The following is a 57,671-nucleotide window of genomic DNA, read 5'->3' as shown; positions in this document are numbered from 1 at the left end:
CCGGAGTACCGGCGCCGGGACGATCCGTCAGAAAAGGTCTGGCGGAAAAGGTTCTAGCCCGCGACGAACGTGTGCGCGGCCTTGTCGTGCCAGCACTGCCGCCACGGCTTGTCGAACAGACACCACAGGACGCCCACCACACCGATGACGAGCAGTCCGGGGATGCTGTAGACCAGCCAACGGCGCAGGGCCGCACCCCACTCCGGCGCCTCGTGTCCCTCGATGTCCCGTACTTCGAGTCCCAGCAGCTTCTTGCCCAGGGTGCGGCCCCATCTGACGGTGGGCAGCACCTCGTAGAGGACACCGCCGACCAGGAGGACGGCGAGGACGATGCCGAGGTAGACCGACGTGGTGCCGTCGAGCAGCCACACCGTGACGGTCTCGCCGGACAGTTTGGCCGCGTCGATCTTCGCTTCGATGTGGTCCACCGCCGCGATGCCGAGCGGCACGGCGGCCACCGCGGTGACCCCGCCGAGCAGGGCCGTGTCCAGCAGCCGCGCGGCCAGCCGCTTGCCGAGCCCCGCGGGCCGGGCCGACGCCTGGCGCCTGGCGGCGGCCTGGAACACGTCCTCGACCGGTGGCTTCCACGGCGCGGGCGGCCGCTCGTCCCCGTCCGTGAGCCGGTGCACCTGCTGCGCCCAGGAGGACTGCCCCCCACCGGGGCCACTCGACAGCGGCCCGGCTGCCGGGGCCGGAGCGGCGGCAGGGGCAGGGGCGGGGGCAGGAGTCGGAGCGACGGCTTGCGGAGGGACGGCCGAACTCCCGTTCTCCGCCTGGGCGGAGGCGGCGCGGGCGGCGCGCGCGGCGGCCGCCTTGCCGGCCCCGAAACCGGGCCCCCCGGGCGAACCCTTGCGCGGGCCGACGGCGCGGAAGGTCATGGTGCCCTCGTCCGCCGGAACACCGCCGGAGGACGGGGCGGACCCCGAAGGGGCGGCGGGCGCTGCGGGCGGCTTCGCCGTCGGCGGGCGGAACACGAACTCGTTGTCCGTGGGCGTCCCACTGGCGTTCGGGCCGGCCGCCGGACCGGGGGCGTGCGGCACTCTCGGGTCCGCGCCCCAGGAGACCCGGCGGTCCTGGTCGCTGCCGAAGCCCGACTGGCGGGAGCGGTCGGCGCCCCAGGCGGAGGCGGGCTCGGGCCGGCTGCCGTGCTGGGAGTCGGCCGGGGCGGGAACCGGGGAAGAAGCGGAAGGGGACGAAGAAGGGGAAGCGGACGGGGACGGGGCCGGTTCGTCGGTCGGGTCCTCGTCGAAGAAGTGCGGGCCGGTCTCCTCTACGGAGGGCACCGCCGGGGCGGTGCCGGCAGCCGCCGTACCGGAGGACGCCGCCGGCGCCAGGGGGGCGCCGCCGCCCTCCGGCGCCGGACGGCTCGTGCCCGGCACCCAGGCGGCACCGTTCCAGTACCGGACATACCCGGGAATGGACGGGTCCGGGTAATAGCCTTCGCGCGGCGTGTCGTCGCCGGGGGCCGGGGTTGGGGCGCTCATGTCCGTCGTCCCGTATCTGCTCGAAGGTGGGTCGGGGGGACCACATCTATCAGACGGGCGCAAGCACCACCGCCCGTCCGGCCGGACCCACCCCTTTCGGGCGCCGATCTGGTACCGCGACGAAAAATCTTTCGTACCGGTGCGGTGGGGAAAGGCGGTGCGGGCAGCGGCCGTTCAGAAGAGCTTGCCCGGGTTCAGGAGGTTCAGCGGGTCGAAGGTCCGTTTGACGGCCCGCTGCATCTCCAGGCCCACCGGGCCGATCTCGCGTGCCAGCCACTCCTTCTTCAGGACGCCGACGCCGTGCTCGCCGGTTATGGTGCCGCCGAGTTCCAGGCCGAGGGCCATGATCTCGTCGAAGGACTCGCGGGCGCGGCGCGACTCCTCGGGGTCCTGGGCGTCGAAGCAGACCGTCGGGTGGGTGTTGCCGTCCCCCGCGTGGGCGACGACGCCGATGGTGAGCCGGTACTTCTCGGAGATCCGCTCGACGCCGTCGATGAGTTCGCCGAGCCGGGAGCGGGGCACGCACACGTCGTCGATCATCGTGGTGCCCTTGACCGCCTCCAACGCGGGCAGGGACAGCCGCCGGGCCTTGAGCAGCAGTTCGGACTCGGCGGTGTCCTCGGCCGGTACGACCTGGGTGGCGCCGGCGGCCTCGCAGAGCGCGCCGAGGGCGGCGAGGTCGGCGGTGGGGTCGGTGGTGTCGAACGCGGCGAGCAGCAGTGCCTCGGTGCTCTCGGGGAGGCCCATGTGGGCCATGTCGTTGACGGCCTTGACCGTGGTGCGGTCCATGAGTTCGAGGAGCGAGGGGACGTGTCCGCCGGCCATGATGCGGCACACGGCGTCACAGGCGGCGGCGCCGGAGGCGAACTCGGCGGCCAGGACGAGCTGCTCGGGCGGTTTGGGCCGCAGGGCGAGGATCGCGCGCACGACGATGCCGAGGGAACCCTCGGAACCGACGAACAGGCGGGTCAGGTCGTATCCGGCGACGCCCTTGGCGGTGCGGCGGCCGGTGGACATCAGACGTCCGTCGGCGAGGACCACGTCGAGGCCGAGTACGTACTCGGCGGTGACCCCGTACTTCACGCAGCACAGCCCGCCGGAGGCGGTGCCGATGTTGCCGCCGATGGTGCACGTCTCCCAGCTGGAGGGGTCGGGCGGGTAGTAGAGGCCGTGCTCGCCGACGGCCCGGGAGAGGGTGGCGTTGACGGCGCCGGGTTCGACGACGGCGATCCGGTCGACGGGATTGATCTCCAGGATGGCGTCCATCCTGGTCAGGGAGAGCACGATGCATCCGTCGGTCGCGTTGGCGGCGCCGGACAGGCCGGTGCGGGCGCCCTGCGGGACGACCGGGACGCGCAGTGCGGTGGCGGTGCGCATGACGTGCTGGACCTGTTCGACCGTGCGGGGCAGGACGACCACCGCCGGGCTGCCGGCCGGGCAGAAGCTCGCCATGTCGTTGGCGTAGGAGGCCGTGATGTCGGGGTCGGTGAGCACCGCTCCGGGGGGCAGGCCGCCGAGCAGGCGGTCGACGAGGGTGTCGGCCGGCACCGTTTCTTCATCGCGTCGCGCTTCGATACGGCTCATGATCACAGCGTGACACCCGGGGCCATCGGTGTGAACCCCGCGTACGGCACCCGGTGGTAAGCCGTCGTGAGCCGGAGCGTGGTTCGTCGTATCGGCAGATGATGTGACGCACAGTGTGCGCCATGGACGACAAGCCACGAGAGACCCGCGAGCGGGACGAGACCCCTGGGCACGGCGGGACCCGTCGGTGGGTGAGCCACCGGGTGCTGCTCGGCTCGGTGGCCGGGTGCGCCGTGATCGGCGGGGTGCTGGTGCTGCTGCCGTGGGGGCGCGGGGCGGACGGGCTTGTGGAGCCGGCGCCGGGGGCGCCGGCCCGGGCGGCGGTGGCCCGGGCGGCGGTGGCTGGTGGCGTGTCCCTGTCGCTGCCCGATCTGGAGAGCCTGATCGCGGAGCGGCAGCGGCATCTGAAGGAGCACCCGAAGGACGCGGAGGCCTGGGCGGTGCTCGGGACGGCCCGGGTGGAGCAGGGGCAGCGGCTGGCGGACCCCGCGCACTACCCGCGGGCCGAGAAGGCGCTGCGCACCTCGCTGAAGGTGCGGGCGAAGGGCAACGCCGGGGCGCTGCGCGGAATGGCGGCGCTGGCGAACGCGCGCCGCGACTACCCCGCCGCACGCGAGTGGGGCGAACGGGCGCTGAAGCTGGAGCCGAAGCGGTGGACGACGTATCCGCCGCTGATCGAGGCGTGTGCCGGACTCGGCGACGGCGAGGCGGCGGGCAAGATGCTGGACAGGCTGAAGGCGCTGCGGTCGGGACCGGTCGTGATGGCGCGGGCGGCCGCCCTGTACCGGGACAAGGGCCTGTGGGAGGACGCTGCGGCCCAGCTGTCCGACGCCGCCGCGGCAGCCGGGGAACCGGCCGAGCGGGCCGGCTATCTGGAGCGGGCCGGGCAGCTGGCCTGGGAGCGCGGCGACCGGGAGGACGCGCTGCGGCACTTCCAGGAGGCGCTGCGGGTCGACCCGGACCAGCGGGCGGCGCAGGCGGGGCAGGGCAGGGCGCTGGCCGCGCTCGGGCGGACCACGGAGGCGATCGGCGCCTACCGGGCGGCGCTGGCCCGGCAGCCGCGGCCGGAGTACGCGCTGGAGCTGGGCGAGTTGTACGCGTCGCTGGGGCTGCGGCAGACGGCCCGGGTGCAGTACGACCTGCTGCGCGAGCGGGTGCGGGAGGCCGCTGCGCACGGGGTCGACGAGGACCTGCTCCTCGGGCGGTTCGAGGCGGACCACGGGGACCCCGGGGCCGCGGTGCGGCTGCTGCGGGCGGAGTGGAGGCGGCAGCCGTCGACGGAGGTGGCCGACGCGCTGGGCTGGGCGCTGCACCGGGTGGGGGAGCACGAGGAGGCGCTGGAGTTCGCGGTGCGGGCGACGGAGAAGACGAAGGGCGGCGGGGTGCGCAGCGCCCTGTACGTCTTCCACCGGGGCATGATCGAGCGGGAACTGGAGAGGTACGGGCCCGCGCGGCGGCATCTGCGGGAGGCGATGACGATCAACCCGTACTTCTCCCCGCTCCGGGTGCCACAGGCCGAGGCGGCACTGGAACAGCTGGGCGAACCGCCCGTCGGAGACGGACCGCCCGCCTGGGCCGAGGAGGCGGAAAAGGCCAAGGAGGCCAGAGAAGCCAGGGAAGCCGAAAAGGCCAAGGAGGCCAAGGAGGCCAAGAAGGCCAAGGAAGCTGAGAAGGTCGAAGAGGCCAAGAAGGCCGAAAAAGCACAGAAGGCCTGGAAAGCCGAGAAGGCCGAGAAGGCCGAGGAAGTCCAGAAGGCCGAAGAAGCCAAGCAAGCCAAGCAAGCCGACAAGGCCGAGGAAGCCAAGAAGGCAGAGAAGGCCGAAAAAGCCGAGAAGGCCAAGGAAGCCAAGCAAGCCGACAAGGCCAAGGAAGCTGAGAAGGTCGAAGAAGCCCAGAAGGTCGAAGAAGCCGAAGAGGCCGAGGCGGGCTGAGGCGGGCTGAGGCGGGGTCGGCCGGTGGGGCGCCGGGTGCGGGCGTCCCGCGTCCGGCGCCCCGTCGGCCGACCCGACGGTCACAGGTTGCCGCGGCGTTCCTGCTCCCGCTCGATCGCCTCGAACAGGGCCTTGAAGTTGCCCTTGCCGAAGCCCATGGAGCCGTGCCGTTCGATGATCTCGAAGAACACGGTCGGCCGGTCCTGGACCGGCTTGGTGAAGATCTGCAGCAGATAGCCGTCCTCGTCCCGGTCGGCGAGGATCTTCAGCTCGCGCAGGGTCTCGACGGGCACCCGGGTGTCGCCGACCCACTCGCCGAGGGTGTCGTAGTACGAGTCCGGGGTGTCCAGGAACCGCACACCGGCCGCGCGCATCTGCCGGACCGTCTGCACGATGTCGTTGGTGTTGAGCGCGATGTGCTGGACGCCGGCGCCGCCGTAGAACTCCAGGTACTCGTCGATCTGGGACTTCTTCTTGGCGACGGCGGGCTCGTTGATCGGGAACTTGACCTTGAGCGTGCCGTCGGCGACCACCTTCGACATCAGCGCGCTGTACTCGGTGGCGATGTCGTCGCCCACGAACTCCTTCATGTTCGTGAAGCCCATGACCTTGTTGTAGAACGCGACCCACTCGTTCATCCGGCCGAGCTCGACGTTGCCGACGCAGTGGTCGATGGCCTGGAAGGACCTCTGGGCGGGGGGTTCGACGATCGGGTCGACGGTGACGTAGCCGGGCAGGTAGGGCCCGTCGTAGCCGGTGCGCTCGACCAGGGTGTGCCGGGTCTTGCCGTAGGTGGCGATCGCGGCGAGCACGACGGTGCCGTGCTCGTCCTTCAGTTCGTGCGGCTCGGTGACCGGGCGGGCGCCGTGCTCGACGGCGTAGGCGTACGCGGCACGCGCGTCGGGGACCTCGATGGCCAGGTCGACGACGCCGTCGCCGTGCGCGGCCACGTGCTCGGCGAGGAAGGTGCCCCACTCGGTGGACGGTTTGATCACCGAGGTGAGGACGAACCGGGCGGAGCCGCTCTCCAGGACGTAACTCGCGGTCTCGCGGCTGCCGTTCTCCGGTCCGGAGTAGGCGACCAGTCGCATGCCGAAGGCGGTGGAGTAGTAGTGCGCCGCCTGCTTGGCGTTGCCCACGGCGAAGACGACCGCGTCCATTCCCTTGACCGGGAAGGGGTCGGCCTGCCGGGCGGTCGTGTCGGGAGTGAGATGTGTGGTCTGCGTCATAGGGGCAGGGTGGTGCAGCCCTGCAAGGTGCGCAATAGTTCGCGTATCCGCTGGGCAGGTTGCCCAGTCGAAAGCGCGATTCATCGGACTTTCTGTACAGGATGACCACCACGCACCGGGAGGCAGCCGTGGCGATCGATCAGCTGGACGGCCGGATCATCGTGCTGCTGGCGCGGGAGCCGCGGACGGGGGTGCTGGAGATGTCCCGGCGGCTCGGGGTGGCGCGGGGGACGGTGCAGGCGCGGCTGGACCGGCTTCAGTCGAACGGAGTCATCCGCGGATTCGGCCCCCAGGTGGACCCGGCGGCCCTCGGCTATCCGGTCACGGCGTTCGCGACGCTGGAGATCCGGCAGGGTCAAGGGCCCGATGTCCGGGAGCACTTGGCGAGTGTGCCGGAGGTCCTCGAGCTGCACACCACCACCGGCAGCGGGGACATGCTGTGCCGGCTCGTGGCCCGCTCCAACGCCGATCTCCAACGGGTGATCGACCGGGTCGTCGGTTTTGATGGGATCGTCCGGGCCGCCACGGCGATCGTGATGGAGAACCCCGTTCCGCTGCGGATCATCCCCCTGGTGGAGCAGGCGGCGCTCCGCGAGCCGCCGAGGGGCGGCCGGGGCGCACCGGACTGACCGGACGGGCCTGGCCGAGCTGGGGTGAGCGGACGTGAACTTCTGGGAGTACCTGGGCAACCGCCACCAGCAACTGCTCGTCGACGCGTACCAGCACGCGAGTGTCGTCTTCCAGTGCATGGTGGTGGCGACCGTGCTCGGGGTGCTGATCGGGGTCGTGACGTACCGCAGTGACTGGGCGGGCAACCTGGCCACGACCACCACCTCGACCCTGCTGACCATCCCGTCGCTCGCCATGATCGGCCTGCTGATCCCGCTGGTGGGGCTCGGGGTGCCGCCGACGGTGATCACGCTGACGCTGTACGGGCTGCTGCCGATCGTGCGGAACGCGATCGTCGGCCTGCGCGGGGTCGACCCGTCGCTGGTGGACGCGGCCACGGGCATCGGCATGTCGCGGACGGCCCGGCTGGCGCGGGTCGAACTGCCGCTGGCCTGGCCGCCGATCCTCACCGGGATCCGGGTCTCCACGCAGATGCTGATGGGCATCGCCGCCATCGCCGCCTACGCCTCCGGTCCCGGTCTCGGGAACCTGATCTTCCGCGGGATCGCCTCACTGGGCAGCAAGAACGCGCTCAACCAGGTCCTCGCGGGCACCCTCGGAATCATCATCCTCGCGCTGCTGTTCGACGCCGCGTACGTCCTGCTCGGACGGCTGACCATTTCCAGGGGGATCCGTGGCTGAGCCACCGACGTCCGGGGCGGCTGGGGCGTCCGGGGCGACCGGAACCGCCGCCGCGCCGCCGGCCACCGGGGAGCCCATCGAACTGGAGAACCTCACCAAGCGGTACCCGGGCAGTGCGCAGCCGGCGGTCGACAACGTCAGCATGGAGATCAAGGCGGGCGAGATCGTCATCTTCGTCGGCCCGTCCGGCTGCGGGAAGTCGACCACGCTGAAGATGATCAATCGGCTGATCGAGCCGAGCGGCGGCCGCATCCGCATCGGCGGCAAGGACGTCACCGACATGGACCCGGTGCGGCTGCGCCGCACGGTCGGGTACGCGATCCAGGCCGGCGGGCTGTTCCCGCACATGACGGTGGCGCAGAACATCGCGCTGGTGCCGAAGATGCTGCGCTGGCCGGCGGCCCGGGTACGGGCCCGGGTGGAGGAGATGCTGGACCTGGTCGGTCTGGACCCCGGCGAGTTCCACGACCGCTATCCGCGCCGGCTCTCCGGCGGGCAGCAGCAACGGGTGGGGGTGGCGCGGGCGCTGGCGGCGGACCCGCCGGTGCTGCTGATGGACGAGCCGTTCGGGGCGGTGGACCCGATCACCCGGGACCATCTCCAGGACGAACTGATCCGGCTGCAGCACGAACTGCACAAGACGATCGTCTTCGTCACCCACGACTTCGACGAGGCGATCAAACTGGGCGACCGGATCGCGGTGCTGCGCGAACGCTCGCACATCGCCCAGTTCGACACCCCGGAGGCGATCCTCACCAACCCGTCGGACGACTTCGTCTCGGGTTTCGTCGGCGCCGGGGCGGCGCTGAAGCGGCTGAACCTCACCCGGGTGCGGGACGTGGGGATCACCGACTATCCGACGGTGACCGTCGACGACCCGCTCCAGCAGATCTTCAACATGCTCCGTTCCAGCGGCTCGAACGAGATCCTGCTGCTCGACCGGCGGGGCCGCCCCTACAAGTGGCTCCGGCGCGGCGACCTGATGCGGGCCAAGGGCTCGCTGGCCCGCGCGGGCACCCTGGTGCAGGACACGGTGACCCGGGACGCGACCCTGCGGGACGCGCTGGAGGCCGTCCTCACCGACAGCTCGGGGCGGGTGGTGGTCACCGGCGGGCGCGGCACGTACGAGGGTGTCGTCGACGTGGAGACGCTGATGAACTCGGTGCACGAACTACTGGAGGCCGACCGGCTGGAGGCGATGGAGGCCCAGCACGAGCTGGAGGGCCTGCGGAGCGGCCGGACGCACGCCGAGCAGGAGGGCGTGAGCGGGGAGGGGGACGCGTGAGCGCCTCTCCGCGGCGGCCCGACGACGAGGACGAGGGCAGGGGGCTCGCCTTCCGGGACGAGGGCCGGGACCAGAAGCACCACGACGGCCGGGGCGACGACGACGGCAGGGGCGGGGCCGCGCGGGGTGCGGAGCCGGGGCCCCCGGGGTCCGGAGTCTCGACCGGGAGTGCGCCCCGGGTGACCTGGCAGCATCTGACGTTCCTGCCCACGGTGCTGGTCGCCCTGCTGCTCGCGACCTGGCTGTGGTTCGTCCAGGCCGATCTGGACACGCTGTCCCGGAACGCACTGTCCCACGGGCAGGTGTCCAAGGCGCTCTGGCAGCACATCGAGCTGACCGTGATCTCGACGTTCTTCGTACTGATCATCGCGATCCCGCTGGGCATCCTGCTGACCCGGCCCACGTTCCACAGGGCCACCCCGGCCGCGATGGCGTTCGCCAACATGGGCCAGGCGACGCCCGCGATCGGTCTGCTCGCCCTGCTGGTGATCTGGCTGGGCATCGGCCGCAGGGCCGCCCTCATCGGCATCATCGCCTACGCCGTGCTGCCGGTGCTCTCCAACACCATCGCGGGTCTGCGGGCCAACGACCCGGCGCTGATGGAGGCGGCGCGCGGCATCGGCATGTCCCCGCTGGGCGTGCTGACCCGGGTGGAGCTGCCCCTGGCCGTCCCCCTCATCCTCGCCGGGGTGCGTACGGCACTCGTCCTGAACGTCGGCACGGCCACCCTCGCGACCTTCGGCGGGGGCGGCGGTCTGGGCGTGCTGATCACCACCGGCATCACCAGCCAGCGGATGCCGGTACTGGTGCTGGGCTCGGTCCTCACCGTCGCCCTGGCCCTGCTGGTGGACTGGCTGGCCTCGCTGGCCGAACTGCTGCTGCGGCCACGGGGGCTGGAGACGGGCACATGAGGCGCCGCCTGTGCCCGCTGTTCGCCGGAATGCTGCTGGTGGGGCTCTCCTCCTGCGGGCTGACCAGCGGCTCCCCCATGGTCGACAACGTGGAACCGGGCTCGATCGGGAAGGGCAGGCCCCTCGGGGGCGCGAAACTCACCGTCACCTCCAAGGAGTTCACCGAGCAGCTGATCCTGGGCGCGATCATGGGCATCGCCTTCCAGGCGGCGGGTGCCGACGTCATCGACCGCACCGGCATCCAGGGCTCGATCGGCTCCCGGGCGGCGGTCGTGAAGGGGGTCGCGGACGCCGCGTACGAGTACACCGGCACGGCGTGGATCACCTACCAGGGCAACAGCAAGCCCATCCCCGACCCGCGCGAGCAGTGGGAGGCGGTGCGCGAGGCCGACGTGAAGAACGGGGTGACCTGGCTGGAGCCGTCCTCGCTGAACAACACCTACGCCCTGGCCATGAACCAGGCGAACTTCAAGAAGTACGGCACGAGGTCGCTGTCGGAGGTGGCCGCGCTGGCGAAGTCCGATCCGGCGGCGGTGACGCTGTGCGTGGAGGGCGAGTTCGCCAACCGGGCGGACGGGCTGCCGGGCATGGAGAAGGCCTACGGCATGAACGTGGGCGCGGGGAACATCACGCAGATGGACACCGGGATCATCTACACCCAGACGGCCAAGGGCGCCTGCACCTACGGCGAGGTCTTCACCACCGACGGCCGCATCAAGTCCATGAACCTGGTGGTGATGGAGGACGACAAGAAGTTCTTCCCCAACTACAACGCGGCACCGATGATCAACACCGACACGTTCAGGAAGTGGCCGGCGATCGCGGAGGTCCTCGACCCGGTCACGGCGAGGCTGGACACCGGCGTGGCACGGACCCTGAACGGCAGGGTGGACGTGGACGGGGAGGACCCCCACCAGGTGGCGCTGGACTGGATGGTGGACGAGGGCTTCGTCAGGAAGAAGTAGCGGCGGTGCGGGGCGGCGCCGCCCGGTCAGCAGCTGGGGACCTTGCCGGTGCCCTTCTGCAGGGAGACCAGGGCGTCCACGGTGCCCTCGAGGGTGGTGACCGGGATCAGGCGCAGCCCCTCGGGGAGTTCGGTCCGGGCCTGGCCGCATTCCGCCTCGGGCACCAGGAAGACGGTCGCGCCGTCCCGCCGGGCGGCCTGCGTCTTCAGCGGCACGCCGCCCACGGCACCGACCGTGCCGTCCGCGTCGATGGTCCCCGTACCGGCGATGATCCGGCCGCCGGTGAGGTCGCCGCCGCTGCCGTCGCCGTTCAGCTTGTCGACGATGCCGAGGGAGAACAGCAGGCCGGCGCTGGGACCGCCGACGTCGGCGAGCTCCAGCTCGGCCTTGACGCCCTTGCCCTCCAGGCCCAGGTAGCCCAGCGCGGCCCGGGTCGCCTCGTCCTGCGACTTCTTCATCTGCTTCTCGTTGTACCGCTCGATCTCCTTGACGTCGCCCCCGGAGGGGTAGACCGAGTCGCGGGGCATGACCGCCTGGTCGGTGCCGAACCAGCCGTCGATCACGTCGGGGAGGTCGACCCGGGTGTCCGGGGAGGTCGCCTCGATCGTCGTCATCCGCAGCTGCCCGGTGGTCCCGCGGGTCTTCGCGCCGGAGATGGTGATGACCTGCGTGCCCTTGTTCTTGCCGAGCACGTCGGCCGTCAGCCCCGGCTGCGCCACCGAGAACGGCAGCGGCGCGAAGGCCGCCGTGGCCAGCAGGGCGACGACGGGAACGGCGCAGACGGCCAGGGCCTGGGGACGTGTGAGGCGAGAGAGCACGGGATCAATCTAACGCGGCGCCCTCGCCGCGATGCCCCCGCCGGCCGTCGGCGCAGTGCCCCGCGGCGCTCGGCACGGCGTCCCCGACCGTCAGCGCAGCGCCTCCGCGACCTCGCGGGCCGCGTCCACGACCCGGGGGCCGACCCGTTCGGGGACCACTTCGGCCAGCATCACCACGCCTACGCTGCCCTCGACCCCGGTGACCCCCAGCAGGGGCGCCGCCGCTCCGCACGCCCCGGCCTCCAGTTCGCCGTGGGTGAGGGTGTATCCGGGGTCGCCGGGCCGTTGCAGGCGGGCCGAGATGATCGCCTTGCCGGCGGCGCCCCGTTCCAGCGGGTGCCGGAACCCGGCGCGGTAGGCGACGTGGTAGTCCGTCCACGAAGGTTCCACCACCGCCACGGCCAGCGCCTCCGCCCCGTCGACCAGGGTCAGGTGCGCGGTCGCGCCTATGTCCTCCGCCAGTGACCTGAGGGCCGGCATCGCCGCCTCCCGTACCAGCGGATGCACCTGACGGCCCAGCCGCAGCACGCCGAGCCCGACCCGGGCCCGGCCGCCGAGGTCACGGCGCACCAGCGCGTGCTGTTCCAGTGTGGCGAGCAACCGGTACACAACGGTCCGGTTCACGCCCAGTCTGTGGGAAAGCTCGGTGACGGTCAGGCCGTGGTCCGTATCGGCCAGCAGCTTGAGGACCCGCAGTCCCCGGTCGAGCGTCTGAGAGGTCTCCGCGGTCACGACGCCCACTCCTTCGTGGTGAGGTCGACGGCCCCCTCGCGGCATGTGCGTCACCGAGTCCCGTCGGCGACGCGCTTCAGAGGCCGCCGATCGGCCGGCGGCCCGGCCATGTCCCGGGCACGGTCGCTTCACGGCTGCGCTCCGCGGCGGCGCTGCCACGGGGCGTGTGCGTAGCCGGACAGTAGCGAGCCGGTCCGGTCAGCGGAAGGCTTTGTCCAGAATCCGGGCACCATCACCTCTGAACTGGCGCCGTTTGTCCCGGTTCGCCCACCGGACGTGTGCCGGCGCAGGGGGTCACCGCATGCGGGTGGCCCACTCCTGCACCTTGGCGATCCGCTGGCGCAGTTGGCCCGGCGTGGCCTCCGCGGCGGGCGGTCCGCCGCAGACGCGGCGGAGCTCCGTGTGGATGACGCCGTGTGGTTTGCCGCTCTGGTGGACGTAGGCGCCGACCATGTTGTTGAGCTGCCGGCGCAGTTCCATCATCTCCTTGTGGGAGACCACGGGGCGCCGCTCGGCGGGCAGTTCGAGCAGGTCGGCCTCGCTGTCCGGCTTCTTGCGGCTGTGCGCGATCTGCCGTGCCTGCCGCTTCTGCAGCAGCAGCTCCACCTGGTCGGGTTCGAGGAGCCCCGGGATGCCGAGGTAGTCCTGCTCCTCCTCGCTGCCGGGGTGGGCCTGCATGCCGAAGTCGGCGCCGTTGTAGGTGACCCGGTCGAAGACGGCGTCGGACTCCAGTGCCTCGAAGGGCAGCATGTCCTCGCCGGTGTCCTCGTCCTGCTCCCGGTTCGCCTCGTCCATCTCCTTCTCGGACTCGGCGTACGGGTCCTCCTCGCCGTCCTTCTTGGGCTTGTCGAGGACGTGGTCGCGTTCGCGTTCCATCTCGTTCGCGAACTCCAGCAGGTTCGGAATGGTCGGCAGGAACACGGACGCGGTCTCGCCGCGCCGCCGGGACCGTACGAAACGGCCGACGGCCTGGGCGAAGAACAGCGGGGTGGAGATGGTGGTGGCGTACACGCCGACCGCGAGGCGCGGTACGTCGACGCCCTCGGAGACCATGCGGACGGCGACCATCCAGCGGTCGTCGTTGCCGCTGAAGTCGTCGATCCGTTTCGAGGCGCCGGTGTCGTCGGACAGGACGACGGTGGGCTTGCTGCCGGTGATCTCGCGGATCAGCTTGGCGTAGGCGCGGGCGGAGTCCTGGTCGGTGGCGATGACGAGGGCCCCGGCGTCCGGGACGGACTTCCTGACCTCGGTCAGCCGCTGGTCGGCGGCGCGCAGCACGGACGGCATCCACTCGCCGCGCGGGTCGAGGGCGGTGCGCCAGGCCTGGCTGATCGCGTCCTTGGTCATGGGCTCGCCGAGGCGGGCCTCGACCTCGTCGCCGGCCTTGGTGCGCCAGCGCATGTTGCCGCTGTAGGAGAGGAAGATGACGGGGCGGACGACGTTGTCGCGGAGCGCGGAACCGTAGCCGTAGGTGTAGTCGGCGGCCGACCGGCGGATGCCGTCGTCGCCCTCCTCGTACGCCACGAACGGGATGGGGTTGGTGTCGGACCGGAACGGCGTACCGGTGAGCGCCAGCCTGCGGGTGGCCGGCTCGAACGCCTCCAGGCACGCCTCGCCCCAGGACTTGCTGTCACCGGCGTGGTGGATCTCGTCGAGGATGACGAGGGTCTTGCGCTGCTCGACGCGGTTGCGGTGCAGCATGGGGCGGACCCCGACACCGGCGTAGGTGACGGCGACGCCGTGGTAGTCCTTGCCGAGCGGGCCCGCGCTGTACTCGGGGTCCAGTTTGATGCCGATCCGCGCGGCGGCCTCGGCCCACTGCTTCTTCAGGTGCTCGGTGGGCGCGACGACGGTCACCTGCTGCACGACGTGGTGGTGCAGCAGCCAGGAGGCCAGCGTCAGCGCGAAGGTCGTCTTTCCGGCGCCCGGGGTGGCGACCGCCAGGAAGTCGCGCGGCTGTTCCTGGAGGTACTTCTCCATCGCCCCCTGCTGCCAGGCACGCAGTTTCCCGGCGGTGCCCCAGGGGGCGCGGCCGGGAAAGGCGGGGGACAGGTGGTGTGAGGCGGAAGCGGCGGTGGTAGTCACGGTCTCCGTGGGGGACGGGGGCTGGTTCGGGCGGCTCGGCCGCCGATGACGACCGAGCCACCATATCCGCGCCCCGGCACCCCGATGACGCGGGCCGTGCCGGGCCACTCCCGGGTGGGACCGACGTCACAACCGCCGCAGCCGCGTCGTCACCCACACGCCCGCCAGGGCCACCGCCGCCATCGGCAGGAACACCGCGGCGAAGGCGGCCGGGTGGGAGCCGGTGCCGGCGGCCTCCACGACGGCGTGGCCGGCCGCGCCGCCGCCGAGGGCGGCGAAGGCCGCGCCGCCGACGGCCAGCAGGAGGACGTTGGAGAGGCCGTCGGAGATCTGGAGCGCGGCGGAGTTGGTGCCGGCCTCCTCGGGGGCGGAGAGCTGGAGCAGCAGCACGCTGGTGGAGGAGATCACCAGGCCCATCCCGAGGCAGCCGAAGGCCCAGGCGACGGCCGTCGCCCAGGCGGGCACCGCGGGGACCAGCACGCTCGGGGCCCCCGCGATGGCCGCCGCCACCAGCACCATCCCGAGGGTCATCAGCCGCTCCCGGTACGGCTCCAGCCGCGGCCGCGACTGGAGCCAGGAGCCCAGTGCCCAGGTCACGCCGCCCGCCGCGAGCGAGAACCCGGCGAGCGTGGGGCTGAGTCCCCGCTGGGTGACCAGCATCAGCGGGACGAAGGACTCCGCGGCGATGAAGGACCCGGCGGCGACGCCGCGCAGCAGTACCACCGAGGGCAGTCCGCGGGCCGCCCGCCACGTGCCGTGCGGGAGCAGCCCCAGCACCGCGGGGACGAGCAGCGCCACGCCCGCCGCGCCCGGCAGCAGGGAGAACCAGCGCAGGTCCTGGGCGGCGTACTGGAGCAGTCCGGCGCCGAAGGAGATCGCCAGGGCCAGCCGGATGCGGCGGCGGTCGAAGGAGGCAGGCCCGTCCGCGCCGTCGCTCACCGGACCGGAGGCCAGGCGGCGTATCTGCGGCAGCGCCAGGGCCAGCGGGAACACCACCAGCGCCGGGATGCCGAGGAACACCCACCGCCAGCCGAGGTGTTCGGTCACCGCGCCGGAGGCCAGCGGGCCGACGATCGACGGCACGACCCAGCTCGCCGCGAACGCGGCCATGATCGCCGGCCTCAGCCGCTCCGGGTAGGCCCGCCCGACCACGACGTACAGCGCGACGATCACCAGCCCGCCGCCGAGCCCCTGCACGGCCCGCCCGAGGATGAACGGCCACATCGCGCCCGCCGTCCCGGAGAGCAGCAGACCGACGGCGAAGGAGGCGATGCCCCAGGTCAGCGGCGCGAGCGGGCCGCGCCGGTCCGACCACTGGCCGGAGAGCACCATGCCGAACAGGCTCGTCGTGAAGTACCCCGAGAACGCGAACGCGTACAAGGACACCCCGTCCAGCTCCCGCGCCGCCACCGGCATCGCCGTACCGACCGCGGTCGCCTCGAAGGCGATCAGCAGCACCACGGAGACGATCCCGATGCTCAGCGCCCGGTAGGGGCCGCTCAGCACGGTCTCGTCGCGTTCGGCGGGTGGGACGGGTCCGGGGGCGTCGGGGGTCTCAGCGACCCCGGTGTCGCGGGAATTCAGGGCGGTCATGACCGCCAGGGTAAGGGCCGCGGCAGGGCATCACTCCTGTCGGAGGTCGGTCCGGCACCGGGACCTTGGTCCTACTCCCCCGCCGGCCGGACGGGGTTCATGAACGGCGTGTGGCAGTCCCGTTGCGGCGCCCCGGAATTCCTTGAGCACCGCTGCCGGCCCGCCGTACGGTCGGCGTACCGAGTTCACGGCGGCGGGGCACCGAAGGACACGCCTCGTCTCCGGCCCGGCCGTGTGCCCGAGTGGCCGAGGGGTTCGACTGCAAATCGAATGACGCGGGTTCGATTCCCGCCACGGCCTCCGGTGCGGGCGGGGTGCGTCGCTCAGAGCACTCCGCCCGCTTCGTCCTGGAACAGCTCCGTCCAGTAGTGCCAGTCCGCGTCGGTCGTGGCGCCCGTGGGGTCGACGGCGGACAGGACCTGGATCATCGTCATGGCCAGCTGGTCGTACGTCTCACTGGTCAGCGCGTGGCCCGACTCCTCGTCGATGGCGTGCTCGCGGTGCAGCAGCCAGAGGGTGAAGGCGAGGGTCGAGATGTCCGTGTTCAGCGGGTACAGGACGGAGTCCGGTTCGCTCCAGTTCAGGACCGCGCCGGTGGCGCCGTCGACGACCAGGCTGTGGTCGTCGGTCAGGTGGCCGAGGCGTATGAGCCGGTCGGCGTGGGCGGGGAGGCGGTCGGGCGGGAACCCGCCCTCGCCGTCGGCGTAGTACTCCGTGAGGGTCCGCAGCGGCAGGTCGGTGTCCAGCTGGAACAGGAAGCCGTCCTCGGGCAGGCCCGTCTCGCACAGGAAGCGCCGGGTCGGGCCGTGCGTCAGCGTCGCGGGGAAGTCGACCTCCTCGAAGCGGACCACACCGCCCCGGCCGAACTCCTGGTCCAGCAGGCGCACGGGGAGGTCGAGGGCGAGCCCCGAGGCCGTGCCCGGGCCCGCCACCAGGGCCAGCGGCCGGATCAGCGCGGCCATCCGCCACAGCGGGGCCGGCTCGCCGTCCGCGCCCTCCTCGAACACCGCGAGCAGCTGCCGCGAGGCCTCGGCGACCGCCTTCGTGCCGTAGCGGCCCGCGTAGGCGGCGAACTGGCCGCGCAGCCCCGCCAGTTCGTCCGTCGCGGCGGCGAACCGCACCAGGGTCGGCAGTGACGGGGCGAGCGGTCGGATGTCCATCAGGTCGGGGCGGTCGGGGCGGTCGTGGAAGAAGTACGTCGTCGAGACCTCGCCGGTGGCCCCGTCCAGCAGGACCGACTCGGTCTCCGTGCCGGCCGGGCCGAGCAGCCCGCCGATGACCAGCTGGTCCCGCAGCTCCGCGGAGAGCCGGTCGCCCGCGTCCCCCGCGCCGCCCGTCGAGCCGGCGACGGTGCGCAGGCCCTCGGTCCGCAGCCGCGCGAAACTGAACAGGCCGCTGTCGCAGGGGAGTCCGGGGCCGGTCAGCCAGCGGCGCGTGGACGCGTGCGTGACGAACGGATCGAGGGCGTCCTCGGTCAGGGTGATCGCTGCCGCGACATCCGCGACATCCGCAGCAACGGTGTCGATCGTGCTCATGGCTCCCCCGCGCATTCGTGTGCTCAGTCCCGTGTCCCGTGCTCCGCCGCTCCGGACGGCTCCTCCCTGCCCGGGCGCAGGAGGGCCCCGCGCCTCAGGGTCGGCAGCCGCCCCCCACCACTCGGAAGACTACGTGCCGCCACTGACAACGCCCCGGTCCACAACGGACGGCCCGGCGAACGGCCGGACGGACAGGCGGCCGCCCACGGACACGGCCGCCCTCACCCCACAAGACGCGCGAACACCACTGTGCGTTGCCTTCGCCCGCGAATCAACCTGAAATACCTTCTCCGGCAGCCGCCGTCAGCCGCTGGTCACCACCGCGGCCTGGGGACGGATCGGCAGGCGGTTGACCGGGCGGCCGGTGGCGGCCCGGACGGCGGAGGCGATGGCCGCCGGGGAGGTCACCACCGGCACCGCGCTGACCGCCTTCGCGCCGAAGGGCGCGACCACGTCCCGCTCCTCCAGGAGCTTCACGATCTGGATGTCGGGTGCGTCCAGGGCGGTCGGGAGGGCGTAGCCGGTGAGGTCGGGGTGGCGGATCAGGCCGCGGGGCGTGCGCAGGTTCTCGGTGAGCGCGGCGCCCAGGCCCTGGGTCACCCCCGCCTCGATCCGGGCGGCCAGCTGAGCCGGGTTCAGCACCCGGCCCACGTCCTGGGCGACGGCCAGCTCCACGACCCGTACCGAGCCGATCTCGATGTCGACGTCGACCACCGCGCGGATCGCGCAGAAGGACATCCCGACGAAGGCGTCGCCCTGGCCGGATTCGTCCAGGGGTTCCGTGGGGTGCGGACGGCACTGGGCGGTGGCCCACAGTTCCTTGCCGTCCAGGGCCTCGGCGACGGTCGTCGACAGCACCCCGTCGTACGAGGTGATCCTGCCGTCGGTGATCTGGAGCAGCTCGGCGGACATGCCGAACTTGTGGGCCAGGGGCTGGAGGAGCTGGGTGCGGACCATCTTCGCCGCGCGCTCCACCGCGCCGCCCGACACCCAGGTGTGCCGGCCGCGGCAGCCCGCGCCCGCCGGGGGCTGGTCGGTGTCCACGGGGGCCACCCGCACCTCGTCGACGCCGAGGACCTCCTGGACGATCTGCCGGGCCAGTGTGGTGAAGCCCTGTCCGGTCTCGACGGCCGCGCACAGCACCGTCGCCACGCCGTCCTGGACCTTCACGGTGGCCGTGGACACCTCGTCCGCGCCCTCGCCGCCGAGCATGTGCACCATGCCGAGGCCGTAGCCCACACCGCGGCGCACCGCGCCCGGTTCCCCGGCGCCCTCGGGGCCGCCGGGCAGCAGCCACTCCTCCGCGGGGGTGTCCTTGGGCAGCGGCGGCAGCGGGAAGTCCTTCACCGCTTGGAGGAGTTCGGCGACCGGGGCGGGGCAGGTCACGGTCTGGCCGGTGGGCAGCACGTCGCCGGTCGCCATGACGTTGCGCAGGCGCAACTCGGCCGGGTCGAGGCCGAGTTTCTTGGCCAGCTTGTCCATCTGCGCCTCGTGGGCGGCGCACACCTGCAGGGCGCCCTCGCCGCGCACATGGCCGGAGGGCGGGTTGTTGGTGCGGACCGCCCAGCCCTCGATGAAGGCGTTCGGGACGACGTAGGGGCCGCAGGCGAAGGCGACGGCGGCGGCCAGGGCCTCCGAGGACGTGTCGGCGTAGGCGCCCGCGTCGAGCAGGATCTGCGCCTCGACCTTCACCAGTTTGCCCTCGGCGTCGGCGTGGTGGCGGTAGCGCAGCAGGGTGGGGTGCCGGTGGGCATGGCCGAGGAAGGACTCCTCGCGCGTGGCGGTGAGTTTGACCGGGCAGCCGGTCCTCAGCGCCAGCAGGCCGAGCGGCAGCTGGAAGCTCCGGTCCTCGCGGTCGGCGACGGCTCCGGGCACACCGGTGACGACGACCTTGACGCGGTCGGGTTCCAGGCCGAACGCGGCGGCGGCGGCGTCCCGGTCGCCGTGCGGGTCGGTGGAGGCCAGGTACAGCTCGACGCCCCCGTCGGGGCGGGGTACGGCGAGTCCGGCCTCGGCGCCGATGGGGGCGGGGTCCTGGCGGCCGATGCGGTACAGGCCCTCGACGACGAGGTCACCGACCGCGTCCGGGTCGCCGTGGCGCAGCGGGATGTGCCGGATCAGGTTGCCGTCGGGGTGCAACGGCTCGGCCTCGAAGGCCTGTTCGGGGTCGATCACCGGGTCGAGCACCTCGTACTCGACGATGACGGCGGCGGCGGCCAGCCGCGCGGTGTCCGGGTGGTCGGCGGCCACGGCGGCGATGGCCTCGCCGTGGTGGCGTACGACGTCGGAGGCGAAGACCGGGCGGTCGGCGCGGCCACGGCCGTACAGCGGGTCGCCGGGGACGTCCTCGTGGGTGACGACGGCGCGCACCCCGGGCATCTCGCGCGCGTGGGTGGTGTCGATGGACACGATGCGCGCGTGCGGGTGGGGCGAGCGCAGCACGGCCGCCCACAACAGTCCCTCGGCCCACAGGTCGGCGGCGTACGGGAAGGTGCCCTCGGTCTTCGCGCGGGTGTCCGCGGCCGGCAGGGAGGTGCCCAGTCCGTGCGGGACCGGTTCCGCACGGGGGGCGTCCTCCGCGGCCCGTGCGGCCTGCACGGTGGCGGCTTCGCTGCTCACGCCTGGCCTCCGTCCTGGCCGTAGGGCCGGTCGTGCGGTCCGGGGGGCGGGAACGCGGCGGGGTTGACGCCGCCGGCGCCCGGTCCGGCCTGGTGCGGGATGCGGGGCTCGTCCGGGTCCGTGTCCGGGTCGGATTCGGCGTGCTCGGCGTGCTCGGCGTACTCGGCGTGCGCCTCTCGTTCGGCGACGACCTCCTGGACCGCCTCCACCACGCCCCGGTAGCCGGAGCAGCGGCACAGGTTGCCGCACAGCGCCTGGCGGGTCTCCAGTCGGCTGGGCGCCGGGTTGCCCTCCAGCAGGTCGTGCACGGTCATCGCCATGCCCGGCACGCAGAAGCCGCACTGCACCGCGCCGCACCGCGCGAGCGCCCGCTGCACGTCCGACGGCTGCCCGTCCTGGGCGAGGCCCTCGACGGTACGGACCTCACTGCCGGCCGTGGTGACGGCCGGGACCAGGCAGGACGCCACGAGCCGTCCGTCGACCTGCACGTTGCAGGCCCCGCACTCGCCCTGCGAGCAGCCGTCCTTGGCACCGGCGAGCCCGAGGCGCTCACGCAGCACGTAGAGCAGCGACTCGCCGATCCAGGCGTCGGTGACGGGCCGGTCGGTGCCGTTGACACTCAGCACGTAGGTGGCGAGGGGGTGGTCGTCGTGCGCGGCGCCGGGGAGCGGTTCGGGCCCGGCTGACGAGCCGTCCGGCACGGGGGGCGCAGGGGGCTCCGACGCCTCCGGGACGCCCGGGCCGGCCGGGCCCTCCGCGGTGTTCCCGCTGTCCGGTGCGGCCTCGGGGGCGGCGGTCGGAGCGGACGTGTCGTCACCGGCGGGGCGTTCCGGGGCTTCCTGGGCTCCGTGAGGGGCTTCGGGTCGCCGGACGTCCTCGGGCGCCCCGGCGGGTTCTCCGGGCCCGGGAGCGGGCCGTACGGCGCCCTCCGTGCCCGGTTGCGGGTGCTCGCGGAGCTCCGGGGCGGACGGCGTCCCGGCCGCCTCCGGGTATGCCTCCGGCTCGGCCCGCCAGTGGGGCTCGGCGGCGGTCGGCTGCGGCAGGCCGGTCGACCGGGGCCCGGCGGGTGACGGCGATGCGGAGGCGGGCTGCCCCGGCGCGGGCGCGTCCCGGCCGTGCTCCGCTCGCCAGTCGGGTTCCGGGCCGTCCTGCTCCCGGCCGGAACCGGGCTCGGACCCGGTCTCGGGGTGGCTCGGGTCCACGCCCGGCACGCCGGGTCCCCACGGCTGTCCGATGGACTGCGCGGCCCAGGGCGCGGGGGCGCCGCCCGGAAGGGTGGCGGGCGGGGTGACCGGTGGGGTGGCGCCCCACTGTTCGGCCAGGGCGGAGGTGGTGAACTCGCCGGACTCGTCCGGGAGATCACCCTCGGCCACGGGGATCGACCACTGGCCGGTCACGTCGGAACCCGGTGCCGGGCTCCCGGCGGCGGGCGGCTCCTCGAAGGCCCACTGCCCGGAGGCCCCGGGGTCGTACGTGAACCGGTCCTGCCCGCTGTGCCCCTGCGCGGCCCCCGCCCCGGGACCGCCCTGCCTTGACGGGTCGGCCTGCCCGGACGGGCCGCCCTGCCCGGACCGGTCGGCCTGCGGGTCGTACGGGGACTGCGGGTCGTACGGGGCGTGCCACTGGGCGCCGTCGACGGGCGCGCCCGGCACGGCGGCGCCCGGCACCGCCCAGCCGCCGGCGGCCGCCGGGTCGGTGCCCGAGGTGGCGGGGGTGACGGTGATCGGCGGCGGCACATAGCCGTGGCCGGGCGCGGCGAGCGGGCTCTCCATCGAGTCCAGCAGGGCGTCGATGCCCCCCTCGGGGAGGTTCACGAAGGCCGTGGCGCCGTCGTCGTAGTCGCCCTGGGGCAACGGGTCCCAGCGGCTTCCGCCGCCCTGGGGCGTGCCCTCTCCGTGCTGGTCGTCGGTCACGACAGCGCCCTCCCCAGTGCTCGTCGGGCCAGCGCGGCGACGGTGCGCCGCAGATGCAGTACCGCGGGGGGCAACGGCGGGACGGAGCCGTCCTCCTCGGGGACCGGGTCGGGGATGCAGGCCGCGGCGACGTACTCCCCGAACGCGTTCAGCGCCTCCGGCACGATCGCGCGGTTGTTGTCCCAGTCGATGAGCTGGGCGACCCACTGCTCGGCCTCCAGGGGCCGCAGCGCCATCGGCGCTATGGCGCCCACCGCGCAGCGGACGCCGCGCCGGGCGGGGTCGAGCACCAGGGCGACGGACGCCATCGCGCGGCCGGGGCCGGTGCGGCCGGTGGCCTTGAGGAACACCTGCGGGGCGTGCAGCAGCGGCACGCGCACGTAGCCGATGAGTTCACCGGCGCGCAGCATGTCCATCCCGGCCAGCAGGTGCGACACCGGGATCTCCCGGCGGGCTCCGCCCGGGCCCGCGATGATCAGCGTCGCCTCCAGCGCGGCCAGCACGGGCAGCGAGTCACCGGTGGGGGCGGCGGAGGCGATGTTGCCGCCCAGGGTGCCCGCGTTGCGGATGTGCGGCGGTCCGGCGGCACGCGCGGAGGCGGCGAGCGCCGGAATGAGGGCGGCGAAGTCGGGGCGGCCCATACGGGCGTGGGTGAGGCCCGCGCCGAGCAGCGCGTGGCCGTCCTGGTACTGCCAGCCGCGGATCTCGCTGATCCTGCCGAGGCCGACCAGCGCCGCGGGCCTGAGCTGCCCGGAGTTGACGGCGGCCATCAGGTCGGTGCCGCCCGCGACGGGCACGGCGGCGGGCACGGCGGTGAGCGCCGCCACCGCCTCGTCCAGCGTCGTGGGCAGCGTCACGGCCTGCGCCGCCTGCGGTGCGTGCGTGCTCAAAACCGGCTGCCCCTTCCCGCGGCCCCACCTGGTCCCACCTGTCGCAGCCGTACGGTACGACCTGACAGGGCGGACGTGGCAACTCTGGCACATCTTCGCGGGCGTCGAAGACAGGGGTCCACTAGGAGGCATTCGCCCACTTCACCCCGGGCATGGCCCGATTTGGCGGGACATCGCCGGTGCGATCGGATGACGCTCTTCAGTGACCCTTGTGCCCTTTTTTCACGACCTGTTCGGAGTTGGGCTGACTTCACGGCATGGCCGGATCGCTCACCCCCGCACCGGCGGTGCGGGGGTGAGCGCTACCGATGCGGGGGCACGCGCTACCGGTGCGGGGGCGGACCGTCGAGGGGGCGGCCCAGCACTCCGGGGCGCCGCTGCCAGGGGAGCGGTCCGGTGGGCGGGCGGTAGGCGACGCCGAGGGCGTCGAGGCGCCGGCGGTGGGCGGTCATCCGCCGTTCGAAATCGGCGAAGTCCCGTTCCGCGGGGGCCGGCAGCGCGCTCCAGGCGACCTCGGCGAAGGCGGCCAGCCGGGGAAAGACCTGGTAGTCCACCCGGTCCTGGTTCTCCATCACCTCGGACCACGCGTTGGCCTGGGTGCCTAGGACCCGCCCGGCCTCCTCGGCGGTCAGTTCCGGCGGTACGGGCTCGAACCGGTAGACGTCCTCCAGGGTGCGCACGTACCCGATCGGCACCGGCTCGTCGGGGCCCGCGTCCTGCCGGTGGTCCAGGTAGACGTGCTGCTCGGGGCACATGACCACGTCGTGCCCCGCGCGGGCGGCGGCGACCCCGCCGGCGTAGCCGCGCCAGGACGACACGGCGGCGCCCGGGGCGAGACCCCCCTCCAGGATCTCGTCCCAGCCGATCAGCCGACGCCCCCGCGCGGCGAGCCAGGTGGCGAAGTGCCCGATGAACCAGGACTGGAGAGCGTCCTCGTCGGCCAGGCCGAGATCCCTGATCCGCTGCTGCGCGACGGCCGACGCACGCCACTGGTCCTTGGGGCATTCGTCGCCGCCGAGGTGCACGAACCCCGAAAAGGGGGTGCGGGGGCCGGCGTCCGCGGGAAACAGTTCCAGGACTTCCTCGAGCACCCCTTCGTAGAAGCGCAGGGTGTTGTCAGTGGGGGCGAGTACGTTCGGATTGATCCCCCAGGTGTCCCAGACGGTCAGGGAGGCGGTGTCGATGACATCGGTGTTGCCGAGTTCCGGATACGCGGCGATGGCGGCCTGCGAGTGCCCGGGTACGTCGATTTCCGGTACGACGCCGATATGCCGCTCGGCGGCGTAGGCGACGATCTCGCGGATGTCGTCCTGCGTGTAGTGGCCACCGTGCGGTGTGTCGTCCCACAGCGGTGACGCGCGGTGCCCGACTTTCGTACGGGCCCGCCAGGAACCGACCTCGGTCAGCTTCGGATACCGCTTGATCTCGATGCGCCATCCCTGATCGTCCGTCAGGTGAAAGTGGAGGACGTTGAGTTTGTGCGCCGCCATCAGATCGAGATAGCGCAGCACGCCTTCCTTGGGCATGAAGTGCCGGGCGACGTCGAGCATGAGTCCGCGCCAGCGGAAGCGGGGGGAATCCTCGACCGTCACGTGCGGCACCGCCCACACCCGGTCGCGGCCGAGCGGGGCCCTGCGGTACGCGTCGGGACCGAGGAGCTGCCGCAGCGTCTGGGCGCCCTGGAAGACGCCGGCCGCGCTGCCGCCCTCGATCAGGACACCCGTCCGGTCGCTGACGAGGCGGTACTCCTCGGGGCCGAGCCCGGGGTCGAGCCGGAGCCCGATACCGTCGCCGTCCGTATCGTCGAGCTCCCGCCCCTCGCGCAGCGGCAAGCCGGTCGCCTGCCAGAGGACGGCGCGCAGCCATCGGCCGACGCCCTCCGTCCCGGGACCGGAGTGAAGACAGGAGCGCGCCGTCAGCCGCACCTCGCCGGAACCGGCGACGACGCTGCGGGGCGCTGGAATCAGTTCGGTCACATCAGTCCTTTACCGCACCGCCCAGTCCGGAGACCAGGCGCCGCTGTACGAGTACGAAGAAGACCAGCACCGGGATCGTCATCACGGTGGACGCCGCCATCACGCCGCCCCAGTCCGGGTCGTCCGGCTTGTAGAAGACCAGCAGGGCCATCGGCAGCGTCGACTGCGAGATGTCGCTGATGATGAAGGACTTGGCGAACAGGAAGTCGTTCCAGGTGGAGATGAAGGAAAACACACTCGTGGCCACCAGCCCCGGCAGAACGAGCGGGAAAAGGATCTGCCACAGGAACCGCGCGCGGCTCGCGCCGTCGATGTACGCGGCCTCCTCCAGCGCCTCGGGAACGGCTTTCACGAACCCCCGCAGCATCCAGATCGCGAACGGCAGCGAGAACGCGATGTGCGGCAGGATCAGCGACCACAGCGTGTTCAGCCGGCCGAAGTCCCGCATGAGGAAGAAGAGCGGAATCGTCAGCGCCTCCACGGGCACCATCTGGGCCACCAGAAACATGATCAGCAGGGTGGTCCGCATACGGAACCTGAATCGCGTCACGGCGGTCGCCGCGAGAAAGGCGATCAGCGCCGAGGCGATCACCACGACGACCGCGACGACCACGCTGTTGACGAAGTACCGGCCGAATTCCTGCTGCCCGAAGACCCGTCGGAAGGAGTCCAGGGTGGGTGTCAGGGTCCACGGCCGGGGCCGGTCCGACTCGATCTCGCCGGCCGGTTTGAAGGCGCCCAGCACCATCCAGTAGAGCGGGAAGGCCACCACCGCCGCGACGAGCAGCACCGTCGCCTCGGCCACGAGCCGCCACGGACGCCGCACGAACCGGCGCACAAGATTCACCCGGCGTGCCCCGTCCCGGCCCACGAGACTCACAGTTCCTCCCCCTGGCGGCGCAGCAGCCGCAGGTACACCAGCGTGACGGCGAGCAGGATCAGCAGCATCACCACGCCGATCGCGGCGCCGAGGCTGTACTGCGAGGACGCGAACGCCTTCTGGTAGGCGTAGACGTTCAGGACCAGGTTCTGGCCGGCGATGCCGCCGCCGCCCGTCATGACGTAGATCTGGGTGAAGACCTTGAAGTCCCAGATCACCGACTGGATGGTGACGACCACCAGGATCGGCCGGAGCATCGGGGCGAGCACCGAGCGCCAGACGCGCCACTGCGAGGCGCCGTCCAGGGCGGCGGCCTCCAGCACCTCGGCGGGTACGGCGCGGATGCCGGCGTAGACGGTGACCATCACGAACGGGAAGGAGCACCAGACCACTTCGAGCAGGACGAGGAAGAAGGCGCTGTACCGCCCGTACGTCCACGAGTGGTCGCCGAGGCCCAGCACCCGGTTCACCGGGCCGAAGTCGGCGTCGAAGAGGAACAGCCACACCGTGGAACCGGTGACGGCCGGGGTCGCCCAGGCGCCGAGCCCGGCCAGCATCAGGGCGAGCCGGGGCACGGCGCGCACCCGGGTGAGGAGCACGGCGAGCGCGCAGCCGACGGCCAGGGTGGACACCACGCAGGCCGCCGCGAACAGCAGGGTGGCCAGCAGCACCTGCCAGAACTGGTCGTCGGCGAAGAGCTCGGTGTAGTTGCCGAACCCCTGGAAGGTGGTCGGTTCGCCGCCGCTGACCTGTGCCTGGGTGTAGTGGAAGAGCGAGATCAGGCCGAGTTGGTAGACCGGATAGGCGAGCAGCCCCCCGAGGACGACGAGGGCGGGTGCGAGGTAGAGCCAGGGAGTGAGGCCGCCCCTGCGGCGCCGGGGGCCCCGTGGCTTGTGGGGGACGGTGGCCGTGCGGAGCGCGGGGCGCTTCCGCACGGCCACCGTGTCCTGTACGGCCACTGGTTCAGCCCACCGAGCCGAACGCCTCGTTCATCTTCCGCGCCGCGTCCTCAGCGGCAGCACCCACGTCCTTCTTGCCGCTGACGACCTCCTGGAACATCGTCGGCAGTACCAGTGAGGAGTCGATCTGCGCCCAGGCCGGTGAGGCCGGCACGAACTTGGTGTCGGCGGCGAGGGTCTCGACGAACGGCTTCAGGAACGGTTCCTCGGCGGCCGTCTGCTGCCGCACGTCGGAGAAGGTCGGCAGGAAGCCCATCGCGTCGAACAGTTCGCCCTGCGCCTTCTTCGAGGCGAGCCGCCGCATCAGGTCGACGGCGAGGGTGCGGTGCGAAGTCGACTTCAGGACACCCAGGTTGTTCCCGCCCGCGAAAGCGGGGGCGATGGACCCGGGCCGCACTCCCGGCAGCGGCACGACCTCGTACCTGCCCTTCACCTCACCGGCCTCGACGGCCGCGTGGCTGAAGTCGCCGCCGATCGCCATGGCGGCCTTGCCCGCGGCGAAGGCGGTCACCGTGTCGTTGCCGTCCATGCCGGCGCACTTGGCGGCCGGGCAGTTGTCGTCGCCGAAGAGGGAGGTGTACGCCTCGATGCCCTTGCGGGCGGCGGGGGTGTCGATCGCGGAGGCGTACGAACCTCCCTTGCCGGTGGCGAGTTCGCCGCCGTGGGCCCAGATGAAGGGCATCGCGCCATAGGTGTAGGCGCCGCCGACGGCGATGCCGTACAACTCCGGCTTCGCGGCGCGGATCTCCCGGGCCGTGGAGATCAACTCGGCCTGCGACGTGGGCGCTTCGAGCCCGAGTTCCGCGAAGACATCGGTGCGGTAGTAGAGCGCGCGGACGCCGACGAAGTACGGCGCCCCGTAGACCCTGCCGTCGACGGTGACCGACTGCCGGGCGGTCGGATCGGTGTCCTTCGCCTCGTCCCAGGCGCCGAACTCCTCGGTGACGTCGGCGAGTCCGCCGTCCTTCACATATCCGGCGGTGTCCGTGTTGCCGTACTCGACGAGATCGGGCGCGGACTTCGGGTCGTTGAAGGCGGCCTTGATGCGCTGGGCGCGGGTCTCGACCGGGATGTACTCGACGGTGACCTCGGTGCCGTCGTGCGCCTTCTCGAACCCGGCGACGACGGACTCGACGACCTCTTCCTTGGGCGCGTTGTTGACTTCCTGGAAGAGCCAGACCCGTAAGGTCCCGGTCTTCTCGTCCTTGGCCGAGGAGGAGCCCGAGGAAGTCTGGGGCGCGCAGGCGGCGGTGGCGAGGACGGCCGCGAGTGCGACCAGGCGGACGGACAGCTTCATGGACTGCTTCCTCCGATGAGGTGTTGCACCATACGCAATGAAGGTTTCGCCGTGCACAACAACAACGGAGGTTAGGGACTGGGTGAACCGGCCCACAAGAGGTCTCGACCACTCTGTGACCGGCAGACGCACTCCGCGCAACGCGCGGGCAGCACAAAGGCCCCCAGGGCGCACAAAACGCGCCCGGGGGCCCTGGACGATCCGACCGGTTCAGCCGTCCGGACGGCTGAGCGGTCCGGACGACTCCGCGGGAGGGCGGGGTTACTTGCCGCCCTTGCCGCCCTTGCCGCCCTTGCCGCCCTTGTCGTCGTCGCCGCCGCTCATGGACTCGTAGATCTCCTTGCACATGGGGCAGACGGGGTACTTCTTCGGGTCCCGGCCCGGCACCCACACCTTGCCGCACAGCGCCACGACGGGCGTGCCGTCGAGTGCGCTCGCCATGATCTTGTCCTTCTGGACGTAGTGGGCGTAGCGCTCGTGGTCGCCGTCGCCGTGGGAGGTCTGCGGCGTCGGCTCTACGAGGGTCCCCGTACCAGTCCCGCGCTCGGGCTCAAGAGTGCTCATAAGGCAAAGGGTACTGAAGCTCACGCGCATCAGTTGAGCGAAGGGTCGTCCGGATACGTGGCGACCATCGCCAGCTCACCCCGCTGGCGGCGCAGCACCTCGCGCCAGAGCCGCTCGGGCACCGGGGACGAGACGTCGCCGGGCTCCGACTCGACGACGTACCAGGCGCCGTCCGCCAGCTCTTCCTCCAGCTGGCCGGGGCCCCAGCCCGCGTATCCGGCGAAGATGCGCAGCGAGCCGAGGGCGGAGGCGAGCAGCTCGGGCGGCGCCTCCAGGTCGACCAGCCCGATCGCGCCGTGCACCTGGCGCCAGCCCAGCGGTGCGGCCCGGTTCCCGGCCCCGCCGGGGACGACGGCGACGCCGAGGGCCGAGTCCAGCGACACCGGGCCGCCCTGGAAGACGACCCCCGGTTCGCCGGCCAGGTCCCCCCAGCCCTCCAGGATGTCCGCCACGTCCACCGGGGTCGGGCGGTTGAGGACGACACCCAGGGAGCCCTCCTCGTCGTGGTCGAGGAGGAGCACCACCGCACGGTCGAAATTCGGGTCCGCCAGGGCGGGAGTGGCCACGAGCAGCCGTCCTGTGAGCGAGGACACCTCGGTCATGCCAGACATGATCCCGCATCTTCCCTTTCCGTGGGGAGGCAATCGGGGGTATGCGGGTGAACCGGGCCGCGCGGCGGCGGAGCCGCCTGGTGGAGCCGTGTTCCGAGCGGCCGGCGGCCGGGGGGCCGGGGTCCGGCGGGCGTACGGGAGCACCCCCGGCGCACAGGACGACGGTGACCCCGAGTGGCTGCTGGGGGACTGTTCGTGTTGTGGGGCGGTGGGGCGGAGGTCGGGTCGCACACGGGCTGACAGAGCCCGGGGTGAGGGCGACTACGCTTGCCTTTCTGGCCCCTGCCCCCCTCCACGGAACGCGAGATTCATGACCGTCAACGGAACTGAAGACGTACTGCTTGTCCACGGCGGAACCCCGCTGGAGGGTGAGATCCGGGTCCGCGGCGCGAAGAACCTCGTGCCGAAGGCCATGGTCGCCGCCCTGCTGGGCAGTGAGCCGAGCCGGCTGGGCAACGTCCCGGACATCCGTGACGTCCGGGTCGTGCGAGGGCTGCTGCAGCTGCACGGTGTGACGGTGCGTCCGGGCGACGAGCCCGGTGAACTGGTGCTCGACCCGACGCGGGTGGAGAGCGCCAACGTCGCCGACATCGATGCCCACGCGGGTTCGTCGCGCATCCCGATCCTGTTCTGCGGACCGCTGCTGCACCGTCTCGGGCACGCGTTCATCCCCGGTCTGGGCGGCTGCGACATCGGCGGCCGGCCGATCGACTTCCACTTCGACGTGCTGCGGCAGTTCGGCGCGACCATCGAGAAGCGGGCGGACGGCCAGTACCTGGAGGCCCCGCAGCGGCTGCGCGGCACGAAGATCGAGCTGCCGTACCCGTCCGTCGGCGCGACGGAGCAGGTGCTGCTGACGGCGGTCCTCGCGGAGGGCGTCACCGAGCTGTCCAACGCGGCGGTGGAGCCGGAGATCGAGGACCTGATCTGCGTCCTGCAGAAAATGGGCGCGATCATCGCGATGGACACCGACCGGACCATCCGCGTCACCGGTGTGGACAAGCTCGGCGGCTACAACCACCGCGCCCTCCCCGACCGCCTGGAGGCCGCCTCCTGGGCGTCCGCGGCGCTGGCCACCGAGGGCAACATCTACGTCCGCGGCGCCCAGCAGCGCTCGATGATGACGTTCCTGAACACCTACCGGAAGGTGGGCGGTGCCTTCGAGATCGACGACAAGGGCATCCGCTTCTGGCACCCCGGCGGGCAGCTCAAGTCCATCGCACTGGAGACGGACGTCCACCCGGGCTTCCAGACCGACTGGCAGCAGCCGCTGGTGGTCGCCCTGACGCAGGCGACCGGGCTGTCCATCGTCCACGAGACGGTCTACGAGTCCCGGCTCGGCTTCACCTCGGCGCTCAACCAGATGGGCGCCCACATCCAGCTCTACCGCGAGTGCCTGGGCGGCTCCGACTGCCGTTTCGGCCAGCGCAACTTCCTCCACTCGGCCGTCGTCTCCGGCCCGACCCGACTCCAGGGCGCCGATCTGGTCATCCCCGACCTGCGCGGCGGCTTCTCCTACCTCATCGCCGCCCTCGCCGCCCAGGGCACGTCCCGCGTCCACGGCATCGGCCTGATCAACCGCGGCTACGAGAACTTCATGGAGAAGCTGGTCGAGCTGGGCGCGAAGGTCGAACTCCCGGGCAAGGCCCTCGGCTGACTTGATTCGGGCTTGCCAAAAGGGCGGCCACCCGTTCGGGTGGCCGCCCTTTTGACGTCACTGTGCGTCGTACGCCGTCCCGGGACGTACGAACAGCAGGATCACTTGCCCTTGGCGGCTTCCTTGAGCTTCGAGCCCGCGGAGACCTTCACGCTGTAGCCGGCCGGGATCTGGATCGGCTCACCGGTCTGCGGGTTGCGCGCGGTGCGAGCGGCACGGTGGGTGCGCTCGAAGGTCAGGAAACCGGGGATGGTGACCTTCTCGTCCCCCTTGGAGACGATGTCGCCGACGACGTCGGCGAACGCGGCCAGCACGGCGTCGGCGTCCTTGCGGGTCACCTCGGCGCGGTCGGCCAGCGCGGCCACCAGCTCACTGCGGTTCATGTTGTTACTCCCGTGTTCTTCTTGCCGTTGAGGCGTGCCACGTGGCGGGGCCGCACGTAGGGCACGGCCAAGCCGATGCTGCCAGGGTCCTCGGTGAGGGCCCGGACCCGGGTCCGTGTCGGGCCCGCACGCCCCTGGAGGTGCTGCCCCCTGGACGTTGTCCTGGTGCAGCATCCTGCCTCTACCTGCGGCGGTAACGCCAATCCGGCACCCGCAGGAACCGTGAGAACACCCATGGGAGTCACCCATGGGGGTCACACGGGGAACGCGACGGCCTGATGTCGGTGACACTGCGTCCGCTTCCGGCAGCAGAGCGCGGGAGCCGGGGGCGGAACCCTTGGTGTACGGCCGCCACGATAGAGCGCGGCCGTACACCAAGGGTTCCACGACGCGCCGGTCGCACACCTACCGTGGTGATGGTCACAGCGGTGCCGTCCGGCCCCGGGAGGCCCTAGGAGGCGGAGGCCGAGCTCTGCGTCAGCTTCGCCGCCTCCCGCACGGCGTCGGCGACCGCGCCCGCGACCCTGTCATTGAACACGCTCGGGATGATGTAGTTCGGGTTCAGCTCGTCCTCGGTGACCACGTCGGCGAGGGCCTGCGCGGCGGCGAGCATCATCTCCGTGTTGACGGTGCGGGACTGGGCGTCCAGCAGGCCGCGGAACACGCCCGGGAAGACCAGCACGTTGTTGATCTGGTTCGGGAAGTCGGAGCGGCCGGTGGCCACCACGGCGGCGGTCTCGCGGGCGACGCCCGGCTCCACCTCGGGGTCGGGGTTCGCGAGCGCGAAGACGACCGCACCCTCGGCCATCGCGGCGACGTCCGCGCCGTCGAGGACGTTCGGGGCGGAGACGCCGATGAAGACGTCCGCGCCGCGCACGGCCTCCTTCAGCGTGCCCGTCAGGTTCTCCGGGTTGGTGTGGTCGGCGATCCAGCACAGCGGGGAGTCGGCGGGGGCGTCCACCAGGTCCGCGCGGCCCGCGTGCACCACACCGTGGATGTCGGCCACGACGGCGTTCTTCACACCGGCCGCGAGCAGCAGCTTCAGGATGGCCGTGCCGGCCGCGCCGGCGCCGGACATGACGACCCGGACGTTCTCGATCGCCTTGCCGGTGACCCGCAGCGCGTTGGTCAGGGCCGCCAGGACGACGATCGCGGTGCCGTGCTGGTCGTCGTGGAAGACGGGGATGTCGAGGGCCTCGCGCAGCCGGGCCTCGATCTCGAAGCAGCGCGGTGCGGAGATGTCCTCCAGGTTGATGCCGGCGAACCCCGGGGCGATGGCCTTGACGATCTCGACGATCGCGTCGGTGTCCTGGGTGTCGAGGCAGATCGGCCAGGCGTCGATACCGGCGAACCGCTTGAACAGGGCGGCCTTGCCCTCCATCACGGGGAGGGCGGCCTTGGGGCCGATGTTGCCCAGGCCGAGCACGGCGGAGCCGTCCGTCACGACCGCAACGGAGTTGCGCTTGATGGTGAGGCGGCGGGCGTCCTCGGGGTTCTCGGCGATCGCCATGCAGACGCGGGCCACACCCGGCGTGTAGACCATGGAGAGGTCGTCACGGTTGCGGATGGGGTGCTTGGACGCCATCTCGATCTTGCCGCCGAGGTGCATCAGGAACGTGCGGTCCGAGACCTTGCCCAGGGTGACGCCCTCGATGCCGCGGAGCTTCTCCACGATCTCGTCGGCGTGTCCGGTGGAGGTGGCCGCGATGGTGACGTCGATCCGGAGCCGTTCGTGCCCGGAGGCGGTGACGTCGAGGCCGGTGACCGTGCCGCCGGAGGACTCCACCGCGGTGGTGAGCTGGGAGACGGAGGTCCCGCTCGACGGCACCTCCAGCCGGATGGTCATCGAGTAGGAGACGCTGGGCGCCGTTGCCATGGCCGACTTCCTCTGCTTTCACCGTTTCGCTGCGTTCCTGCGTGTCACAGCTCGTGCCGTCCGATCGTCGCACCTACCCCTGAGTACGCGGTAGCCGCCTCCTATTGCGAACGTTTTGTTCGCACGGGAAGCGGGTATCTACGGCAACTTTCGGAAAGGCTGTTCCACCATACGAGAGGCGAGGGGCAGCGCGTAAGTCGCGTCGCTGCTCCCGCCCCGGAGTCGGGGCGGGAGCAGCGACGCGAGAGGCCCATGCCACCCGGAAGTGACATGGGCCTCTCGGTCGTTCAGTGACACCGACCCGCCATGCTCGCCTCGCGGCAAGTGGTCGCTCGTAGCGACGAAGGTTGGGCCCGGGGGCTTGGATCGGGCCGGTGTCACTTGCCAGGCTAACAAACGGATGCCGCAGGGCCATTCCCCGAGAACCGTTTTCCGGGTTCAGCCCCGGAGCAGGTCCGGCACTCCGGCGGCGTCCGGCTCGTCCCGCTCCGTCGAGACTACGGTGAGCTGCTGGGTCGCCCGGGTCAGGGCGACGTACAGGACGCGCAGGCCGGCCGGGGACTCGTCGGCGATCTCGGCCGGGGAGACCACGATCGTCGCGTCGTACTCCAGGCCCTTGGCCTCCAGGCTGCCGAGGGCCACCGCGCGGTCCCCCAGCCCGTCGAGCCAGCGCCGCGCCTCCTCCCGGCGCTGCATGGCGACGACCACACCGACCGTGCCGTCCACCCGCTCCAGCAGCCGGGCCGCCTCCGCGCGCACGGTCTCGCCCAGCGCGCCCTCCGCGACGACGAACCGCGGCTCGACGCCCGTGGAGCGCACCGCCCTCGGCGACTCGGCACCGGGCATGGCGAGCGCCAGCACCTTGGCGGCGAGGCCGGCGATCTCGGCCGGGTTGCGGTAGTTCACGGTGAGCTCGAAGCGGCGGCGGGGCCTGCTGCCGAGGGCCTCGTCGCGGGCCTGGGCGGCCTCGTCGGGGTCGGACCAGGAGGACTGGGCGGGGTCGCCGACGATCGTCCAGGTGGCGTGCCGGCCGCGTCGGCCGACCATGCGCCACTGCATCGGGGTGAGGTCCTGGGCCTCGTCGACGATGACATGGGCGTACTCGGTGCGCTCCTGGGCGAGGCGCTCGGCCCGCTCGCGCTGCGACTCCTCGCGCACCGGCATCAGCTCCTCGAGGCCGGTGAGCTGGTCCAGCGGGTCGAGCTCGCGCTTGCGCCGGGGCCGGGCGGGGGCGCCGAGGACGGCCTGGAGTTCGTCGAGCAGTGCGATGTCGTGCACCGAGCGGCCGTCCCGCCGCAGCGAACGGGCGACCCTGCGGACCTCGCCCGGGTTGAGGACCCGCCGGGCCCAGCGGCCGAGGCGCCGCTCGTCCGCCATGGCGTCCAGTACGGCGGCCGGGGTCAGCTCGGGCCACCAGGCGTCGAAGAAGGAGAGGAAGTCGTCCTCGGTGGTGATGTCCTCGTCGAAGGAGGAGCGCAGTTCGGCGGCGAGCTCCGGGTCGGTGTGCCGGCCGGCCGCGCCGGAGCGCTCCCACAGCGCGTCCAGCAGCAGCTTGCGGGCACGGGGGCGCAGCAGGTTCACCGGTGCGGTGCCACCGAGGGCGGTGCGGCGGACGGCCGCCAGCTCGTCCGCGTCCAGTTCGATCCGCCGGCCGAAGGCGACGACCCGCAGCCGGGTCGGCGTGCCGCCGTGCTCCAGCGCGCCGCGCGCGGCCTTCCTGAGCACCTTGAGCATGCGGTACGAGCCCTTGGCGCGGGCCACGGCCGGGGCGTCGTACAGGGTGGCCCCGGTGCCGGGCGCGTCGTCGGTCAGGGAGCCGATGGCGCGGATGGCGACCTGGCCCTCCTCGCCGAGGGAGGGCAGCACGCCCTCGGTGTAGGCGACCAGCAGCGGGGTGGGCGAGACGATCAGGATGCCGCCCGCGTACCGGCGCCGGTCCTGGTAGAGCAGGTAGGCCGCACGGTGCAGGGCGACGGCGGTCTTGCCGGTGCCGGGGCCGCCCTCGACGTAGGTCACGGAGGCGGCGGGGGCGCGGATCACCAGGTCCTGCTCGGCCTGGATGGAGGCCACGATGTCCCGCATGCTGTGGGTGCGGGCCTGGCCGAGCGCGGCCATCAGGGCGCCGTCACCGACGGCGGGCAGCTCGTGGCCGTCCAGGGAGGCCGTCAGCTCGGGGCGCATCAGGTCGTCCTCGACGCCGAGGACCCGGCGGCCCTTGGAGCGGATGACGCGCCGGCGCACCACCCGGCCCGGATCGACCGGGGTGGACCGGTAGAAGGGGGCGGCGGCGGGCGCCCGCCAGTCGATGACCAGCGGGGAGTACTCCTCGTCGAGGACACCGATGCGGCCGATGTGCAGGGTCTCGGCGATGTCGGCGGTGTTGTCGGGGCGGACGGCGCCCTCGGCGGGCTCGACGGCGGTGTAGGCGCCGTCGGGTCCCTTCTTGCCGTCCTTGCCCTGGAGCAGGTCGATCCGGCCGAAGAGGAAGTCCTCGAACTCGTTGTTCAGCCGGTTGAGGTGGACCCCGGCCCGGAAGACCTGGGCGTCCCGCTCGGCGAGTGCGCCGGGTGTGCCGACCTGGCCGCGCCGGGCGGCGTCGTGCATGAGGAACTCGGCCTCGTGGATCTTCTCCTCGAGCCGTCGGTACACCCGGTCGAGGTGTTCCTGTTCGACATTGATCTCCCGGTCGCGAACGGAGTCGTGAACCGGATCGACCGCGGTTTCCTGCTGTGCCTGAGCGGCCACCGGGCCCCCTTCTGACGTGCTGGGCAGCCGTCAACCGTACGCGAAGGGGGCCCGTGAGGCTACGCGTCGACTTCGACCAGCTTCTCGCCGCCGAAGGTGACGACCTCGAACTTGTCGATCTTGTTGAGATCCAGTGACGCGCCGCCCTGGACGTAGAGCGGCTGCTTGGCCTTGTCCGTCTTGGCGTCCGGCAGGCCGTAGCCCCACTCCGGGACGGACCAGGTGGTGACGGTCTCCCGCTCGCCGTTCTTGCCGATGGCGATCAGCACGCACTTCTCGGGGCCCTTGACGTTCGTCAGCTGTGTGACGACGCCGGTGCCCCAGTCCTTCTTCTGCAGCGCCAGGGTCACGGACACCTTGGTGCCCGGGTCGGTGGCCGTGATCTTGTCGGGGATCTGCTCGAAGAGGTCCTCCGCGGGGTTCGCGGAGAGGGTCTGGCTGGTGCCGTTGCTCCCGCCGCCCCCGCCTTCGTCGCCGCCGTTCGCCGCGACGGCCACGAAGGGGCCGCTGACGATCAGGGCGCCGGCGGCGGCCACCATGTAGAAGTTGCGGCGGCGCTTCTTGGCGCGGCGCTCGGCGACCTCGTCGACCAGCTTCTCCACCACGCGCGGCGCCGGCTTGGCCGACAGCGACTCGCCGAGCGACGGTGTGCCGGTGCCGGGCAGGTCCGCGAGGGCGGCCAGCATCGGCTCCATACCGGCGAGTTCGTCGAGCTGCTGGGCGCACCACTCGCAGCTCGCGAGGTGCGCCTCGAACGCGGTCGCCTCGGCATCGTCGAGGATGCCGAGAGCGTAGGCACCGACGGTCTCATGCTCGTTCGGCACCGGTGATCCCTGCATGACACCAGACATACCCGAACCACCCGCGCCGAATCCCTGGTTTCCCCCGTACCCGCTCATCACGCCGTCACCCCCCGCTCCTCCAGTGCCAGCTTCATCGAACGCAGGGCGTAGAAGACCCTGGAGCGGACCGTGCCGCTGGGTATCCCCAGTGTCTCAGCCGCCTCATTGACCGTACGTCCCTTGAAGTACGTCTCGACAAGCACCTCCCGGTGAGCCGGGGTCAGGTCGTCGAGTGCGTCCGACAGCGTCATCAGCCACAGCGCCTTGTCGATCTCGTCCTCCGCGGGGATGACCTCCAGCGGCGACGGATCGACCTCCTGCGGCCGGGCCTGCCGGCTGCGGTGGCCGTCGATGACGATGCGCCGGGCGACCGTCACCAGCCAGGGGCGTACCGAACCGGTGGCTCGATTGAGCTGACCGGCGTTCTTCCAGGCACGGATGAGCGTCTCCTGCACGACGTCCTCGGCGCGTTGCCGGTCTCCGGCGACCAGGCGCAGGACATAGGCGAGCAAGGGTCCCGCGTGCTCTCGATACAGCGCACGCATCAACTCCTCGTCAGGCTCGTTCGACGAAGAAGAAGACGATGGGGACGATGAGGACGCAGACATGCGATGTCGGGCCCTCGCTCCACGTTCATTGGCCACGGCCGCATCCTTGCGCACGCCCACCTCCGGTGTCCGGGGGATCCCCCAGTCGGTCGCTCGACAACCGGTACGGACGGGGTGGGTTGGGTGTTCAACGCGCGTCGAGAGTTTTCTGCGGAGCAGGGTGAAGACCGGGACATGGGAGCACATTCCCCCCGCCTCTTCTTCACATTTCCGCCACAGCGGCCGGATCGGCCGGGATGCCCGCGCGACGCGGAGGCCAAACGGGGTGTAAGCGAAATCACTTCGCGGAGCGGAGAATGAAAACCGCATACGGGACAGTGCAGTTGGGGGGAAGGAGCGAAAGGGGCGGGGTGAGGGCGGGTCAGGCGCGGGTGAGGGCGGCGGCCCGGCGGCGGTGGCGGGCCACCCGTTCGCGGTTTCCGCAGATCTCGCTGGAGCACCAGCGCCTGCGGCGGCCGCGCGAGGTGTCCAGGTACACGATCGGGCAGTTGTCGCCCTCGCACTGCCGCAGGCTCGCGCGCGCGAGCGGGTCGGTGAGCAGATCCACGGCGTCCCTGGCGATCACCGCGAGCAGGGCCGCGCTGCCGGGCGGCCCGTCCAGCCGCCGCACCAGCACCCCGTCGTCACCGGGCACCGCCCGCGGCGCCGGGGGCGCGGCGCGGGCGAGGTCGTTGACGCGGGCGAGCGCGCGGGCGTACGCGGGGGTGCCGGGCGTCGGCCGGCCGCGCACCAGACGGGCGAGGTGCCCGCGCAGCTCGCGGAAGGCGGCCGGCCAGGAGCCGTCGGCGTGGGCCAGCGGGGTGCCCGCCGGGACGAGTCCGGAGCCGGTGATCCAGGCGCGCACCACCTCGACTGAGCCGAGCCGTTCCTCGGGATGCGTGGTCGCGAGGAGATCCAGACAGATCCGCCCGGTGTCGAACCGCAGCTCGTGGGGTGCCGTGACCGTACCCAGTGCCATGTGCCTGTCACCGCCTAGGGTTCGCCCCGGTCGCGTGGGGGCCGGTGCGGAGCGGGTGAGGAATCCGTTCCGGAAACCCGCTCCCTCCTACAGTGCCTGCCCGTTTCCCCGCCCGGAACCCCTCGGCCTCGGTGGTCGGCCTCAGTCGTCCGCGTACGTGGACTCCGCGTGCGGGTCCAGGGCGAGGCGGTAGCCGCGTTCGACGACCGTCTGGATCAGTTCCGGCGTGCCGAGGGCGGTGCGCAGGCGGGCCATCGCGGTCTCCACCGCGTGTGCGTCGCGGCCGGCGCCCGGCAGTGCGCGCAGCAGGTCCGCGCGGGCGACGACCCGGCCGGGCCGGCGGGCCAGCGCCCGCAGCAGCGACATCCCCGCGGGCGGTACGGGGCGCAGCTCCCCGTCCACCACGACCGCGTGCCCGCGGACCTCCACCCGGTGTCCGGCGACCGGCAACGAGCGGGCCCGGCCGGGCAGTTCCCGGCAGAGCAGCTGGACGAGCGGGCCGAGCCGGAAGCGTTCCGGCTGGACGGTGTCGATGCCCCGGTCCCGCAGCGGCAGCGCGGTGACCGGGCCGACGCAGGCGGGCAGGACGTCGTGGCCCAGGGCGGCGAGGACGTCGTCGAGCATCCCGCGCCGCTCGGCCCGGGACAGCAGGGACACGGCGGCGGGCGCGCTGGTGAAGGTGACCGCGTCCAGGGTCCGGGCGACGGTCGCGTCCAGCAGCCGGTCGACGGGACCGATGTCCTCGGGCGGCATCCACCGGTACACCGGCACTCCCACCACCTCCGCTCCCCCGGCCCGCAGCGACTCCACGAACCCGGGCAGCGGTTCACCGTGCAGCTGGAGGGCGATCCGCAGTCCGTCGACGCCCTCCGCCAGGAGCCGGTCGAGCACCTCGGCCATCGACTCCGACGACGGCGACCACTCCTCCGTCAGCCCGGCCGCCCGGACCGCGCCCTTCACCTTCGGTCCGCGCGCCAGGATCCGCGCCCCGCACAGCTTCGTCAGCAGCTCCTCGCCGAGCCCCCAGCCGTCGGCGGCCTCGACCCAGCCGCGGAAGCCGATCGCCGTCGTGGCGATGGCGATGTCCGGGGCCCGTTCGATGATCTGCTTGGTGGCGGCCAGCAGCTCGCTGTCGTCGGCGAGCGGCACGATCCGCAGGGCCGGGGCGTGCAGCACGGCGGCGCCCCGCCGCTGGAGCAGCGCGCCCAGCTCCTCGGCCCGGCGCGCGGCGGTCACCCCCACGGTGAAGCCCGCGAGGGGCCCGTGCCCGGGGTCGGGTTTCGGCTCGGACGGCTGGTCCGGGTGCTGCTGTTCGTCGTACATGGCCCTCGTCCCGCACTCGAGTCGGTGTGCTGCGTGAGGCACGGCTCGATCTCCTGCCGACCGGGCCTCTGCCGCGCTCCCCGCCCTGTGGGACGGGGGTTCCCATGTTCTCCATGGTGCGGCGGACGGTTGCCTCGAGGTGCTGATCCCGAAGGCGGGGAGGAAGCGTTTCCGGGCTGTGGCGGCGGGTGGCCGGAAGAAAACGTCGCCCTCCCCCCATGGCGGGGCCGGGGTGAGAGGTGCCGGGCACGCCCGTCGGGTGTCAGTTCCGTGGGGGCTGCCAGTACGGGTTCTGCTGCGGATACTGGGGTGCCTGCTGCTGGGGGTACGGAGGCTGGGCGGGCGGCTGCTGGGGCTGGTACGGGGTGCCGTACGGGCCGGGCTGGGCGGGCGGCGCGTACGCCCCGGGCGCGGGCTGGGCAGGCGGTGAGGCGTACTGGGGCTGCTGACCGTAGGCGGCCGGTGCCGGCATGCCGGGGTGCGGGCCGGCATGGGGGACGCCCCCGAAGGGGTTGCCGTGCCCCGGCGTCCCTGCGCCCGGCGGCAGATAACGCACCCGGCCCGTCTCGTCCGTCACCGGGGAGAATCCGGCCGCCTGGAGCCGGGCCGCGAACTTGGCGTTACGCCTGCGGTTGACGACGAGGCCGGTACCGAAGGCGGCCATGAGCACCAGCCAGATCACTCCCACCACGCCGGACGGCACCCCGTCGGCCCGGTAGGCGAGGACCGCGCAGCCCATGGAGCCACCGAGCGCCGCGAGGCCCATCCGCTTCTCGGCACCCTTGCCGGTGAGGTCGAAGTTGATCCGGGCCTTGAGGAGTTCGAACGCGTCCGGCACCACGGGCGGCACCGAGACGCCGTCGTGCGCGTTCGGGTACTGCGCCCAGTTCTGCGCGGCCCGCGCCCGGGCCTGCGGGCTGGGATCGGGCACGATCAGCATCCTCAGCGCGCTGTTCCGCCCGCTGCCCTGCCGTACGTCGGAGTACTCGTACCCGAACTGCTGGGCTGTGAAGGCAAGTCGGGCCAGCTTCTTCACGGACGCCATCGCGCTGGTGAGCTCGACCGGCTCCCCGCTCGCCATCAACCGCAGCATCTTCTGCGTCTGCCGCTTGCTCATCCGCTCCCGCTCCCCTGTTCACGGCCGCAACCGGGGCAGTCTTGCACGGCCGTATGTCTTGTCCATCACGCCGGGCCCCGCCGCCCGCCCACCTCGAACCACAGCAGCTTTCCCGCACCCCGCCCCGGCACGCCGTCCCCGAGGGCCCATCCGCCCCAACTGTCCGCGTACTCCTGGACGAGGCGCAGCCCTCGTCCGGATTCGGCACCGGCCGGGGCGAGCGCGACCCGGTCCCAGGAAAACCCGTCGAACGGCGCGGGAATGTACGGGTGGCTGTCCCACACCCCGACCCGCAGCCGGCCGTCGCTCAGGCAGGTGAGCCGCAGGGAGGAGGGCCCCTTGGTGTGCTGGTAGGCGTTGGTGACCAATTCGGACGTCAGCAACTCCACGACGTCAACGGCGTCCTGCATGCCGTGCCCGTCCAGCGCCGCCCGCACCGTCATGCGTGCGACGCGTACGGCGCGAGGGTCATGGGGCAGCCGAAGGGCGTACGCCCAGGGTTGGTACGGGTCTACGGTGACCATGAACGGCTCCAGGGAGAAAGGGGACTCGAGCTTGCTCAACATCGACGTCAGGCGGTGGCGGTGCCGCGGTCGCGGTGCGCTTCCGGCTTACAAGCGCGGCGGATGAGCGATGTCGCTACGATAAAGCCGACCTGGAAGATAAATCTTCCAATTGCGGGAGATTTACCCCCGGTTAGCTCGTATGAGGTACGCGAGAGCCGCTTCGCGGCCAGGAAGGACACGCCTTGCCGCCCACGAACAATCCGACGCTGCGGCAACGGAGACTGGGTGCCGAGCTGCGCAAACTCCGTGAAAGGGCTGGGTTCACAGTGACCCAGGCCGCCGAGCACCTGGGGGTCAACCAAGGGCGCGTGAGCATGATCGAGACCGGTCGCAGCGCTGTCAGCGCCGACCTCGTACGCGGGATGGCATCCGCCTACGACTGTTCTGACGAAGCCTTGGTCGACGCAATGGCCGCAATGGCCGGGCGCCGCCCCCGGGGCTGGTGGGAGGAGTACCGCGAACATCTGCCCGCCGCACTGGTCGACCTGGCAGAGCTGGAACACCACGCGACAGCCCTACGCGTCGCTCTGGTGATCCACATTCCGGCGCTGCTGCAAACCACCGATCACGCCCGCGCCCTCTTCAGGGCCGTGGTACCACCCATGCGTCAGTACGAGATCGAGCACCGCCTCACCTATCGCATCAAACGGCAGGGCATCCTGCACCGAGAAAACCCGCCCTCCTACTCGGCGATCATTCACGAGTCAGCCCTCCGCATGGGCTTCGGCGGCCCTTCCGTATCTCACGGCCAGCTCACGCACTTGCTCGACATGAGCGAGACGCCTCACGTCACCATCCGGGTGATTCCGTTCGGCACGGCCTACTTCCCGAGCACCGGCCAGTCCTTCGACTACGTCAGGGGCGCTGTACCGCAGCTCGACACGGTCCAGCTGGACACCCACCACGGGGGCTGCGGATTCCTCGACGCGGAGGCACAGTTGACCAAGTACCGCGCCGTACTGGACCACATGACGTCCTGTGCGCTCGCTCCTCCCGAGTCACGCGACTTCATCCACGACCTCATCCGGAAAGCATGAGAAGGAACACCGTGCAGACCATCCGTTGGCAGAAGTCCACCTACAGTGGGGACAGCTCGAACTGCGTCGAGATAGCCACCGCCCCGACCACCATCCTCATACGCGACTCAAAGGACGCAGCCGGACCACGGCTCGACCTCTCCCGTGCCGCGTGGACCACCTTCCTCGCGTACGCCGACAAGATCGGGAAATCAGAGTTCGGCGCTTGAGCCGCCGGAGCTTTTCCGGTGACCACCGGGCCACTGGCTTCTCGGCCGGTGGGTCTTTCCCACCTGGCCGGGCACAGGAAGAAGCGAAGCCCCTGGTGGACGGATTGTCGGTCAAGAACAACCTGTCCGCCCGGGGCTTCGCGTGCTTGTCCTAGAGCGAGCCGACGACCTTGCGCGGGGTGACCCGGACGACGACGCGTGGGGCGTCGTCGGCGGAGGCCGGGTTGAAGTCCGCGTAGGCCTTGCCCGTGTACTTGCGCGAGAGCTCCTCGATCAGCTCCGGGGCGCCGTCCGTGTCGAGCGTGGCCGTACCGCGCACCTCGGCGTAGGTGTACGGCGCGGTGGACGGGTTGATCATCACGGTGATCCGCGGGTCACGGCGCAGGTTCTGCTCCTTCCTGCGGCCCATGGTCGTGGAGATCAGCAGGTCGTCGCCGTCGCGCTTGATCCAGGTCACCGTCAGCTGCGGGCTGCCGTCGGGCTGGAGTGTGGCCACAGTCGCGAAGACAGGGGTGTCGTCGATGAGCTTCTTGAGGTCGTCGGAGAGTTCGGCAGACACAGGAACGGGCCCTTCCACGTGGACGCCCCGTACCCGCGGCACGGGACTCGACAACGGCTGGCACCGCCTCACGTTAGCTCCACAGCACGGCGTCCCGGGCTCAGGACACGGACCCGGCGGGCGCTGCTGGTTCCCGCCCCGCGATCATCCCGTGGCGGGTTTCCGGCGTGTCCGGGTCATGCCCCTCCGCACAGGTCCGGCGGTTTTGCGCAACTCGCCCACCGGGCAGTCCTCGGCGTCAGCCTCGGTGTGCTGCCGTGCCGGCCCTGCTGCGCCGGCCGGTGGAGCGCTTCGCGCCGTTGGGCCACAGGCGGGGTTTCCGTTTCGCCGCGAGGTCCTCGACCCAGCCGACCGCGAGGACCGCCAGGCCGATGAGCGGCCAGATCAGGGCGAACATCCACAGCGTGTACGTGCTGCTGAGGGCCTCCGCCCCGCGCTCGCTCTGCATGAAGGGGAGCCGGTACAGCAGGTCGACGAGCGGGACCGTCGCCATGATCAGCATGTTGTGCCACAGGTAGATGGTGACCGCGCGGTTGTTGGAGAGGGTCACCAGTTTGTCCCACTGCGCCAGGCGTCCCGGGAGTTCCTGCCACGACGGGGAGTACTGGAGCAGGATCACCACGAAGCCGAACGACCAGGTGGCCTGGGCCAGCGGGATGTCGTTGAGGTCCCAGCCGTCGGAGCCCAGGTGGTTCGACGCCCACCACAGGCCGAAGGCCATCACCAGGGACGCGCAGGAGACCGAGACGTAGCGCGGGATCTGTTTCAACAGGCCGTCGTGGTGGGCGAAGCCCAGCACCCAGCAGCCTCCGTAGACCGCGAAGTCGGTGATCGCGCGGCCCGTTTCGCCGGGGATGGTCACCAGGCCCGTGCCGACGATCGCCGTCAGGCCCAGCGGGGCGAGCAGCGTCGGCCAGGGGGCCCGGCGGAACGCCCACAGCAGCAGCGGCGACGCGATGACGAACCACAGGTAGGCGCGCAGGTACCAGAGCGGGCCCGCGGCCTGCACCGCCCAGGTGACGTCCAGCAGGCCCGACGGGGAGCCGAGTTGCCACGGGTAGGGCGGGGCGCCGATCGGGATGATGTAGTTGACCAGCCCGATCAGGCCCCAGGTGCCGTCGTCCTTCGCGGGGTTCCAGCCGTTCACGAACATCATCGTCAGCACGACCGCGGCGAACGCCCACAGGGGCGGCAGGAGACGGCGGATCCGGCTGCGGATCACGCTCGCCGCCGGGCGCTTCAGGGAACGCGCCATCAGCGAACCCGCGAGCGCGAACATCACGCCCATCGACGGGAACAGCACCGTCAGCCAGGCCCAGCCGAACAGGTGGTAGACCACGACGCGGACCAGGGCGATGGAGCGCAGCAGGTCGAGGTACCGGTCGCGGCCCGGCTTCCCGGTGCCGGCGGCCTGGGCGGCGGGCTCCGGTACGGGTGCGGGCTCGGTCGTGCGCTGGGTCATGCCACGGGCCTCCGGTCATCGTTGCTCTGCGCACGCGGGCCGGGCACGGAGCCGCCGGGCGCCTCGACGACGCCGGTGCGCCGCAGCTTCTGCCAGCGCAGGCGGCCGCCGGTGAGGGCGGTGATCCAGGACTGGAGCAGCACGACGTACATGAGCTGGCGGTAGAGGACCTGCTGCAGCGGCAGCGAGATCAGATGGGTCATGCGTTCGCGGTCGAGGCGGAAGGCGAAGGCCGCGCAGACCGCCTGGATGGCCAGGACGCCCAGCCACGCCATGATCGTCTTCTGGGTCGGGCCGAAGACGATGCCGTAGAGCAGGAAGACGTCGATCAGGGGGGCCAGCAGCGGGGCCACGATCATGAACAGGGAGACGAAGGGCAGGCCCACGCGGCCGAAGCGGCCCGAGGGGCCCTTCTCGATCACGGAGCGGCGGTGCTTCCAGATGGCCTGCATGGTGCCGTACGACCAGCGGTAGCGCTGGGACCACAGCTGCTGGACGGTCTCCGGGGCCTCGGTCCAGGCGCGGGCGTTCTCGGCGTAGACCACGCGCCAGCCGGCGCGGTGCAGCGCCATGGTGACGTCGGTGTCCTCGGCGAGCGTGTCGTCGCTCATGCCGCCGATCGGGACCAGCGCCGAGCGGCGGAAGGCGCCGACGGCCCCCGGGATGGTCGGCATGCAGCCCAGGATGTCGTACATGCGGCGGTCCAGGTTGAAGCCCATCACGTACTCGATGTGCTGCCAGGCGCCGATGAGGCTGTCCTTGTTGCCGACCTTCGCGTTGCCCGCCACGGCTCCCACCTTCGGGTCGCCGAAGGGTTGGACGAGTTCGCGGACGGTGGACGGCTCGAAGACCGTGTCGCCGTCCATCATCACGACGATGTCGTAACGGGCGTTGGCCAGGCCCCGGTTGAGCGCCGCCGGCTTGCCCGCGTTGAGCTGGCGGATCACCCGGACGTTGGGCAGGCCCATGGCCTCGACGATGCGGGCCGTGCCGTCGCTGGAGCCGTCGTCGATGACCAGGACCTCGATCGGGTGGTCGCTGTCCATCAGGGAACGGACGGTGTTCTCGATGCACTTGGCCTCGTTGTAGGCCGGGACCAGCACCGTCACCGGTTCGGTGACCGGTGGCCCCCAGCCGAAGCCCCGGCGGCGCACCCGGCGCGCGTGGACGCCGGAGAGGACGAGCATCAGCACGAAGCGGCCGATGACCAGGGTGCCGACGATCGCCAGGCCCGCCGCCAGACCGCCGGTGACCTTCTCCGAGGCCTGGACCAGGAAGACCCACGCCTTGCCCTTCCACAGCTCGGGGCCGGTCACCTGGCTCATCGCACTGGGCGCGTCCAGGGCCTCGGTGAGGTTGTCGAACTCGTAGCCCTTCTCCTTCAGGTCGGGCAGGAACTTGTCCAGCGCCGCGACGGTCTGGCTGCGGTCGCCGCCGGAGTCGTGCATCAGGACGATGGCGCCCTCGCCGTTCTCGGGCGTGGCACGGCGGATGATCTCGTCGACGCCGGGCCGCTGCCAGTCCTCGCTGTCGGTGTTGTTGACGACGGTGATGTAACCGCGGCTGCCGATGTACTCGGTGACCGGCCAGGACTTGTTGTCCATGGCGGCGGAGAAGGAGGAGTACGGCGGGCGGAAGAGCGAGGTGCGGATGCCGGCCGCGCCGGTGATCGCCAGCTGGTTCTGCGACAGCTCCCAGTCGATGCGCCTCTTGGACTGGAGGGAGAGGTCGGGGTGGTTGAACGTGTGCAGGCCGATCTCGTGGCCCTCGTCGACCATGCGCTGGACGAGGCCCGGGTAGCGGGAGGCCATGGTGCCGGTGACGAAGAAGACCCCGTGCGCGTCGTGCTTCTTCAGCACGTCCAGCACCCTCGGCGTCCAGACCGGGTCCGGGCCGTCATCGAAGGTGAGGACCAGCCGGCGGTCGGGCACGCTCAGGCTCTCGGTGCGGCCGCCGCGGGCGTCGATGACCGGGCCGCCCTCGAGGATCTTGTCCGGCACCTTGTCGGTGGGCGCGGGCGGCTGGACGCGGTGGTCGGCGAGGATCTCGCTGTGCGTGTATCCGCGCAGCATGAGCATCGCCGCCAGGGCGACGAGCACGAGCAGCGGAAGCAGCAGGCGCAGGGGCAGACGGCGACGCTTGGGCTGACTGCGACGCCGAGAGCCGCCTCGGGCTCCGGTCGCGGGCCCGGGGCGGTGGGAGTGGGATGCCATCAGAGGACGTGCTCCGGGGACGGTGCGGCGGGGTCGGTGGACGGGGCCGGCTGTGCGGCGGGGCTCTCGGCTGCCACGACCGGCCGGTCGGCGGGCGCCTGGGCGAGTTTGTCGGGGCCGGCGGGTTCCTCGTCGCCGGGGTCCTCCCCGGCGGGGGGCGGGGCCGGAGCGGTGCTGGTGCCGCCCGAGGGGGTCGTCGGGGCTGCGGGCTCCGACCCGGCCGGGGGGCCGGCCGGAGCGCTCGGGGAGGCGTCGGTGCCGGTGCCGGGCTTCGGGGTGGTCCCGGTCGGCGGCGTCGGCGTCGGGGCGGCGGGCTCGACGGCTCCGTCCCCGGCGGCGGCCCCGCCGCCCGCGGGGAGGCCGGCGTCGGGCGGGGTGACGGGGTCGGGTTCGCCGGCGGTCGGCTCGGTGCCCGGCTCCGGGGTGGCATCGGCGTCGGGGGACGCGTCCGGTTCGGCGGGCTGCGGCGAGGTGTCGACCTTCTCGGCGGGCTGCTCCTGCTCCTGGCCGTGGACGGGCACCCAGGGGGCGTCGGAGTTGCCGGACAGCAGCGTGGCGACGATGACGACGGCGTACGCCGCGCAGGCGAGACCGACGACCAGGCCGATACGGCGGTAGCGGCGGACGCGGCGGCCCGACTCGTCGACGAAGACGGGCCCGTCGGAGGGCTCGTGCACTGCTCCGCCGCCCGGCCGGTTCGGTGTGCCGAGCAGCATCCCGTTCCCGATCTGCACGGCGTCGAGCTGGATCGTCACCTCGTGCGGGTCATGGGTCTGCCCGGCGGAGTCGTCGGCTGCGTTGTCGGCGGACGCGTTGTCGACAGGCACGTCGGCGGTGGGCGCGTCGGCGGCGGGGGCCGCGGGAGCGGGAACGGCGGGCAGGACGGCCGTCGCCGGGGCGTCCTCCTGCCAGGGGTCGCGCGGCATTCCTTCCGGTCCGCGCTGTGCGGGCATCCTGCGCGTGCCGTCCGCGGCGGGCGCGCCGCCCGTCGGGCGCGTCGCGGCGCTCGTGTCGTACGGGTAGGGCCAGTCGTCCCTGGTGGAGGCGTAGGGTCTGTGCTCCGGCTCGGCGGCGTGGCCGGCCGTGCCCCGGGAGAACCAGTCCCCGTGATCGCCCTTGGGCGCCGACGCGGTCTCGGACCGCTCCGGTTGGGCGTCTTCTCGCCACTTTTCCACGCGCACGCACTTCCCCCCACGGGACTGTTCCGGGGTGCGCTCGCGGCCCGAGCACTCGCCGTCGGATCCGGGCCCCCCACCCGCTCCGAGCGCCCCGTCTATCACACCGTGCTCGAGCATCGAATGTAGCGCACGCGGAGGTTCTGTGTTTCCCCGGTGCCGTTTCGTGTCATTCGCGAGACATCCGAGACATCAGGGAGAACTCATGACAACAAGATCACCGTCCGAAACCCACCCGTTCACGGGACGCCGCAACCAGCCCTCCTCGGCGGCGATACCGGCCGCAGCCCTGCGAAGTCCGTCCAGAGCGGGGTGAATTCTCCCTTTCCGCCATATCAGCGACACGGGTGACAGCGGAACGGGGTCGACCAGCGGGCGCACCACCATCGAGGTCAGCGCGGGGAAGTCCACCACGGCGAGGATCGGACGACGCGTCCTGGCCATGATCCGCTCGAACTCCTCCTCCCCGACGGCCAGGGGTTCCGGCGGCGCGAGGGCGATGTCCCGCCCCTCGAACAGCAGCAGGGCGAGGTCGGTCCACTCCGGTGTGCGCGGGTTGCCCGCCCCGGCGTACACCGTCTCGCCGGCCATCGCGGCGAGCGGCACCTCCTCCAGTGCGGCCAGCCGGTGGTCCTCGGGCAGCACCACCGCCATCGGCTCGTACCGCACGGGCTGCTGGTCGAGCCCGGCCCGCAGCACCTCGGGAAGCCCCGCGAACCGCCCGAACGACGCGTCCAGCCGCCCCGCGAGCACCTCGGCCGCGGCCCAGGTCAGGCCGCTCTCGTAGCGGGCCATCAGCTCGTGGCCGGGGGTGAGTTCGCGGGCCCGGTGCAGGACCCGGCGCGGGGTCGGCAGGCCCGGGGAGTTGAGGTCCACCAGCAGCGGGCGGGTCTGCCCGGCGGCGGCGATCAGGTCGTCCTGCGCCTGGAGGACGCGGCGGGCGTACGGCAGCAGGTGTTCGCCGTCGGCGGTGAGCGTCACCTGGCGGGTGGTCCGCACGAACAACTCGCTGCCCAACTCCCGCTCCAGCCGCCGCACATCACGACTGAGCGCCTGCTGGGCGACGTACAGGCGGGTGGCGGCGCGGGTGAAGTGCAGTTCCTCGGCGACGGTGACGAAGGCGCGCAGGAGGCGGGGGTCGAGGTGGGCGGGGGCGGACACCCGGTGAACCTACAACGCCGGTGCGTGAATCGGTACCGGTCAGGTGTTGGACCGGTGCCGCGGGGGCGGGCGACGGTGGGTCCATGCCTCAGCCGACCTTCCGCAGCCGCCGCGCGGCCTCCCGGGACACCCCGCTGTTCACCGTCACGGCCGACACCCTGGTCGTCGCCGACTTCGCGCCGCGTGGGCGGCCGGACGGCTCCCGCGGCCGGGCGCCGGGCCCGTACCGCCGTCTGTTCGCGCTGCCCGGCGCCCGCGCGTTCACCCTCTGGAACCTCGTCGCCCGGCTGCCGATGGGCATGTTCAGCGTGAGCGCGGTCATGATGATCGCCGGGACGCGGGGCTCGTACGCCCTCGCCGGTGCCGTCGTCGCGACCGGCCTGGCGGCGACCGCGGTGGTCGCCCCGTGGACGGCACGGCTGGTCGACCGGTACGGGCAGGCCCGCGTCGCCCTGCCCGCGACGGTGTTCGCCGTGCTCGGCTCCCTCGCGCTGCTGCTCTGCGTGCGCCACGGCGCCCCCGCCTGGACCCTGTTCGCCGCCTACGCCGCCACCGCCACGACGCCCAACACCGGCGGGATGTCCCGGGCCCGCTGGGCCCACCTGCTGAAGGGCCGTGCCGACGCCGCCGAAGGGCTGCACACCGCGAACTCCTTCGAGCAGGCCGCGGACGAGCTGTGCTTCATGCTGGGCCCGGTGCTCGCGGCCTTCCTCTGCTCGGCGCTCTTCCCGGAGGCGGGCACGCTGGTGGGTGCGGTGCTGCTGCTGACGGGCGTGACGCTGTTCGTCGCCCAGCGCTCCACCGAGCCGCCGGCCGAGCGGCGCGCCCAGGGCCGGGCCCCCTTCCGGGCGCCCGGGATGCGCCCGCTGCTCGTCGTCTGCCTGGCGACCGGTGCGGTGTTCGGCTCGATGGAGGTCGTCACGATCGCGTTCGCGGACGCGCAGGGGCACCGCTCGGCGGCCGGCGCGGTGCTGGCCCTCCAGGCGGCCGGCTCCTGCGCGGCGGGCCTCGCCTACGGGGCGATGCGCCCGGTGGGGTCCGCCTGGTCCCGGCTGCCCCTGTGCCTGGCCGCGATGACCGCGCTGATGGTGCTGCCACTGCTCGCGGCGACCCTCACCGGCTCGCTCCTGCTGCTGGCGGGGGCGCTCCTGCCGGCCGGGATGGCCACGGCGCCGACGATGGTCACGACGATCACGCTGGTCCAGCGCTGCACCCCCGAGGGCCGGCTGAACGAGGGGATGACGCTCGCGGTGACCGGCCTGCTCGGCGGGATCGCCTGCGGCAGCGCGGCCGGCGGCTGGGTCGTGGAGCACCTCTCGGCGACGGCCGGGTACGGGGTTCCCGTTGCGGCGGCCGGGACGGCCCTGCTGACGGCGCTGGCCCTGTCCGGACCGCCGGGCCCCCGCTCACCGTTCGGGCCGTCGAACCGCTCCGCCGATTCCCGCCCGTCCCGTTGACGGCCCTCTGGCTCGCACACACCTTCACCGGTCGAAGCGCTTCGACACGCTTTCCCCACCCGCTCTCCCTCCCGCCCCCTCCCCGCGAACCGTGTCAGTGGAGGACCCCCGATGTCGAAGATCGCGGATGCGGCCCGGCGCCGCGTCCGGAACGCCGTCCGCGAGCCGGGCTACCGGACGCGCCCGCCCGTGCCCTTGGCGCCACCGTCCGGGGCGGCTTCCGGGTCCTGGCGCCGGTGGTCCCGGTGCGCTCCGGAGCGCCGTTCGCACAGCCACGCCCCGGCGAAAAGGAGTGCCGAGCACATGAACGGGACCATGGCGTTGAACCTGTCCAGCGTGGCCCAGCACACGATCCCTGTCAGGAAGTTGCCGCAGCCGATGAAGGCGAACAGGGCCGAGTTCCTTTTCGCCTCGCTCATCCCCACTCCTCATGCTCTTGACGGGTCGTAGCCGGTGCCGCACCTCGACGGCGAAGGACCGCTCCCCTACGGGCGGTCGCCGTCCTCCATCCGCGAGGCTCGGGCCTCGCGGGCGGCCCACGGGGAGGCCGGCCGTGCACGACAAAGGCCCCGCCGCGGATGCGACGGGGCCTTTGCCCACATGGGAATTGTGGAGATGGCGGGAATCGAACCCGCGTCCAACGGTGCGGAACCAGGGCTTCTCCGTGTGCAGTCCGCTGTGCTTTTCTCGGCCCCGGAGATCACGCGGACAAGTCTCCGACGGGCTCAGTCACTGTTGGATTTCCCTCTTCACCCCGTGACCGGGATCAAGGTTTAGTCCCCTGAATGATGCCAGGATCCGGGTCGGGAACATCCCCGGGCTGACACTCCCTCTAGTAGGAGAGCTGCTGCTCGCTACCTGAAGATCAGGCAGCGAGGGCGAGCTCGCCCTGGGAGATGGATCGCTTGGAATTGGCGATTATTTTTTCGGCCTGTGGTTTACGAGATCATGGCCGCTTCCTCGACACGCTTCCCCTGCCTCGACAGCCGCTGTCGAAACCGATCATCCCCATGTTTTCTTCTCAAGGTGCGCACCCACTGTGGGGTGCTGTCGCCATCGTACGTGACCAACGCGGGTCGGTGCCAGCGTATTCCCGTGCGACGGGTCCGGACGGGCCCGGGCCCCCTCACGCACGGCCGTCCGCCGCGGACGGGCGCTACGCCCGCTGCTTGCGGCGGACCGCCGAGATCGCCCGCTCGGTCTCGCGGCGGTCCTGCTTCTCGCGGAGCGTCTGGCGCTTGTCGTACTCCTTCTTGCCCTTCGCCAGCGCGATCTCCACCTTCGCGCGGCCGTCCTTGAAGTACAGGGCGAGCGGCACGATGGTGTGCCCCGTCTCCTGGGACTTGGACTCCAGCTTGTCGATCTCCGCGCGGTGCAGCAGCAGCTTGCGCTTGCGCCGCGCGCTGTGGTTGGTCCAGGTGCCCTGGCTGTACTCGGGGACGTGCACGTTGTGCAGCCACGCCTCGTTGCCGTCGAGCTGGACGAAGCCGTCCACCAGCGAGGCCCTGCCCTGACGCAGCGACTTCACCTCGGTCCCGGTGAGGACCAGACCGGCCTCGTAGGTGTCGATGATGAGGTAGTCGTGCCGCGCCTTCTTGTTCTGCGCGATCAGCTTGCGCCCTTTTTCCTTAGCCATAGTGCCGCCCATTTTGGCACTACGGAGGGGGTTTGCGGGAAACCGATTTCAGGGGCGGGGTGTGGGGCCCGGCCGACGGGCCGAAGGACTCCGGGCGCAAGGCGATGCACGTGCACGGCCGCACCGGCGAGGCATGCCCCGTCCGCGGGGACACCGTCCGGGAGGTGTCCTTCGCGGACTCCTCGCTCCAGCACCGCCCCACCCGCCGAAAGCCCGAGCCCTCCTGGCTCCAGCCGCCCCTGACCGGACGCCGTCCGTGATATCGGCGGCGTCCCCGCGTGGGAACGCGCGTTTCACGGACGGCGTTTCCGAGTGCCGGCGCCGGGAAGCGGTGGCGCGGTGAAGCGGTGGGGGTACGAAGCGGGTGGCGCGGGCACCGGCCGTCCGGTGGAACGGCGCCTACGCCTTCGGCCCGCTGCCCACCGTCCTCGCACCGGCGTCGTCCTGCGGCTCCGCGGGCGCCACCACCGGGACGGCGCCCGTGGTGGTCACGACCGGCGGCGTGAGCACCGAGGCGTAGTCGTGCTGGGTGGAGTAGGTGAGGAAGCCCAGGTGCGCCTCGTAGCGGTCCAGGACGTCGTCGATCACCTGCTGGTGGGACAGGCCCATGAGGTCGTAGCCCTCGGAGCCGGTCTGGGTGAACACCTCGACCCGGTAGTAGACGTCCGTCTGGCGGGACATGCGTCCGCCGAACATCGGCACCGGGGCCTCGACGGCCTGCACCTGGTAGTGGAAGTCGCGGTGCTCGGGGATCGTGACCACCAGCGCGTGGCCGACGATGCCGGTGTCCTCGTTCGGGACCAGGTCCAGCGTGGCCTGGTAGCCCTGCTTCCCGAACTCGCGGACCACGTCGGCCAGCGCCGACTGTACGGTCCGCTCCATGAACTGGGCCACCTGCCTCTTCGAGGGGTAGGAGCGCATCCGCTCCAGCCGCTGGCGCCAGGTGCGCTCGGGCACGTGGCCGCCGTGCGCCGCCGTCGACTGCCGGCGCAGGATGCGGCCCTCGCGCTCGGCCCGCTCCATGCGCAGGACCTTGGAGAAGGAGGCCATCACCAGCCAGGCGATGATCGTCACCGGCAGGGCGAAGATGAGCGTCGCGTACTCCATGGTGGTGACCCCGCCGGCCACCAGCATCGCGATGGTCAGCACCGCGGTGAGCACCGCCCAGAAGATGCGCAGCCACTTCGCCCCGTCCTGCGACGGCTTGGGTATCGAGGAGGAGAAGTTGGACATCACCATGGCGCCGGAGTTGGCGCTGGTGAGGTAGAAGAGCAATCCGGACAGCGTGCCGAGGCCGATCAGGAAGCTGGCGCCGGGGAACATCTCCAACAGCGCGTACCAGCCCTTCTCCGGGCTGCCCATGGCCTGTTGAGCGAACTCCTTGTTCCCGTTCAGGACCTGGTGCATGGCGCTGTTGCCGAAGATGCTCACGAGCAGGAAGTCGCAGAGCACCGGGGCGGTGATGGCGGCGATGACGAACTCGCGCAGCGTCCGGCCGCGGGAGATACGGGCGAGGAACAGGCCCACGAACGGACCCCAGGCCAGCCAGAACGCCCAGAAGAACAGGGTCCAGCCGCCCATCCACTCGGAACCCCCCTCCTGGTAGGCGAAGGTCTGCAGGGTCCGGTCCGGCAGCGAGAAGACGAACCGGCCGATGTTCTCCACCAGGGCGTTGAGCAGGAACGCCGTCTCTCCGGTCACCAGGATGTACAGCAGCATGGCCGCCGCGCCCCAGATGTTCAGCTCGGAGATCAGCCGGATCCCCCTGTCCATGCCCGAGGTGCAGGCGGCGATGGTCATGATCACGGCCACGACCACCAGCGCGATCTGCAGGGCCAGGCCCTGCGGGAGGCCGAACAGCAGGGAGAAGCCGACGTTCAGCAGCACCACGCCGATGCCCATGGAGGTGGCGACGCCGAAGACGGTGCCGACCAGGGTGACGATGTCGATGGTGTCGCCGATCCCGCCGCGGACGCGTTTGCCGAGCAGGGGGTACAGGGCGGCCCGGATGGACAGCGGCATGCCCCAGCGGTAGGCGAAGTAGCCCATGGCCATGCCGAGCAGCGAGTACATGGCCCAGCCGGCCACGCCGTAGTGGAACATGGTCCAGACCACGGCGTCCTGGGCTGCCGCCGCCGTCTGGCCCTCGCCCGTCGGTGGGGCCATGTACTGGGTGATGGGCCCGGTGACGGAGTAGAAGAGCATGTCGATGCCCACGCCGGCGGCGAACAGCATGGCCACCCAGGTGAAGAGCTTGTACTGCGGCCGGGAGTGGTCGGGGCCGAGCCGGACGGAGCCCTGCTTGGACAGCGCGACCCAGAGGACGAACACGATCACCGCGGTGACGGTCAGGACGTAGAACCAGCCGAGGTTCTCCGCGATCCAGGCCACCATGCCCCGCATGGTGCCGGCGGCGTGCCCGGGCGCGAACATGGCCCAGAGGGAGAAGGCGACGATGATGGCCGAGGCGATGACGAAGACGCGCCAGTTGACCTTGGGGCCGGGATCCTCGATGAGTTCCGCGGGGGCCTTGCTGAGTTCCTGGCGGGAGACGGGAGGACGGTTCTCGGCCTCCTGGCCGTGGCGCCGCCGTTCGGTGCCGCCGAGGTGACGGCGTTCGATCGGGGCCTTCGGCTGCTCGTTCCCGGGGCGGGGCGTGTCTACGGCTTCCGGCATGCGGTCCTGTTCCTATCGGCGACAAGTTCGGGCGGGCGTCAGCGTGAGCAGAGGTCCGCGGCCTCGATCCCGAAAGAAGGGGAGAGGCTGTGCACAGGGGGCACAGGGGGGCACTCCGTCGTACGCCCTATCTGGCCATGTTAGCCCCGATGTCGGATATGCCCCCCGGGCGGCAGCTCACGGGGCAGGGGATCAAGGCGCCGCGCGGGGCCCGCCAGGGCCTGTCCGACACATACCCGTCGTCCGCCCAGAGGGCGGGCTCAGCAGCGTCATGGGGGTCGTTCCCCCTGCTCATGGGGGTTTCCTGTTCGAGCGGAGCCGAGAACTCGGGGGAGGGCTCGAAAGCTCGGGGAGGGTGTGCCGGACGTCACTGAGCAGGCGGGGGTCCGCCGGCCAGGTCCTACCGGCCGAGCCCGGCGAGGACCGTCCCCGCCCGCCGGAGCGCCTGCTCGTCGGCCTCCAGGTCGGGGGTGATGCCGTGTCCGTCGACGCCCCGGCCGGACGGGGTGCGGTAGTGGCCGACGGTCAGTTCGGCGACCGAGCCGTCGGGCAGCCGGCCGGGCATCTGCACGGAGCCCTTGCCGAAGGTGCGGGAGCCCACCACGACCGCCCGGCCCCGGTCCTGGAGGGCGCCGGTGAGCAGTTCGGCCGCGCTCATCGTCCCGCCGTCGACGAGCGCGACCAGGGGTCTGGTGGTGTCGCCGCCGGGCTCGGCGTGCAGGGCGCGCTGCTCGCCCTCGACGTCGTAGGTGGCGACCAGGCCGCCGTCGAGGAAGGCGGAGGCCGCGGTGACCGCCTCGGCGACCAGGCCGCCGGAGTTGCCGCGCAGGTCGAGGACGAGGCCGGCGTCGGCCGGCGCCTCCTCCACGGCGGCCCGGACCTCGTCGCCGGAGCCCTTGGTGAAGGCGCCGACCTTGACGACGGTGATCCGGCCGGGGAGTTCGTCCACGGTGACGGTGTCCCGGGACAGCCTGGCCCGGCGCAGGGTCTCGCTCCACGTGCGCGTGCCGCGTTCCAGACCGAGGCGGACGGTGGTGCCGGCGGACTCGGCCGCGTCGTCACCGCGGAGCAAGGAGACGACCTCGGTGACGGGCCGCCCGTCGACCCGCTCGCCGTCGACGCTGCGCAGTCGGTCGCCCGCGCGGATACCGGCGTCGGCCGCGGGGGTGCCGCTGCCCACCCTGGTCACCTCGATACGCCCGGACCGTTCGCGGGCCCACAGGCCGACGCCGGTGTACCGGCCGTCGAGGGCGTCCTCGAACTCCTCGTACTCGCCCGGGGAGTAGACGGCGCCCCACCGGTCCCCGCTGCGGCTGACGGCTCGCTCGGCGGCCTCCACGGGGGACGTGCCGGCCGCCAGGGCCTCCTCGGCCGCCTCGGCGACCTCCGCGTGGCGTCCGGTGGGGGCGGCCGCCTGGGTGGGGCGCGCGGTGGGCTTCCGGTCGGTCGCGGGCAGGCTGCTCGTGGCCGCGCCGGCCACGAGCACGCTCGCGAACACCAAGGTCAGGGCGGATCCGCGACGGACGCGGCGGGGCTGACAGAACAGGGCACGACCTGACATGCCGGCGAGTCTAGGACAACGCGAAGGGGCGCACGGCCGGTTGACCGTACGCCCCCTCTTGGCAAGAGTCACACCTTCAGGTACTTGCGCAACGCGAAGAAAGCGGCCAGGGCAGGCATCAGCAGACTGGTGGCGAGGATCAGCGGAAGCTTCGTCAACACCGCGTCCCAGCCGATGAAGTTGATCAGATTCAGCTTCTCCGACAGCGCCAGTCCGTTGTCGATGATGAAGTACCGGCCGACCAGCAGGAATCCACAGGCGAGGGTGCCGCCGATGAGTCCGGCGACCGCGGCCTCCATGATGAACGGCGCCTGGATGTAGAAGCCCGAGGCGCCGACCAGACGCATGATCCCGGTCTCCCGCCGACGGCTGAACGCCGAGACGCGCACCGTGTTGACGATCAGCATCAGGGCGACGACCAGCATGAGCGCCATCACCGCGCGGGCGGCCCAGTTCATGCCGTTCAGCAGCCCGAAGAGGTTGTCCAGGATGCCCTTCTGGTCCTGCACCGACTGCACCCCGTCCCGCCCGTCGAAGGCGGTCGCGACGACCTGGTACTTCTCCGGGTCCTTCAGCTTGATGCGGTACGACTCCTGCATCTGGTCCGGGGTGAGGGAGCTGGCCAGCGGGGAGTCGCCGAACTGCTCCTTGTAGTGCTTGTACGCCGCGTCCTGGGACTCGTAGGTGACCGAGTCGACGACCGACATCTTCTCCAGGTCGCCCTTGATCTGCCCCTTCTGGTCCTCGGTCACCGCGCCCTTGGCGCAGTTGGGGTCGGACTCGGCGTCGCTCTTGTTGCACAGGAAGATGGAGACGTTGACCTTGTCGTACCAGTAGCCCTTCATGCTGCTGACCTGGTCGCTCATCAGGAGCGACCCGCCGAACAGGGCGAGCGACAGGGCGACGGAGACGACGACGGCGAAGGTCATCGTCAGATTGCGGCGGAGACCGACACCGATCTCCGACAGAACGAACTGGGCGCGCATGGCGTGGGGTTAAGCCTTTCCGTTCCTCGTCAGTGCTGGTAGCCGTAGACGCCGCGTGCCTGGTCGCGGACGAGGCGGCCCTTCTCCAGCTCGATGACGCGCTTGCGCATCTGGTCCACGATGTTCTGGTCGTGCGTCGCCATCACCACGGTGGTGCCCGTCCGGTTGATGCGGTCGAGCAGCTTCATGATGCCCACCGAGGTCTGCGGGTCGAGGTTGCCGGTGGGCTCGTCGCAGATGAGCAGCTTGGGCCGGTTGACGAAGGCCCGCGCGATGGCGACGCGCTGCTGCT

Annotated in this window: 46 protein-coding genes, 1 tRNA gene, 1 other RNA gene and 2 pseudogenes (1 of these 50 only partly in view); 12 read left to right on the top strand and 38 right to left on the bottom strand. The window is 71.7% G+C overall.

The features are described 5' to 3' along the window. Positions 1–53 precede the first annotated feature (53 nt). A complete protein-coding gene (locus tag DIZ27_RS11955; protein WP_109378345.1) occupies positions 54–1,484 on the bottom strand; it encodes an RDD family protein in 1,431 nt (476 codons plus the stop codon). Between the two features lie 174 nt (positions 1,485–1,658). Beyond that, positions 1,659–3,074, bottom strand: coding sequence for an FAD-binding oxidoreductase (locus tag DIZ27_RS11950; protein WP_109378344.1), 1,416 nt, complete (start codon positions 3,072–3,074; stop codon positions 1,659–1,661). A 116-nt stretch (positions 3,075–3,190) separates the two neighbouring features. Here DIZ27_RS11950 and DIZ27_RS11945 point away from each other — a divergent pair. Beyond that, positions 3,191–4,633, top strand: a pseudogene (locus tag DIZ27_RS11945) (tetratricopeptide repeat protein); the annotation flags it as partial. Between the two features lie 446 nt (positions 4,634–5,079). Here DIZ27_RS11945 and hppD read toward each other — a convergent pair. Continuing rightward, a complete protein-coding gene (gene hppD / locus DIZ27_RS11940; protein ID WP_109378343.1) occupies positions 5,080–6,228 on the bottom strand; it encodes a 4-hydroxyphenylpyruvate dioxygenase in 1,149 nt (382 codons plus the stop codon). 128 nt (positions 6,229–6,356) lie between these two features. On the opposite strand from hppD, the gene DIZ27_RS11935 reads away from it, so the two are divergent. From DIZ27_RS11935 to DIZ27_RS11915, 5 genes are all read left to right on the top strand, one after another. Beyond that, positions 6,357–6,857, top strand: a complete 501-nt coding sequence (locus tag DIZ27_RS11935; protein ID WP_181383501.1) for an Lrp/AsnC family transcriptional regulator — start codon at positions 6,357–6,359, stop codon at positions 6,855–6,857. Between the two features lie 34 nt (positions 6,858–6,891). Then, on the top strand, positions 6,892–7,539 hold the full coding sequence (locus tag DIZ27_RS11930) for an ABC transporter permease (protein ID WP_109378341.1): 648 nt from the start codon (positions 6,892–6,894) through the stop codon (positions 7,537–7,539). Positions 7,540–7,615: 76 nt separating this feature from the next. Further along, positions 7,616–8,824 carry a betaine/proline/choline family ABC transporter ATP-binding protein gene (locus DIZ27_RS11925; RefSeq protein ID WP_109378456.1) on the top strand — a complete coding sequence of 403 codons (1,209 nt, stop codon included), beginning with the start codon at positions 7,616–7,618 and terminating at the stop codon, positions 8,822–8,824. Further along, on the top strand, positions 8,821–9,735 hold the full coding sequence (locus DIZ27_RS11920) for an ABC transporter permease (protein WP_109378340.1): 915 nt from the start codon (positions 8,821–8,823) through the stop codon (positions 9,733–9,735). Before DIZ27_RS11925 ends, DIZ27_RS11920 begins: the two co-directional genes overlap by 4 nt. Continuing rightward, positions 9,732–10,700: a glycine betaine ABC transporter substrate-binding protein gene (locus tag DIZ27_RS11915; protein WP_109378339.1), complete on the top strand. Its 969-nt coding sequence runs from the start codon at positions 9,732–9,734 to the stop codon at positions 10,698–10,700. The genes DIZ27_RS11920 and DIZ27_RS11915 overlap by 4 nt, the downstream gene beginning before the upstream one ends. A 26-nt stretch (positions 10,701–10,726) precedes the next feature. On the opposite strand, the gene DIZ27_RS11910 is transcribed toward DIZ27_RS11915, so the two are convergent. From DIZ27_RS11910 to DIZ27_RS11895, 4 genes are all read right to left on the bottom strand, one after another. Continuing rightward, on the bottom strand, positions 10,727–11,518 hold the full coding sequence (locus DIZ27_RS11910; RefSeq protein WP_109378338.1) for a hypothetical protein: 792 nt from the start codon (positions 11,516–11,518) through the stop codon (positions 10,727–10,729). A 90-nt stretch (positions 11,519–11,608) separates the two neighbouring features. Next, entirely contained in the window at positions 11,609–12,250 is a 642-nt protein-coding gene (locus tag DIZ27_RS11905; RefSeq protein ID WP_109378337.1) for an IclR family transcriptional regulator, read from the bottom strand. Between the two features lie 294 nt (positions 12,251–12,544). After that, a complete protein-coding gene (locus DIZ27_RS11900; protein ID WP_109378336.1) occupies positions 12,545–14,335 on the bottom strand; it encodes a DEAD/DEAH box helicase in 1,791 nt (596 codons plus the stop codon). A 126-nt stretch (positions 14,336–14,461) separates the two neighbouring features. After that, positions 14,462–15,928 carry an MFS transporter gene (locus tag DIZ27_RS11895; protein WP_109378335.1) on the bottom strand — a complete coding sequence of 489 codons (1,467 nt, stop codon included), beginning with the start codon at positions 15,926–15,928 and terminating at the stop codon, positions 14,462–14,464. 228 nt (positions 15,929–16,156) lie between these two features. Here DIZ27_RS11895 and DIZ27_RS11890 point away from each other — a divergent pair. After that, positions 16,157–16,228 (top strand) — tRNA-Cys (locus DIZ27_RS11890). Positions 16,229–16,251: 23 nt separating this feature from the next. On the opposite strand, the gene DIZ27_RS11885 is transcribed toward DIZ27_RS11890, so the two are convergent. The 10 genes from DIZ27_RS11885 to DIZ27_RS11840 all read right to left on the bottom strand — a co-directional run bounded on the left by DIZ27_RS11885 (position 16,252) and on the right by DIZ27_RS11840 (position 29,163). After that, positions 16,252–17,463: an SUKH-4 family immunity protein gene (locus tag DIZ27_RS11885; RefSeq protein ID WP_109378334.1), complete on the bottom strand. Its 1,212-nt coding sequence runs from the start codon at positions 17,461–17,463 to the stop codon at positions 16,252–16,254. A gap of 303 nt (positions 17,464–17,766) precedes the next feature. Beyond that, entirely contained in the window at positions 17,767–20,082 is a 2,316-nt protein-coding gene (locus DIZ27_RS11880; RefSeq protein WP_109378333.1) for a xanthine dehydrogenase family protein molybdopterin-binding subunit, read from the bottom strand. Continuing rightward, the gene (locus DIZ27_RS11875; protein WP_109378332.1) at positions 20,079–21,995 is read right to left on the bottom strand and encodes a 2Fe-2S iron-sulfur cluster-binding protein; all 1,917 of its coding nucleotides are present in this window, start codon (positions 21,993–21,995) and stop codon (positions 20,079–20,081) included. Before DIZ27_RS11875 ends, DIZ27_RS11880 begins: the two co-directional genes overlap by 4 nt. Continuing rightward, a complete protein-coding gene (locus tag DIZ27_RS11870; RefSeq protein WP_109378331.1) occupies positions 21,992–22,885 on the bottom strand; it encodes a xanthine dehydrogenase family protein subunit M in 894 nt (297 codons plus the stop codon). The genes DIZ27_RS11875 and DIZ27_RS11870 overlap by 4 nt, the downstream gene beginning before the upstream one ends. Positions 22,886–23,208: 323 nt before the next feature. Further along, positions 23,209–24,861, bottom strand: a complete 1,653-nt coding sequence (locus DIZ27_RS11865) for a beta-N-acetylhexosaminidase (RefSeq protein WP_109378330.1) — start codon at positions 24,859–24,861, stop codon at positions 23,209–23,211. A 1-nt stretch (position 24,862) separates the two neighbouring features. Beyond that, on the bottom strand, positions 24,863–25,708 hold the full coding sequence (locus DIZ27_RS11860) for a carbohydrate ABC transporter permease (protein ID WP_109378455.1): 846 nt from the start codon (positions 25,706–25,708) through the stop codon (positions 24,863–24,865). Positions 25,709–25,737: 29 nt separating this feature from the next. Further along, positions 25,738–26,700, bottom strand: coding sequence for a carbohydrate ABC transporter permease (locus DIZ27_RS11855; RefSeq protein ID WP_375231957.1), 963 nt, complete (start codon positions 26,698–26,700; stop codon positions 25,738–25,740). A gap of 4 nt (positions 26,701–26,704) precedes the next feature. Further along, positions 26,705–27,997 (bottom strand): extracellular solute-binding protein, encoded by a 1,293-nt coding sequence (locus DIZ27_RS11850; RefSeq protein ID WP_109378329.1) that lies wholly within the window; start codon positions 27,995–27,997, stop codon positions 26,705–26,707. A 261-nt stretch (positions 27,998–28,258) separates the two neighbouring features. Further along, a complete protein-coding gene (locus tag DIZ27_RS11845; RefSeq protein WP_109378328.1) occupies positions 28,259–28,561 on the bottom strand; it encodes a DUF3039 domain-containing protein in 303 nt (100 codons plus the stop codon). 29 nt (positions 28,562–28,590) lie between these two features. Then, positions 28,591–29,163 carry a YqgE/AlgH family protein gene (locus tag DIZ27_RS11840; RefSeq protein ID WP_181383489.1) on the bottom strand — a complete coding sequence of 191 codons (573 nt, stop codon included), beginning with the start codon at positions 29,161–29,163 and terminating at the stop codon, positions 28,591–28,593. A gap of 319 nt (positions 29,164–29,482) precedes the next feature. Between DIZ27_RS11840 and murA the strand changes: the two genes are divergently transcribed. After that, positions 29,483–30,829 (top strand): UDP-N-acetylglucosamine 1-carboxyvinyltransferase, encoded by a 1,347-nt coding sequence (gene murA, locus DIZ27_RS11835; RefSeq protein ID WP_109378326.1) that lies wholly within the window; start codon positions 29,483–29,485, stop codon positions 30,827–30,829. A gap of 101 nt (positions 30,830–30,930) precedes the next feature. Here the strand turns inward: murA and DIZ27_RS11830 are convergent, their stop codons facing one another. The 9 genes from DIZ27_RS11830 to DIZ27_RS11785 form a co-directional block, all read right to left on the bottom strand. Further along, positions 30,931–31,212, bottom strand: a complete 282-nt coding sequence (locus DIZ27_RS11830; RefSeq protein WP_003990598.1) for an HU family DNA-binding protein — start codon at positions 31,210–31,212, stop codon at positions 30,931–30,933. Between the two features lie 451 nt (positions 31,213–31,663). Then, the gene (locus DIZ27_RS11820; protein ID WP_109378324.1) at positions 31,664–33,088 is read right to left on the bottom strand and encodes an NAD-dependent malic enzyme; all 1,425 of its coding nucleotides are present in this window, start codon (positions 33,086–33,088) and stop codon (positions 31,664–31,666) included. 438 nt (positions 33,089–33,526) lie between these two features. Further along, complete coding sequence (locus tag DIZ27_RS11815; RefSeq protein WP_109378323.1) at positions 33,527–35,833, bottom strand: UvrD-helicase domain-containing protein; 2,307 nt, start codon at positions 35,831–35,833, stop codon at positions 33,527–33,529. Positions 35,834–35,892: 59 nt separating this feature from the next. Beyond that, a complete protein-coding gene (locus DIZ27_RS11810) occupies positions 35,893–36,657 on the bottom strand; it encodes an anti-sigma factor (protein ID WP_109378322.1) in 765 nt (254 codons plus the stop codon). 74 nt (positions 36,658–36,731) lie between these two features. Then, complete coding sequence (locus DIZ27_RS11805) at positions 36,732–37,343, bottom strand: sigma-70 family RNA polymerase sigma factor (protein WP_109378321.1); 612 nt, start codon at positions 37,341–37,343, stop codon at positions 36,732–36,734. 301 nt (positions 37,344–37,644) lie between these two features. Further along, entirely contained in the window at positions 37,645–38,241 is a 597-nt protein-coding gene (locus DIZ27_RS11800) for an ABATE domain-containing protein (protein ID WP_109378320.1), read from the bottom strand. 141 nt (positions 38,242–38,382) lie between these two features. Then, positions 38,383–39,564 carry a uroporphyrinogen-III synthase gene (locus tag DIZ27_RS11795; protein WP_109378319.1) on the bottom strand — a complete coding sequence of 394 codons (1,182 nt, stop codon included), beginning with the start codon at positions 39,562–39,564 and terminating at the stop codon, positions 38,383–38,385. A gap of 262 nt (positions 39,565–39,826) precedes the next feature. After that, positions 39,827–40,681, bottom strand: a complete 855-nt coding sequence (locus DIZ27_RS11790) for a hypothetical protein (protein WP_109378318.1) — start codon at positions 40,679–40,681, stop codon at positions 39,827–39,829. 65 nt (positions 40,682–40,746) lie between these two features. Beyond that, the gene (locus DIZ27_RS11785; RefSeq protein ID WP_181383487.1) at positions 40,747–41,205 is read right to left on the bottom strand and encodes an ATP-binding protein; all 459 of its coding nucleotides are present in this window, start codon (positions 41,203–41,205) and stop codon (positions 40,747–40,749) included. Positions 41,206–41,429: 224 nt separating this feature from the next. Between DIZ27_RS11785 and DIZ27_RS11780 the strand changes: the two genes are divergently transcribed. Together DIZ27_RS11780 and DIZ27_RS11775 are read left to right on the top strand one after the other, a co-directional pair. Beyond that, positions 41,430–42,284: a helix-turn-helix transcriptional regulator gene (locus DIZ27_RS11780; RefSeq protein ID WP_109378316.1), complete on the top strand. Its 855-nt coding sequence runs from the start codon at positions 41,430–41,432 to the stop codon at positions 42,282–42,284. A gap of 11 nt (positions 42,285–42,295) precedes the next feature. After that, a complete protein-coding gene (locus DIZ27_RS11775) occupies positions 42,296–42,493 on the top strand; it encodes a DUF397 domain-containing protein (protein ID WP_109378315.1) in 198 nt (65 codons plus the stop codon). 151 nt (positions 42,494–42,644) lie between these two features. Here the strand turns inward: DIZ27_RS11775 and DIZ27_RS11770 are convergent, their stop codons facing one another. The 5 genes from DIZ27_RS11770 to DIZ27_RS11750 form a co-directional block, all read right to left on the bottom strand. Continuing rightward, positions 42,645–43,052: a PPOX class F420-dependent oxidoreductase gene (locus tag DIZ27_RS11770; protein WP_109378314.1), complete on the bottom strand. Its 408-nt coding sequence runs from the start codon at positions 43,050–43,052 to the stop codon at positions 42,645–42,647. 238 nt (positions 43,053–43,290) lie between these two features. Further along, positions 43,291–44,514, bottom strand: coding sequence for an acyltransferase (locus DIZ27_RS11765; protein WP_109378313.1), 1,224 nt, complete (start codon positions 44,512–44,514; stop codon positions 43,291–43,293). Further along, positions 44,511–46,727 carry a glycosyltransferase gene (locus DIZ27_RS11760; protein ID WP_109378312.1) on the bottom strand — a complete coding sequence of 739 codons (2,217 nt, stop codon included), beginning with the start codon at positions 46,725–46,727 and terminating at the stop codon, positions 44,511–44,513. The genes DIZ27_RS11765 and DIZ27_RS11760 overlap by 4 nt, the downstream gene beginning before the upstream one ends. After that, positions 46,727–47,902 (bottom strand): hypothetical protein, encoded by a 1,176-nt coding sequence (locus DIZ27_RS11755; protein WP_109378311.1) that lies wholly within the window; start codon positions 47,900–47,902, stop codon positions 46,727–46,729. Before DIZ27_RS11755 ends, DIZ27_RS11760 begins: the two co-directional genes overlap by 1 nt. A gap of 192 nt (positions 47,903–48,094) precedes the next feature. Then, positions 48,095–49,063 carry a LysR family transcriptional regulator gene (locus DIZ27_RS11750; RefSeq protein WP_109378310.1) on the bottom strand — a complete coding sequence of 323 codons (969 nt, stop codon included), beginning with the start codon at positions 49,061–49,063 and terminating at the stop codon, positions 48,095–48,097. A gap of 83 nt (positions 49,064–49,146) precedes the next feature. Here DIZ27_RS11750 and DIZ27_RS11745 point away from each other — a divergent pair, with 83 nt between their 5' ends. Continuing rightward, positions 49,147–50,520: an MFS transporter gene (locus DIZ27_RS11745; RefSeq protein WP_109378309.1), complete on the top strand. Its 1,374-nt coding sequence runs from the start codon at positions 49,147–49,149 to the stop codon at positions 50,518–50,520. A 170-nt stretch (positions 50,521–50,690) separates the two neighbouring features. On the opposite strand, the gene DIZ27_RS11740 is transcribed toward DIZ27_RS11745, so the two are convergent. From DIZ27_RS11740 to smpB, 3 genes are all read right to left on the bottom strand, one after another. Further along, positions 50,691–50,939 carry a hypothetical protein gene (locus DIZ27_RS11740; protein WP_109378308.1) on the bottom strand — a complete coding sequence of 83 codons (249 nt, stop codon included), beginning with the start codon at positions 50,937–50,939 and terminating at the stop codon, positions 50,691–50,693. Between the two features lie 188 nt (positions 50,940–51,127). Further along, positions 51,128–51,530, bottom strand: a transfer-messenger RNA (tmRNA) gene (gene ssrA / locus DIZ27_RS11735). A gap of 146 nt (positions 51,531–51,676) precedes the next feature. Beyond that, positions 51,677–52,156: an SsrA-binding protein SmpB gene (gene smpB, locus DIZ27_RS11730; protein ID WP_109378307.1), complete on the bottom strand. Its 480-nt coding sequence runs from the start codon at positions 52,154–52,156 to the stop codon at positions 51,677–51,679. Positions 52,157–52,206: 50 nt separating this feature from the next. Here smpB and DIZ27_RS11725 point away from each other — a divergent pair. Then, positions 52,207–52,416, top strand: a pseudogene (locus DIZ27_RS11725) (hypothetical protein); the annotation flags it as partial. Positions 52,417–52,555: 139 nt separating this feature from the next. Here DIZ27_RS11725 and betT read toward each other — a convergent pair. From betT to ftsE, 4 genes are all read right to left on the bottom strand, one after another. After that, on the bottom strand, positions 52,556–54,832 hold the full coding sequence (gene betT / locus DIZ27_RS11720) for a choline BCCT transporter BetT (protein WP_109378305.1): 2,277 nt from the start codon (positions 54,830–54,832) through the stop codon (positions 52,556–52,558). Positions 54,833–55,232: 400 nt separating this feature from the next. Beyond that, positions 55,233–56,393, bottom strand: coding sequence for a S41 family peptidase (locus tag DIZ27_RS11715; RefSeq protein WP_109378304.1), 1,161 nt, complete (start codon positions 56,391–56,393; stop codon positions 55,233–55,235). A 68-nt stretch (positions 56,394–56,461) separates the two neighbouring features. Next, positions 56,462–57,379: a permease-like cell division protein FtsX gene (gene ftsX / locus DIZ27_RS11710; RefSeq protein WP_109378303.1), complete on the bottom strand. Its 918-nt coding sequence runs from the start codon at positions 57,377–57,379 to the stop codon at positions 56,462–56,464. 29 nt (positions 57,380–57,408) lie between these two features. Next, on the bottom strand, positions 57,409–57,671 hold the final stretch of the coding sequence (ftsE, locus tag DIZ27_RS11705) for a cell division ATP-binding protein FtsE (protein WP_109378302.1). The gene runs 427 nt beyond the window's last position; only the last 263 of its 690 coding nucleotides appear in the window; its start codon lies off the right edge, out of view; the stop codon is at positions 57,409–57,411.

This window comes from Streptomyces sp. NWU339, from assembly GCF_003143855.1.
Lineage (GTDB): Bacteria > Actinomycetota > Actinomycetes > Streptomycetales > Streptomycetaceae > Streptomyces.
Note: the sequence above shows the minus strand (reverse complement) of the source record. Positions and strands in the feature narration are given on the sequence as shown.

Coding starts and splice junctions, on each gene's coding strand:
- DIZ27_RS11955 (WP_109378345.1), bottom strand. CDS start 1,484: ATGAGCGCCCCAACCCCGGCCCCCGGCGACGACACGCCGCGCGAAGGC.
- hppD (WP_109378343.1), bottom strand. CDS start 6,228: ATGACGCAGACCACACATCTCACTCCCGACACGACCGCCCGGCAGGCC.
- DIZ27_RS11915 (WP_109378339.1), top strand. CDS start 9,732: ATGAGGCGCCGCCTGTGCCCGCTGTTCGCCGGAATGCTGCTGGTGGGG.
- DIZ27_RS11895 (WP_109378335.1), bottom strand. CDS start 15,928: ATGACCGCCCTGAATTCCCGCGACACCGGGGTCGCTGAGACCCCCGAC.
- DIZ27_RS11885 (WP_109378334.1), bottom strand. CDS start 17,463: ATGAGCACGATCGACACCGTTGCTGCGGATGTCGCGGATGTCGCGGCA.
- DIZ27_RS11850 (WP_109378329.1), bottom strand. CDS start 27,997: ATGAAGCTGTCCGTCCGCCTGGTCGCACTCGCGGCCGTCCTCGCCACC.
- DIZ27_RS11845 (WP_109378328.1), bottom strand. CDS start 28,561: ATGAGCACTCTTGAGCCCGAGCGCGGGACTGGTACGGGGACCCTCGTA.
- DIZ27_RS11840 (WP_181383489.1), bottom strand. CDS start 29,163: ATGACCGAGGTGTCCTCGCTCACAGGACGGCTGCTCGTGGCCACTCCC.
- murA (WP_109378326.1), top strand. CDS start 29,483: ATGACCGTCAACGGAACTGAAGACGTACTGCTTGTCCACGGCGGAACC.
- DIZ27_RS11830 (WP_003990598.1), bottom strand. CDS start 31,212: ATGAACCGCAGTGAGCTGGTGGCCGCGCTGGCCGACCGCGCCGAGGTG.
- DIZ27_RS11820 (WP_109378324.1), bottom strand. CDS start 33,088: ATGGCAACGGCGCCCAGCGTCTCCTACTCGATGACCATCCGGCTGGAG.
- DIZ27_RS11800 (WP_109378320.1), bottom strand. CDS start 38,241: ATGGCACTGGGTACGGTCACGGCACCCCACGAGCTGCGGTTCGACACC.
- DIZ27_RS11795 (WP_109378319.1), bottom strand. CDS start 39,564: ATGTACGACGAACAGCAGCACCCGGACCAGCCGTCCGAGCCGAAACCC.
- DIZ27_RS11790 (WP_109378318.1), bottom strand. CDS start 40,681: ATGAGCAAGCGGCAGACGCAGAAGATGCTGCGGTTGATGGCGAGCGGG.
- DIZ27_RS11785 (WP_181383487.1), bottom strand. CDS start 41,205: ATGGTCACCGTAGACCCGTACCAACCCTGGGCGTACGCCCTTCGGCTG.
- DIZ27_RS11765 (WP_109378313.1), bottom strand. CDS start 44,514: ATGACCCAGCGCACGACCGAGCCCGCACCCGTACCGGAGCCCGCCGCC.
- DIZ27_RS11760 (WP_109378312.1), bottom strand. CDS start 46,727: ATGGCATCCCACTCCCACCGCCCCGGGCCCGCGACCGGAGCCCGAGGC.
- DIZ27_RS11745 (WP_109378309.1), top strand. CDS start 49,147: ATGCCTCAGCCGACCTTCCGCAGCCGCCGCGCGGCCTCCCGGGACACC.
- DIZ27_RS11740 (WP_109378308.1), bottom strand. CDS start 50,939: ATGAGCGAGGCGAAAAGGAACTCGGCCCTGTTCGCCTTCATCGGCTGC.
- smpB (WP_109378307.1), bottom strand. CDS start 52,156: ATGGCTAAGGAAAAAGGGCGCAAGCTGATCGCGCAGAACAAGAAGGCG.
- betT (WP_109378305.1), bottom strand. CDS start 54,832: ATGCCGGAAGCCGTAGACACGCCCCGCCCCGGGAACGAGCAGCCGAAG.
- DIZ27_RS11715 (WP_109378304.1), bottom strand. CDS start 56,393: ATGTCAGGTCGTGCCCTGTTCTGTCAGCCCCGCCGCGTCCGTCGCGGA.
- ftsX (WP_109378303.1), bottom strand. CDS start 57,379: ATGCGCGCCCAGTTCGTTCTGTCGGAGATCGGTGTCGGTCTCCGCCGC.